We start from the raw sequence: 57,671 nt of genomic DNA on the forward strand, positions 1-57,671 counted from the left end.
ACGGCTTCGTGTGCGTCACCGACTCGCGCTGCACACGGGCCGCACAGCAGCTGATGCGGGCCCACGGCGCCGAGGTGCGGGTGGTCACCGAAGCCCACCCCGAGCACGGACTGCTCGGCGCCCGGCTGGACTGCGTCCAGCAGCTGTGCCGGGACAACGACCGCTACGTCTGGCTCGACCAGTACAGCAACGCCGCGAACTGGCTGGCGCACGCCCGCACCACGGGCCCGGAGATCCTCAAGGAATTCCCGGAGCTCGACGTCCTGTTCGTCGGCGCGGGCACCACCGGCACGCTGATGGGCTGCGCGCGCTACCTGCGCGAGGAGAAGCCCTCGGTGCGGATCGTGGGCATCGACGCCGAGGGGTCGGTCACCTTCGGATTCCCGCCCCTGCCGCGCCTGATCCCGGGCCTGGGTACCGCGGTGCGGCCCGCCCTGCTCGACCGGTCCTACGTCGACGAGCTCATCATCGTGGCCGAACGCGACACCGTACGCACCTGCCGGACGATGCAGCGCAACGGCTTTCTGTTCGGCGGCTCGACCGGCACCGTGGTGGCCGGCGCGCTGCGCTGGCTGGACGAGCACACCCCCGACGGCGGCCTCACCGCCGTGGCCATCGCCCCCGACCTCGGCGAGCGCTACCTCGACACCATCTACGACGACGAGTGGGTGAGCGAACACTTCGGAGCCGACACGCCGGCCGCCGCCGCGCAGCCCGCCACCCCCAGGAGGCAGCCGTGACGGTGGCACAGCAGCACCCGGCGCCGGCCGCACCCGCCGCGTTCCCGCTGCTCGCGGGCCAGGCGGAGATCTGGTACGACGAGCAGTTCTCCGGCGGGACGCCCGCCTACAACTCCGGTGCGTACCTGGACATCCGCGGCCCCGTGGACCCCGAGCTGGTCAAGGCCGCCGTGCGGCGGCTGCTCGACGAGGCGGAGTGCACCAGGATCCGGTTCCTCGTGCAGGACGGGCTGCCCCGGCAGAAGGTCGAGGCCCTGCCCGCCGTGCCGCTGGGCCGGCACGACCTGTCCGCGCAGGCCGACCCCGAGGCCGCCGCCCGGCAGTGGATGGACACCGACCTGCTGCGCCCGTTCGCGATCGACGCCTTCCCCCTGATCCGGCTGGCCGAGCTGCGCCTGGGCCCGGAGCGGACCTGGCTGTACCTGTGCAACCACCACGCGATCAGCGACGGTTACAGCCACCTGGTGTACTGGCGCCGGTTCGCGGAGATCTACGCGGGCCTGGCCGCGGGCGCGGACGTGGGCGCGGGTGCGCTGCCGGGACTGCGGCCGCTGATCGAGGAGGAGCAGTCCTACCTCGGGACGCGGTTCGAGGAACGCGACCGCGCGTTCTGGCAGGACCGGTTCGCCCGGCCCACCGCGGGGACCACGCTGTCCACCCGGTCGCCGGTGGACTCGCTGCCCCGCGGCTTCCTGCGCCGCACCCGGGTCCTGGACGAGCCGACGTCGAGCGCCGTGCGCGGCGCCGCGGCCGCGGCGGGTGTGAGCACCGGCGCGCTGCTTATGGCCGCGACCGCCCTCTACACCCACCGGATCACGGGCGCCCCCGACGTGACACTGACCGTCGCCGCGAGCGCCCGGATGAGTGCCACCGCCCTCAAGATCCCCGGCATGACCGCCAACTTCCTGCCGCTCCAGGTGCGCCTCGACGGCACGGAGAGCCGCCCCGAGCTGCTGCGCCGGACCGCGGCCGACCTGTCCAAGCTGCTGCGCCACCAGCGCTACCGGGTCGGCGCGATCCGCCGCGACCTCGGCCTGCAGCCCGCCGACCGCTGGCCGGTGGGCCCGTTCGTGAACATGCTGCCGCTGCCCACCGCCCTGGACCTCGGCCCGTGCACGGCAACGGCGCACAACCTCACCACCGGCCTGGTCAGCGACCTGATGGTGACCACCGTCGACAACGCGGACCAGGCCCTGCAGCTGAACATCAACGGCAACCCGGACCTATACCACGCCGACGAACTGACCGACCACACCGACCGGTTCGCGCACTTCCTGGGCCGGTTCGCCGGCGTCGCCGAACAGACGCCCGTGGGGAAGATCGCGCTGCTCGACGCGGCCGAGGCCGGCGCCTACGACCGGATGTCGCACGGAGCGGCCACCGACGAGCCCTACCTGAGCGTCGCCGCGGCCATCCGCGCGGTCGCCGCCCGCAGCCCCGACGCGGTGGCGCTGATCGACGGACCCGACGACGCGCCCAGGGAACTCACCTACCAGCAGCTGCTCGCCCGCGCGAACGCGCTGACCCCGCGCCTGCCCGCCACCGGCCTCGTCGGCGTGCTCGCGGGACCGGGCGCCGCGTTCGTCGTCGGCATGCTCGGCATCTGGGGAGCGGGCGCGGCCTATGTGCCGCTGGACGTGCAGGCCCCCGCCGCACGGACCGCGGGCCTGGTGGCGGACAACGGCATCAGCTGCCTGCTGGCGGACGCCGAACACCAGGAACTGGCCGCCGAGATCGCCGCCCAGACCGGCGCCGGCACCGTGCTCCTCGACGACGCCGAGCACCCCGAACCCGCCGAACTCACCGGCCTGCCCGACGGCCCCGGCACCCCCGCCGCCCCCGACGCGTTGGCGTACGTCATCTTCACCTCCGGCTCCACCGGCACACCCAAGGGCGCGATGGTGCAGCACGGCGGCATGGTCAACCACCTGCGCGCCAAGATCGAGGACCTCGACCTGACCTCGGCCGACACCGTCCTGCAGAACGCGCCGCTCACCTTCGACATCTCCGTGTGGCAGCTCCTGGCGGGCCTGCTGGTCGGCGGCCGGGTGCGCATCGTGTCCCGCACGGTCGCCGCCGACCCCAACCTGCTGTTCCCGCTGGCCGTACGGGAGAGCGTCACCGTGGCCGAAGTGGTGCCCTCGCTGCTGCGCGCCGCACTCGACGCCTGGGACGTGGCCGGGGACGGACCGCGGCTGCCCGCCCTGCGCTGGCTGCTGGTGACGGGCGAGGCGATGCCCGCCGAACTGTGCGAGCGCTGGTTTCGCCGCGAACCGGCGATCCCCGTACTGAACGCCTACGGACCCACCGAGTGCTCCGACGACGTCACGCACGCGGTGCTCACCGCCGACGACGGCATCACCGGCGCCGCCGGACGCCGCGTCCCGATCGGCCGCGCCGTCCGCAACACCTCGCTGTACGTGCTGGACGACAACCTGGCGGCCGTGCCCCGCGGCGTCATCGGCGAGCTGTACGTCAGCGGGGCAGGCGTGGGCCGCGGCTACCTCGGCGACGGGCCCAAGACCGCCGCGACGTTCCTGCCCGATCCGTTCGCGGGCGGCGGTGCGCGCATGTACCGCACCGGCGACCGGGTGCTGTGGCGTGCCGACGGGCAGCTGGAGTTCGTCGAGCGCCGCGACCACCAGGTGAAGCTGCGCGGAAACCGGATCGAACTGGCCGAGATCGAGGCCGCGATGCTCGCCCAGGCGCACGTACGGGACGCGGCCGTCACGGTGTTCGGGGAGCTGGGCAGGCAGCGCCTGGTCGGCTACGTGGTGCCCGCCGACGCCGCGCAGGACGACCCGGCGCGCTTGCGCGAGCGGCTCGGCGCGGTGCTGCCCGCGTACATGGTGCCGTCCGTGATCGTGGCGCTGGACGCGCTGCCGCTGACCGGCCACGGCAAGGTGGACCGCAAGGCGCTGCCCGAGCCGGACGCCGACGACGTGGTGCGGGCGGGCGGATCGAGCAAGCCGCAAACCCCCGGCGAGGAGCTGCTGTGCCGGCTGTTCGCCGAGGCGCTCGGCCTGAGCGGGATCGGCCCGGACGACAACTTCTTCGACCTGGGCGGCGACAGCATCATCTCGATCCAGGTGTCCAGCCGGATCGGCCGCGAGGGCCTGCAGGTCACCCCGCAGCAGATCTTCCAGCTCAAGACGCCGGCCGCGATCGCCGCGGCCGCCGTGCCGGTGCGGCCGCCGTCGGCGCCCCGCGCCGAGGACGGCGTCGGCACCGTCGAGCCGCCGCCGGTGGCCGCGCAACTCTGCGCGGACCTGGCGCTGTTGGCCTCGGCCGGCCTGCCCGAGGCGGCCCGCCGCTACGGCCAGTACGTGGTCGTCGACGTGCCCCCGGGCACGGACACCGACCGGCTCGGCCACGCGCTGCAGGCCGTGCTCGACCACCACGACGCCCTGCGGATGCAGGTGAGCGTCCCCGTCGCCGGGCAGTGGGTGATGGAGACGCTGCCGCCGGGCTCGGTCAAGGCGGGCGACGTGCTCACCGAAGCCGCCGCCGCGCCGATACCGGACCTCGCGGCGGCCGCGGGGATGCGGATGGACCCCGAGCACGGCATCGTCACCCAGGCGGTGCTCGTCCGCGGCACGCACGACGCACCAGACCGGCTGCTGTGGCTGGTCAACCACCTGTGCGTGGACGGCGTCTCGTGGCGGGTCCTGGTGCCGGACCTGCGCGAGGCATGGGAAGCGGTGCTGGCCGGCCGGGACATCGCGCTCGATCCCGTCGGCACCTCCTACCGGCAGTGGTGCCGCGCGCTGGGCCGCGACGCCCGCTCCAGCGGGCGCCTCACGGAGTTCCCCGCCTGGCTGGAGCAGGTCCGCGACAGCGGCCCGCCCCTGGCCGGCCGGCCGCTCGACCCGCTGCGCGACACCTACGCCACCGGGCACGCGCTGCGTCTGGTCCTGCCGCCCGAGGTGACCAGGCCGCTGCTCGGCGCGACCCCCGCCGTGCTGGGCGTCGAGGTCAACGACGTCCTGCTGACCGCGCTGGCCATCGCCGTGGCCGACTGGCGGCGCCGCAGGGGCGAGGGCGCCGGGCAGGTCCTCGTGGAACTGGAGGGGCACGGCCGCGAGCCGATCGACGGCGAGGACCTGGCCCGCACGGTGGGCTGGTTCACCAGTGTCTTCCCCGTGCGCCTGGACACCTCCGCGGACGGCGGCGACCTGGACTGGGACGACCTGTGGGCCGGCGGCGCCGCGCTGCAACGGCTCGCCGAGCGCACGTACGCCGCGCCCGGCCGCGGCCTGGGCTATGGCCTGCTGCGCTACCTGAACGCGCAGACGCAGGCCGCGCTGGCCCGGTTCGCGCCGCCCGAGCTCGGCCTGAACTACCTGGGCCGGTTCGCCGCGGGCACCGGCACCGGCGCCTGGCAACTGGACGGCGGCGACACGGTGATCTCCACCGCCACCAGCCCGGACATGCCGCTGCGGCACGTCCTGGCCGTCACCCCCGTGACCGAGGACCGGCCCGAGGGGCCGCACCTGGTCGCCGACTGGCTGTGGGCGGGCGAGCTGTTCGCCGACACGGACGCCGAGGACATCGCACACACCTGGTTCCGGGCCTTGCGTGCCCTGGTCGCGCACTGCGGAGCCAACAAGAGGGAGACATCGTGACTCAGTCGCAGCGAGCGGCGGCGGACGGACCGTGGGACATGCACGAGGCCGCACTCACCCCGGCGGTGCAGCGGCTGCGGGACCGGGCCGACGCACTGCCCAAGGCGGGCGCGCAGTCGGGCGAGTTCCTGGTCCTGGACGCCCCCGAGGGCACCGACCTGGCCGCGCTGACCGCGGCCGTGCAGGCGCTGCTCGACCGGCACGAGGCACTGCGGCTGTGTCTGACCGAGCCGTTCGAGGGCCTGCTGACATCGGGGGTGCTCCCCGTGGGCGCGGTGCGCGCCGAGCAGCTGGTGTCCCAGGCCCCGGCGGACGCCGAGCCGGCCGAACTGGCCGCGGCCGCGCGGCCGCGCCTGGCGGTGGGCGAGGGCATCACGCTGCAGGCCGCGCTCGCCGGGCAGCGCATCCTGCTGCTCGCGCACGAGCTCGTGGTGGACGCCGCGTCGTGGCGGGTGCTCGCCGACGACCTGCTCGCCGGGTGCCGCGACGCCGTCGCCGGGCGCACGCCGGTGGCCGGCGACGTGCCGGTCCCCTACCGGGACTGGGCGGCCCGCCTCGCCGAGCAGGCGCGCGCCGCACACCGGGTGCGCGAGCTGCCCGCGTGGACCGAACAGCTGGACTCCGACGCCCAGTTGGTGCCGGACGTGGTGCTCGACCCGGCCAAGCACACCGCGGCCGCGCTGTGCCGGCTGCGCCAGGAGGTGCCCGTAGAGGCCAGTACGGCCCTGCTGTCCACGCTGCCGTCGGCGTTTCACGCCACCACCGAGGACGCGCTGCTTGCCGCGCTGGCGATCGCCGCGGCGGCGCACCGAGGAGAGGCCGAGGCAGGCCGCACCGCCGTGCTGGTCGAGCTGGCCGGTCACGGCGGCCGGCAGCCCGTCGAGGGCCTCGACCTCAGCCGTACGATCGGCCACTGCGGCAGCGGATTCCCCGTGCGGGCGGACGCGGCCGTGCTCTACCCCGAGGACCTCACGCCCGGCGACGCGGACCTGGACGATGCGGTCAAGCGGGTCAAGGAGCAGCTGCGGGCGCTGCCCGACGGCGGCGCGGGCTACGGCGTGCTGCGCCGCCTCAACCCGCAGACCGCAGGGGTGCTCGCCCGGCGCGGCACCCCGCAGGTGCGGCTGCGCTTCGACGCGGAACTCCCCGGTACAGTGACCGCCGCCGCGGACCCGGCCACCCCCGTTGAGCACGCGGTGAGCGTGACCGTGGCGGTGAGCGAGGGCCGGCTGATCGCCGACTGGGCCTACCTGCCCGACCTCGTGCCCGGCTGCGCCGAGCTGGCCGATGAATGGCTGCGGCTGCTCGGCCTGCTGGCCGAACACGCCGGCACGCCGGGCGCGGGCGGCCGTACGCCCTCCGACCTGACCGTCTCGACGCTGACGCAGCGCGAGATCGACGAGCTGGAGGCCGACCTGGGCCCGCTGCAGGACGTGCTGCCCCTGTCACCCCTGCAGAAGGGCATGCTGTTCCACGCGGGCCTGCACAAGAACGAACTGGACGTCTACCACGTCCAGGTGCACGCGGACCTGACCGGGCCGCTGGATGAGGACCGGCTGCGCGCCGCCACCGCGAGCCTGCTGCGGCGCCACGTCAACCTGCGCTGCTGCTTCCGCTACAGCGCGACCGGCGAGCAGCTGCAGGTCATCCCCGAGACGATCGATCTTCCCTGGTCGCACGTCGACCTGAGCGGCGCCTCCCAGACGCAGCTCGCCGACTTCGCGGCCGCCGACCGGGACCGCGGCGTCGACCTGGCGGCTTCGCCGCCCATGCGGTTCACGCTGATCCGCCTCGGCCCCGACCGGCACCGGCTGCTGTGGACGTTCCACCACATCGTGGCGGACGGCTGGTCCACCCCCATCGTGCTGCGCGAGCTGCTGAGCGCCTACCGGGACGGCGCGCCCGGATCCCCCGAACCCCGGCCGTACCAGGACTACTTGCGCTGGCTGGGCGAGCGCGACGTCGCGAGCGCGGAGCGGGCGTGGCGGGCGGCGATGACGAACGTGTCCGAGGGGACGCTGGTCTCGCCCCACGGCGAGGAGATCCCGCCGGTGCGGCCCGAGCATCTCTTCTTCGATCTGCCGGCGGACCTGACCGATGCGGTCACCGGGTTCGCGCGCCGCCGTGGCCTCACGCTCGCCACCGTGGTGCACACCTGCTGGGCGATCCTCGTCGGCCAGCTCACCGGCAGCCGGGACGTGGTGTTCGGCAGCGTGCAGTCCGGCCGCCCGGCCGACCTGTCCGGTGTGGACGAGATGGTCGGCATGTTCGTGAACACCCTGCCGGTACCGGTGCGGCTCGACCCCTACCGGTCGTTCGCCGACGTCGCCGCCGGCCTGCAGGACGAGCAACTGTCCCTGACCGACCACCAGCACCTGGGCCTGGGCGACATCCAGCGGCTGACCGGGATCCGCAGACTCCTTGACACGTCCGTGACCATCCAGAACTATCCGACGGACCTGGCGGAGCTGAGTGCGATCGTGCCGGGCCTGGCCGTGGACGACGTCCAGGCCGAGCTCTCCGGCGAGTACACGATGGCCCTGCTGGTGCATCCGGGCACCCGGCTCAGGCTGCAACTGGCCTACCGGCCGGACCTGTTCACGGCGGACGGCGCCGAGCGGGTCGTGCAGCGGCTGACCGGACTGCTGGCCACCGTGGTGGACCACGCGGAGAGGCCGCTGGGGGCGCTGGATGCGCTCACCGCCGACGAGCGTGCCGACATCGTCGGCCCGTGGGCGGGTGCCCTCGCCGAACGCCGGGTGTGCGACGTGCCGACGCTGTTCGCCGAACGGGTCGCCGCCGCGCCTGACGCACCGGCACTGAGCTGGAGCGGCGGCTCGATGAGCTACGCCGAACTGGACGCGCGGGCCAACCGGTTGGCGCACGAGCTGATCGCGTGCGGTGCGGGCCCGGACACGGTCGTCGCGCTGGTGCTGCCGCGCACCCCCGAACTCCTGGTGACGGTGCTTGCGACGCAGAAGGCCGGTGCCGCCTACGTCCCGGTCGACCCGCAGTACCCGGCCGACCGGATCGCGTTCATGCTCGAGGACTCCCGGCCGGCCGTGATCGTGTCCACCGTGGACATCGGCCGCGCGCTGCCCGCCGGCCGGGCCGAGATGATCCTGGTCGACGATCCGGACCGCGCGGCGCGGGTGGCCGCCCGCCCCGCGGGCGATCCGACCGACGCCGAGCGCACCCGGCCGCTGCTGCCCACCGATGCCGCGTACGTGATCTACACGTCCGGCTCGACCGGGCGGCCCAAGGGCGTCGTGGTGGACCACCTGGGGTTCACCAAGATGGTCTTCGACCTGATCGCACGGTTCGACGTCGTGGCGGACACCCGGATGCTGCAGTTCGCTCCGTCCAGCTTCGACGCCTCGATCTGGGAGTGGTCGATGGCGCTGCTCGGCGGCGGCACGCTGGTGCTGACCGACGAGCTGAGCCGGCTGCCCGGGCCCGCGCTGGTCGACCTGATCGCCGAGCAGCGGGTCAATCTGCTGGCGTTTCCGCCCGCGGTCGCCGCGGCGCTGCCCGAGGGCAGCACCCTGCCGGCCGACCTGACCATGGTGGTCGCCGGCGAGGCGTGCCAGAAGGAGGTCGTGACGCGCTGGTCGGACAGCGTCCGGATGTTCAACGGCTACGGCCCGACCGAGACCGTGCTCGCCTCCTCCTGCGCCGGCCCGCTGCACGGGCCCGAACGCCCCTCCATCGGACGGCCGTTGGCGGCGCACCGGGTGTACCTGCTGGACTCCGCGCTGCGCCCGGTGCCGGCCGGGGTGACCGGGGAGATCTACGTCAGCGGCGGGCTGGCCCGCGGCTATCTGAACCGGCCCGGCTTCACCGCCTCCCGGTTCGTGGCCTCTCCCTTCGATGCCGCGGGCGAGCGGATGTACCGCACCGGCGACCTCGCCCGCTGGGACGCGCACGGGGTGCTCCACTACGTCGGCCGCGTGGACGACCAGGTGAAGCTGCGCGGGTACCGGATCGAACTGGGTGAGGTCGAGGCCGCGCTGCGCGGCGCGCCCATGGTCGGCGACGCGTCCGTGGTGCTCGGCGAGGACGGCGGCGGCAAACGGCTGGTCGGCTACGTCGTGCCGGTGCCCGGCGGTGAACTGCCGGATGTGGACCTGGTGCGCGAGCATGCCGCAGGCGAGCTTCCGGACTACATGGTGCCCGCTGCCCTGGTCGCGCTGGAGAGCCTGCCGCTGACCCCGAACGGCAAGGTGGACCGCAAGGCCCTGCCCGAGCCGGGCGCCGTGGCACGGCCGGTGGGCCGCGCTCCGCGGACCCCGCTGGAGGAGAGCCTCGCCTTCGTCTTCGCCCAGGTCCTCGGCCTGGACTCGGTCGGCATCGACGACGACTTCTTCGTCCTGGGCGGGCACTCGCTGCTGGCCACGAAGGTGATCGCCCGGCTGCGGGCGATGCTGAACCTGGAGGTGCCGATCCGGGCGCTGTTCGAGGCCCCGACGGTCGCGGGCCTCGCGCTGGCGATCGGCGGCGCGGCGGCGGCGCGCCCGCCGCTGCGGCCCGCGTCCGGCGACGAGCGGCGGCACGGGCTGTCCTTCGCGCAGCAGCGTCTGTGGTTCATGGACCGGCTGCAGGAGGCAGAGGCCGCCGGCATGTACAACGTGCCGATCGCAATCCGGCTCTCGCAGGCGGGCGACGAGCCCGCCCTGCGCGCTGCGCTCGCCGACGTGAGCGCGCGGCACGAGGTGCTGCGCACCGTGTACGCGGAGCAGGACGGGGTCGCCGTCCAGCGGGTCCTGGACCCGCAGCCGGACCCGCCGGTCACGGTCGTAACCGTCGCGGCCGGCGATCTGGACGAGGCGCTCGCGGACCAGGCGGACACCAGGATCGACCTGACCGGGCCGCCGCTGCGCTGTGTGCTGTACGAGGTGGACAACGGTGAGCACGTGCTGCTCCTGGTGATCCATCACATCGCCTTCGACGGCGCATCGATCACACCGCTGGTGCGCGACCTGTGCGCCGCCTACGCGGCGCGGATCGAGGGGCACGCCCCCGACTGGAGCCCGCTGCCCGTGCAGTACCGGGACTACGGCGTGTGGCAGCGCGACCTGCTGGGAGACGCCGACGATCCGGACAGTGTGGCCGCACAGCAGCTCGAGTACTGGCGCCGGGCGCTGGAAGGCTCCCCGGAGGCCCTGGACATCGCGACCGACTACCTGCCCCCCGCGGTGCCCCGCTACGAGGGCGAGGAGCTGGCGTTCGAGATCCCGGCGCAGCTGCACCGGGACCTGACCCGCCTCGCGGCCGATCTGGACGCCAGCCTGTTCATGGTGGTCCAGGCCGCCTTCGCGACGCTGCTCACCCGGCTCGGCGCCGGCACCGACATCCCGCTGGGCACCTCCGTGGCGGGCCGGGACGACGAGGCGCTGGAGGACCTGATCGGGTTCTTCGTCAACACCCTCGTGCTGCGGACCGACACCAGCGGCGATCCGACGTTCGCCGACCTGGTGCACCGGGTGCGGGAGACGGATCTGGCCGCGTACGCCCACCAGGATCTGCCATTCGAGCACCTGGTCGAGGCGCTCAACCCGAACCGGTCAGCGACCCGGCAGCCGCTGTTCCAGTACCGGCTGACGATGACGAGCCGGCAGGACACCGGCGCGCAGGCGGCCGCCCTGTTCGGGTCGATCACACCGGTGCCGCTGCGCCGGGCCAAGTTCGACCTGATGCTGCTGCTCGACGAGTGCTTCGTCGACGGCGAACCGAGCTCGATGACCGGTGTCCTGGAGTACCGCACCGAGCTGTATGCCCGCAGCACGGCCCAGCGCACCGTCGACCGGTTCCTGGCCCTGCTGAGCGCGGCGGTCGCCGACCCGCAGGCGCGGGTGAGCCAGCTGGACGTGCTGCCCGCCGCGGAGCGGGCACGCCTGGGTGAGCTGGGCGCAGGACCGGTCACCGCGGAGCGCTACGAAGGCGTGGTGGCCCGGGTCCGGGCACACGCCGCGGCCCGCCCCGACGCCGTCGCGGTGTCCGCCCCGGACGGCGCCACCACGTACGCCCAACTGGTCGGCCGCGCCAGCGCGCTGTCGCGGCGGCTGACCGGCGGCGAGCGGGTGGCGGTGCTGGCCGGCCCCGGCGCCGGGCACATCGCCGCCGTGCTGGGCGTCCTTGGCGCGGGCCGGGCGTACGTGCCGCTGGACGTCACCGCGCGTGCGGGCGCTCTCGCCGGCATCCTGCGGGACAGCGGGGCGGACCAGCTGATCGTCGACGAGACCCACCGCGCTCTGGCCGACGAGCTGATCACCGAGGCCGCGGAGCAGTACGGCCTACGGGTCGAGCCGGTGGCGCTGGACGCCGGGGTGGACCCGGCGGCTGCTCTCGCACCCGACACGGACGCCCCGGACGCGCCCGCCTATGTGGTCCTCACCTCCGCCTCCACCGGCTCCAGGGCGGTCACGGTCGCCCGCGCGGGCCTGGTCAACCAGCTGCTGGCCAAGGCCGAGGCACTGGGCCTGACCCCGCAGGACCGGCTCCTGCACCCCGCGCCGGTCACCGTCGACCGCTCGGTGTGGCAGCTGCTGGCGCCGCTGCTGGCCGGCGGCACGGTGCAGGTGGCGGACCGGGACGCGGCCCGCGAGCCGCACGCCCTGTTCGAGGCCGTGCGGGACGGAGAGGTCACCGTGCTCGAGGTCGTCCCCGGCCTGCTGTCGGCCGCGCTCGACCGGTGGGACAGCGAGGGCACCGCGGTGGATCCCGGCCGGCTGCGCCGGCTGACGGTCACCGGCGAGGCGGTGGGCTCGGACCTGTGCAACCGCTGGCTGGCCAGGTTCCCGCAGGTACCGATCGTGAACTGCTACGGGCCGGCCGAGTGCGCCGGCGACGTCACGCACGCCGTGATCAGCGCACCGCTGGCGGCGGGCCGGCGGGTGCCGGTCGGCAGGCCGCTGCGCAACACGACCCTGCACGTGCTCGGCCCCGACCTGCGCCCGGTTCCCGGCGGCGTGCCCGGTGACCTGTATGTGAGCGGCGTCGGCGTGGGCTACCTGGGCTCGGCCGCGCCCGCCGCGACCGCGTTCGTGGCCGATCCGGCCGCGTCGGACGGCGGCCGCATGTACCGCACCGGCGATGTCGTGCGCTGGGGCGCGGACGGCGAGCTGGAGTTCCTGGGCAGGCGCGAGGAGCAGGCCAAGGTCAGGGGATTCCGGATCGAGCTGGGCGAAGTCGAGGCCGCGCTGCGGGCCCTGCCCTACGTCAGCCAGGCCGCGGTGCGCGTGGACGGGCAGGACGATGCCGCCTGGCTGTCCGCCTACGTCGTGCCCGTCCCGGGCACGCAGGTGCCGACCACCGCCGTCCTGGGCTCCGATCTCTCCGCGGTGCTGCCCGACTACATGCTGCCGTCGGCGGTGCTGGTCCTGGACGAGCTGCCGCTGACGGCCGCCGGCACGGTGGACCGCACGGCGCTGGCGTCGATCGAGCCGGGCACGTCCACGCCGGGCCGTGAGCCGCGTACCGCGGCGGAGCGCCTGGTGTGCACCGTGTTCGCGGACGTGCTCGGCCATGGGCCCGTGGGGGTCGACGACGACTTCTTCGAGCTGGGCGGGCACTCGCTGCTTGCGATCTTCGCGCTGGGCCGGGTGCGCGCCGAGCTGGGCGTCGACCTGCCGGTGCGCGCGCTGTTCGAGGCGCGCACCCCGGCCGCGCTGGCCGCGCTGCTGCCGCAGGCGGAGCAGGCGGACCGGCCGCCGCTGCGGCCCGCCGCCCCGCTCGCCGAGGGCGAGCACTGGCCGCTGTCGTACGCGCAGCGCAGGCTGTGGTTCCTCAACCACATGGCCGAGGGCGGCACCGGCACCTACAACGTGCCCGTCGCGATGCGCTATGCGGGCGTGCCGGACGTGGCGGCGTTCGAGGCGGCGCTCGGTGATGTCGTGGCCCGCCACCAGGTGCTGCACACGGTCTTCCCCCAGGACGCCGACGGCGTGCCGCACCAGGAGCCCCGGGCGGACTTCCGGCCGCGGCTGCGGGTCGTGGACGTGCCCGGCGCGGATCTCGCGGCCGAGCTGGCACGCGAGGTGGACCACGGCTTCGACCTGGAGACCGAGTGCCCGGTGCGGGCCCACCTCTACCGGCTGGATGACGGCGAGTCGGTGTCGTTGCTGGTGTTCCACCACATCGCGGTGGACGGGGTGTCGACCGGCCCGCTGCTGCGGCAGTTCGCCGAGGCGTACGCCGCGCGGCTGGCGGGCCGGGCGCCCGGCTGGGCGCCGCAGGCCCTGCAGTACACGGACTTCGCGGTGTGGCAGCGCGATCTGTTCGGTTCCGAGCGGGACGTTGAGGGGCCGCTGTCGGAGCAGTTGGCCGAGTGGCGCGAGGTGCTCGCCGGCCTGCCGGACGAACTGGAACTGCCGCGCGACTTCGTCCGGCCCGCCGTCAGCAGCCACACCGGCGAAACGGTCCGCTTCGCCCTGGACGCCGACCTGCACCGGGCGCTGGCCCAGCTGGCCCAGGAGCACAACAGCACCCTGTTCATGGTCGTCCAGGCCGCCGTCGCCGCCCTGCTCACCAAACTGGGGGCCGGCACGGACATCCCGCTGGGCAGCACGGTCACCGGCCGCGACGACGAGGGCCTGCACGACATGGTCGGGTTCTTCGTGAACACGCTCGTGCTGCGCACCGACACCAGCGGCGACCCCAGCTTCGTGGACCTGCTGGGCCGGGTCCGGGAGATCGACCTGGCCGCGTACGCCCGCCAGGACGTGCCGTTCGAGTACCTCGTGGAGGACCTCAACCCGGTCCGGTCGCTGGCCCGCCATCCGCTGTTCCAGGTGCTGGTGCAGTTCACCGCGGACGACGGCACGCCGCCGCTGGCGCTTGCGGGCCTGGACTGCCGCGAGGAGCCGCTGCACAACATGCGGCCCAAGGCCGACCTGGCCTTCGACCTGCTCGAGCGGCGGGCCGACGGCGCGCCGGAGGGCATCCTCGGCGCCCTGGTGTTCAGCTCCGACCTGTTCACCCGGGCCTCGGGAGAGCGGCTGAGCGAGCGGCTGATCCGGCTGCTGCGCGCGGTCGCCGAACGGCCGCACGAGCCGCTGAGCTCGGTGACGGTGCTCGCACCGGGTGAGCTCGAGCACATCATGGTGCACCGCAACGACACCGCGGTGGCCGTGCCGCCGGCCCTGGTGCCGGGCCTGTTCGCCGAGTCGGTGCGCCGGGCCCCGGACCGCGTCGCCCTGCGCTGCGGTGCCCGCGCGCTCACCTACCGGGAGCTGGATGAGCGAGTCGGCCGGCTGGCGGCCGCGCTCCTGGCGCGGGGCGCCGGCCCGGACACGGTGATCGGCATCGCGCTGCCGCGCGTGCCGGAGCTGGTGGTCGCCGCGCTCGCGGTGGCCCGCGCCGGAGCGGCGTACCTGCCCCTGGACCCCGACCACCCGGCCGACCGCATCCGCTACATGCTCCAGGACGCGGGCCCGCTGCTGGTGATCACCGACGCGGCGACCTCGGCCGGGCTGCCGGAGGCGGACGTGCCGCGGCTGCTGGTGGACGAGCCCGCCGGGGCCACGGCGCCCGCGGGAACCGCTCCCGCGGAGCCGGCCGGGCTGCTGCCGGACCACCCGGCGTACGTGATCTACACGTCCGGCTCGACCGGCCGCCCCAAGGGCGTCACCGTGCCGCACGGCGCCCTGCGCAACCTGCTGGCCGACATGGGCGGCAGGCTGGCCCTCACGGCCCGGGAACGCTTCCTCGCCACCACCACGTTCGGCTTCGACATCGCCAACCTGGAGCTGTTCGTCCCGCTGCTCGCGGGCAGCGAGCTCGTGCTCGCCGACCGGGCGGCGGTACGCGATGTGCAGGCGCTGGCAGCGCTGATCACCACGGAGCGGATCGATGTCATGCAGGCGACCCCGAGCCTGTGGCGGGCACTGCTGGACGCGGACCCCACCGCGCTGCGCGGACTGCGGGTGATCACGGGCGGGGAGGCGATCGGCGAAGCACTGGCGGCGGAACTGGCCGCCGTGGCCGGCTCGGTGCTCAACGTCTACGGCCCGACCGAGACCACGATCTGGTCCACGGCGTGGGAGGTGGACACCGAGCGGGCCGGGGCGCCCGCGATCGGCCTGCCGATCGCCAACACCCGTGCCTACGTCCTCGACTCCACGCTGCGCCCGGTGCCCGACCGCGTGCTGGGCGAGCTGTATCTGGCCGGCGACGGGCTGGCCCGCGGCTACCACGGCCGGCCCGGCCTGAGCGCGGACCGCTTCGTCGCCGACCCCTTCGGCCCGGCGGGCGCCCGGATGTACCGCACCGGCGACCTGGTCCGCTGGGGCCACGACGGCCGGCTCGAGTACGTCGGCCGCAGCGACCACCAGGTCAAGATCCGCGGCTTCCGGATCGAGCTCGGCGAGGTCGAGGCCGCGCTGCGGGCGCTTCCCGGGGTCCGCGACGCCCTGGTGAGCGTCGACGGCGAACGGGCGCGGCTGCTGGGCTACGTGGTGCCCGAGGCGGGCGCCGAACCGGTGCCGGAGCAGCTGCGCACGCAGCTCGCCGCCTGGCTGCCGGACTATCTGCGGCCGTCCGCGCTGACCGTGCTGGACGCCTGGCCGCTGACGCCCAACGGCAAGCTGGACCGGGCCGCGCTGCCGACGCCGGATACGGCGGTCCACGACCGGCGCCCCCCGCAGACCGTCTCGGAGAAACTGCTCTGCGGCGTGTTCGCGGACGTGCTCGGCCTGCCCGAAGTCGGCGTACTGGACGACTTCTTCGACCTCGGCGGGCACTCGCTGCTCGCCCCCGGGCTGATCGGGCGGGCCGTGGCGGCAGGCCTGCAGCTGGACATCGCCGACCTGTTCACGCATCGCACGGTGGCCGCACTGGCCGCGGTCGCGGACGAGCGGCAGCCGGCGGAGCAGGCCGCGGCCTGGCGCGGCGAGGCGATGAGCCGCGTCATCGAAGGCGCAGGCGAACTCGACCCGGTCGCCCCGGTGCTGCCGATCCGGCCGGACGGCGACCTGGCCCCGCTGTTCTTCGTGCACAGCGGCGTCGGGTTCGCACTGCCCTACATCGGTCTGGCCCAGCACCTGGAGCCGGGACATCCGGTCTACGGCCTGCAGTCGCCGGCGCTGTCCGGCACGGCGGAACTGCCCGGGAGCATGGGCGAGTTGGCCGACGCCTACCTCGCCCGCATCCGGGAGATCCAGCCCGAGGGCCCCTACCACCTGTTCGGCTGGTCGTTCGGCGGCCTGGTGGTGCAGGAGCTCGCCGCCCGGCTGCAGCGCTCGGGGGAGCAGGTCGCGCTGCTGGTGAATCTGGACGGCTACCCCGATGCCGGCCGGCCGGCACCGCGGGAGTCGCAGTCCGAGATGCTGGTGAACGTGCTGGACGTGCTCGGACACGACCGGGCCCGCTTCGAAGGACGCGCCCTGACGCCGCACGACGTACTGGACGAGCTGCGCCGGGAGAAGCATCCGCTGTTGGCGCTCGGCGAGGACACGGTGCTGCGGATCATGGCGCTGTCCGAGCGGCACGGGGCGCTGCTGCGGCAGTTCGCACCACAGCACTACGACGGCGAGCTGCACCTGGTGGTCGCCACCGCCGAGCGCACCGACGAGGAGCAGGCGGCCCTGGCCGACCGCTGGCGGCCCCATGTCGCCCGCCTCACCGAGCACGCCGTGGACGTGGGGCACGAGCACCTGATGCACCCGGCCCCGCAGGCCTGGCTCGCCGCCATGATCAACGGGCTGCTCAAGGACGGCTCGCAGCCGCAGAGGAAAGGTAGTGCGGGATGACCACGCAAGCGGCAGGAGCCCGGGCAGGCGCGCTGGCCTCGGCCCTGACCGAGATCGAGACGGTGGCGGCCCGACGGCTGCGCAGACTGCGCCGCGCGCCCGGCAGGCTGGTCGGGATCATCATGAACCCGATCATCGTGCTGGTGGCGTTCGGCTATCTGCTCGGTGACTCGGTGGTGGTGCCCGGCGACTCCGACTACAGCGAGTACATCTTCGCCGGTGGGCTGATGCAGGTGGGTCTGGCCGGCATCGCGCCCACGGCGATGGCCGTCGCACTCGACCTGCGCAGCGGCCTCGTCGACCGGCTGCGGTCGCTGCCGATCTCCAAGGCCACCGTGCTGATCGGCAACTCGATCGGCGATCTGGTGATGGGGCTCTTCGGCCTCGCGGTGGTCACCCTCACCGGCCTCGTCCTGGGCTGGCGCCCGCACGGCGATCCGCTGTCGGTGCTCGCGGGGTTCGCGGTGGCGGCGGCGTTCGTGTACGCCATGGTGTGGGTCGGCATCATGCTCGGGCTGCTCTGGCGCAATCCGGAGACGATCAACTCCATCGGCGGTCTCATCGCGGTGCTGTTCTCGTTCCTGTCCACAGGCTTCATCTCGGCGGAGAAGATGCCCGCGCTGGTCCGCCCGATCGCCGAGTGGAACCCGGTCAGCGCCGTGGTCACGGTGGTGCGTCAGCAGTGGGGCAACCCGCAGGACGTCTCCGGGTTCGCCGCCACCCACTCCGGCCTGGTCGCCGTGCTGTCCCTTGCGGCCGTGCTGCTGGTCACCGGAGCGATCAGCATGTGGCGCTACCGGGCCGATGCGCGCTGAGCCGGCCGACCCGAGACCTCTGGAGCTGAGGAAGACATCATGACGGTGCAACCTGCCCGCACACGCGAGGACCTGCGCTTCCCCGACCTGGCCGACCCGCGCACGTTCATCGACACCGACCTGCAGGCGATGTGGCGCGAGCTGCGTGCCACCGCGCCGGTCCACTGGAATCCGCCCGCACAGGACCGGCCCGGATTCTGGGCCGTGTCCCGCTACGAGGACGTCCTGGCGGTCTACAAGGACAACAAGCGCTTCACCTCGGAGCAGGGCAACGTGCTGTCGACCCTGCTGCAGGGCGGCGACTCCGCGGGCGGCAAGATGCTCGCCGTCACCGACGGCGTGCGCCACCGCGAGACCCGCAAGCTGATGCAGAAGTCCTTCTCGCCGCGGGTGCTCGAGCACGTCGGCCAGCTGGTGCGCCGGCGCACCAAGCAGCTGATCGCGGAGGTGGTCGCGCGGCCGGAGGCGGACTTCGCCACCGATGTCGCGGACCACATACCGATCAACACCATCGGCGACCTGATGGACATCCCGGTCGCCGACCGCGGAAAACTGGTCGACTGGAACAACAAGACCCTGTCCCGTTACGACGAGAACGACTCGCAGTTGGACGAGTGGCTGGCCCGCAACGAAATCCTGCTCTACTTCGGCGAGCTGGCCCGACAGCGCCGCCAGTCGCCCGGGGACGACGTGGTCAGCGCGCTGGCCACCGGCCTGGTCGACGGCGAGCCGCTGTCCGAGGACGAGATCATCTTCAACTGCTACAGCCTGGTGCTGGGGGCGGACGAGTCCAGCCGGATGTCCTCGATCGGCGCGCTGATCGCCTTCACCGAGCACCCGGAGCAGTGGCGGGCGCTGAAGAACGGCGAGGTGAGCATCGCCGACGCCACCGAGGAGGTGCTGCGCTGGACGACGCCCGCCATGCACTTCGGCCGCCGCGCGGTCGAGGACGTTCCGCTGCGCGGCGAGCTGATCCGCGCCGGCGACGTGGTGACCCTGTGGAACACCGCGGCGAACTTCGACGAGGACGCCTTCCCGGACGCGCACCGGTTCGACCTCGCCCGCAAGCCCAACCGGCACGTCGCGTTCGGCCACGGCCCGCACTTCTGCATCGGCGCGTTCCTCGGCCGCGCCCATGTGGCGGCGGTGCTTGAGGCACTGCGCGACCAGGTGGCCGCGATCGAACTCCGCGGCGAGCCGCGGCGACTCTATTCGAACTTCGTCTACGGCTACCAAGGACTGCCGGTCGCACTGACCGCTGAACGGTGAAACCGCGTACAGCACGTATAGCGCGTATAGGAGGAGTGGGGAAATGAGCGGCAATCCCTTTGATGACGAGAACGGCACCTTCCTGGTGCTGGTCAACGCGGAGGAGCAGTACTCCCTGTGGCCGGCGTTCGCGGAGGTCCCCGACGGCTGGAGCGTCGCGCTGGAGCAGGGCCCGCGGGCCGAGGCGCTGGCGTACGTGGAGCAGCACTGGAGCGACATGCGGCCCAAATCGCTGCGGGATCGCGTGGCCCGGCCGTGACGTGTGCCATCAGGGCCGAGGGCCTGGCACGCAGCTACGGCGGGATGACCGCGCTCGCCGGCATCGACCTCGATGTGGCTGCGGGCACGGTGCTCGGCCTGCTCGGCCCCAACGGGGCCGGCAAGACGACCGCGGTGCGCATCCTGTCCACGCTCTTGAAGCCCAGCGGCGGCCGGGCCGAAGTGGCGGGCTTCGACGTGGCCCGCCAGCCCGCCCTGGTGCGCAGCCGGATCGGTCTTGCCGGGCAGTACGCGGCGGTCGACGAACTGCTCACCGGCCGGGAGAACCTGGTGATGTTCGCCCGGCTGCTGCACCTGGGCCGGCGGGCCGCGCGGGAGCGCGCGGACGAGCTGCTGCGGCGCTTCGAGCTGACCGGGGCCGCCGACCGCCCGGCGGGCACCTACTCCGGCGGCATGCGCAGGCGGCTGGACCTGGCCAGTTGCCTGATCGGCTCCCCGGAGGTGCTCTTCCTGGACGAGCCGACCGTCGGCCTGGACCCGGCCAGCCGGATCGTCCTGTGGAACACCGTGCGCGGCCTGGTGCAGGACGGCATGACCGTCCTGCTCACCACCCAGTACCTGGACGAGGCCGACTGGCTGGCCGACGGCATCGTGGTGATCGAGTCGGGCCGGGTCATCGCGGCCGGTACGCCGGAGGAGCTCAAGCGCAAGGTCGGCGAGGACCGGCTCGAGGTGCAGCTGGTCGCCTCGGCCAGGGCCGAAGAGGCCGCCGGTGCCACCGCGTTGGCGGTGTCCGCGCTCACCCCGATCGCCCAGGCGCCGCCCACCGTGGACGGGGTGACCGGGCGGGTCTCGGTGCAGCTCAACGACGGCGCCCAGGGGGTCGGTGCCGCCGCGATCGCGCTGCGTGAAGCGGGCGTGGACGTCGCGGACTTCGTCCTGCGCAGGCCGACGCTGGACGACGTGTTCCTGAACCTCGTCGGCCACTCCGCCGACAACGGGTGACACCCCCGGCACCCGTGCCCCGGCCGGGCCCGGCCCGTGCGGTTGCAGGTCTTTCGTCCATTTCTGTTGCATTTCTGATGCCTCGTCACATCTGATCGAGGCGAACCACAAGACACTCGGAGGATGTGCCGTGAGCGATGTGAGCAGTGTGCGGGTACGTGAGGACATGTACGCGGGCTGGCTGAGCGCCGCCGTGTACAGCGCCGCGCGGCTGCGCCTGGCCGACCATGTGGCCGACGGGGTGCGCGGCATCGACGAACTGGCGGAGCGGACCGGGACGCACGCCGAGTCGCTCTACCGGCTGATGCGCGCGCTGGCCGGCGCCGGATACTTCCGTGAGGAGGCGGACCGGCAGTTCGGCATGACCCCGGTGACCGAGTTCCTGCGCTCCGACACCGAGGACTCGGTCAAGGACCTGGTGCTGTTCTACGGCCGGGAGGTCTACCGCTCCTACGGGGCGCTGTCCGAGGCCGTACGCACCGGCGAGCGCGCGTTCGACATCGAGTACGGCATGCCGCTGTGGGACTACCTGGACACGGTGGAGGACACCGGCAGCGCGTTCCGCAAGGGCATGGGCGCGGTCACCTGGAGCGAGCAGCTGCCGCTGCCCCAGACGTATTCCTTCGACGGCGTCGACACCCTGGTCGACGTCGGGGGCGGCCAGGGCTCGATGCTCGCCGCGGTGCTTCACGAACACCCCGGGATGAAGGGCGTGCTGGTGGAGATCTCCGCCGGGATCGACCACACCATGCGGCACTTCAAGGAGGCGGGTGTCGAGGAGCGGGTCGAGCTGCGCGAGGGCAGCGCCTTCGACGAACTCCCCGAGGGCGACGCCTATTTGATCAGCTGTGTGCTGCACGCGATGGACGACGAGCAGAGCGTCAAGGTGCTGCGGCGGATGCGGGATTCGATCAGGCCCGGCGGCCGGGTGGTCATCCTGGAGCGGATCGTGCCGGCGGGCAACGAGCCGGGCCTGGCCCGGATGCTGGACCTGACCATGATGCTGATGAACGGCGGCAAGGAGCGCACCGAGCGGGAGTGGCGGTCGCTGTTCTCCGCGAGCGGCTTCCGGTTCAGCAAGGCGGTGGCCATGCCGTACTTCAGCGGCGGCGCGGAGCTCTACGCCATCGAGGGCGTGCCCGTCGAACAGTGAGCCCACCCCGGGTGACCCCGCAACCCCCCGGAGCGTCCGTCCTGTCGACGCGCCGGGGGACTTGCGGCGTGCAGGGACCACTGCCTGCGCAGGAGTGCACTGCAGGAACAGATGAACCGATCACTGACGCGCGGCTGACGCGCGAGCAGGGGTGTTCCACCGGTCCGAAGGTAGGGGTAGCCCCATGTTCCAGGGCCCCAGGCGTCGTTACAGTAGTGATTCGTACCGGGATTCCGCGCTGATGACCTGCGCATATGTGGAATTTCGGCGGATTCGCCACCGGGCATTCCGGCGCATTGGACCGGATGTCCGGAAGGGGAGCCCGACCGCTCACCAGCACCAGCATGTTCGAGCCCTTTCTCCCTCTCGACGTTCCGCGGCCGGCTCGAACCAACGGAAGTCCCCGAGAAATAGGAGATATTGATGCGTTCGAGGCGAGAGCAGCCCAGGACCGAGGAGCTGCTGCGCTTACAGGACGTCCACAAGGTGTACGGGCGGTCGCGCAACAACGTGGCGGCACTGGCAGGGGTGTCGCTCGGCTTCCGGCGCCACACGTTCACCGCGGTGATGGGTCCTTCCGGCTCCGGCAAGAGCACCTTCCTGCACTGCGCCGCCCTGCTGGACCGGCCCACGTCCGGCAGCGTGTTCCTGGACGGCCAGGACCTGACGGCGATGGGCGAGCGGTCGCTGACCAAGCTGCGCAGGAACCGGATCGGGTTCATCTTCCAGAGCTTCAACCTGATGCCCGCGCTGACCGTGGTGGACAACGTGACGCTGCCGCTGCGGCTGGCGGGCAAGCGGCCCAACCGCAGGCTGGTGGCGGAGGTCATCGAGCGCACCGGTCTGACCGAGCGCCGCAAGCACCGCCCGGGCGAGCTCTCCGGTGGTCAGCAGCAGCGCGTGGCGATCGCCCGCGCCCTGGTCACCCAGCCCGACCTGCTGTTCGGGGACGAGCCGACCGGCGCCCTCGACACCGAGACCTCGCTGGAGATCCTGGGACTGCTGCGCGAGGCGGTGGACTCCGGTGAGCAGACCGCGGTGATGGTGACGCACGACCCGGTGGCCGCCTCCCACGCGGACCGCGTGGTGTTCCTGGTGGACGGCCGCGTCAAAAACGAGCTGGAGCGGCCCACCGTCCAGCAGGTGGCGAGCCAGATGACCCAGCTCGGTGCGTGGGCCCGGTCGCAGCGGCCCGCGGGCGCGGATCGGGGGCTGTAATGCTGCGCCTCGCGCTCAAGACCTTGCGGTTCCGCAAGGGCGGCTTCCTGGCGTCGCTGATCGCGCTGTTCGTCGGCGCCGTCGTCGTCCAGGGCTGCGGCAGTCTGCTGGAGACCGGCATCCGGGCCAACGTCAAGGCCGAGCGGCTGGCCGCGGCGCCCGTCGTGGTGACCGGCACCCAGGACTATCCCGGCTCCCCGGTCGGCAACGACGACGATCCGTTGACCGAGCGGGTGCTGCTGGACGAGAACCTGGTGGACGCCGTGGCCAAGGTGCCCGGTGTCGCCAAGGCGGTGCCGGACGTATCGGTGCCGATCACCGCGCTGGCCGGCCGGCCGGCCGAAGCGTTCGGGCACAGTTGGTCCAGCGCGGCGCTCTCGCCGTACAAGCTGGTGGCGGGCGCCAAACCGGCCGCGGCCGATGACGTGGTGGTGGACCGTGCCACCGCGAAGAAGACCGGAGTGCGGCCGGGCGCACGGCTGAAGGCGTCGGTGCGCGGCGTCCCGCACGTCTTCCGCGTCAGCGGCATCGCCGAGAGCCGCCACACCACCCAGGCCGCGCTGCTGTTCACCGACGCCGAGGCAGTCCGGCTCTACGACCGGCCCGGGAAGATCGACGACATCGGGGTGCTCGCCACCGCGGGCACCGACCCGGCGCGGCTCGCCGACGCCGTCGGTGACGCCGTCTCCGACCACGATGCCCAGGCGCTCCACGGCAACGACCGGGGGGTCGCCGAGTTCCCGGCCGCGATCAGCGGCAAGCAGAACCTGATTCCGGTCGCGGGCGCCTTCGGCGGCCTGTCCACCATGGTCGCGATCTTCGTGGTGGGCAGCACCGTGGGCATGCTGGTGCAGCAGCGCCGCCGGGAGATGGCGCTGCTGCGCACGACCGGGGTCACGCCGGGCCAGCTGCGCCGCATGGTGATGGCGGAGACGGCGCTGGCCGCGGTATTCGCGGGCGGTCTGTCCATCGTCCCGGGGCAGGCGTTCGGCCGCTTCATGTACGACGTCCTGGTCGACGAGGACCTGATCCCCAGGGAGATGATCTTCAGCCAGGGCTTGATCCCGCGGCTCGCCGGGTTCGGCGCCACGCTGTTCGCGGCGCTGGCTGCGGCGTTCATCGCCTCCCGCCGGGTGTCGAAGGTCCGGCCGACCGAGGCGATGGCGGAGGCCACGCTGCAGACCCGCTGGATCAGCCCGATCCGCATGATCCTGGCGTTCTTGTTCCTCGGCGGTGCGAGCGCGCTGGCGCTCGTGACAGCGATGGTGATGAGCGGGCCGACCGCGGCGAGCACATCCGCGCCGGCCGCGATGCTGTGGGCCGTGGGGATCGCCCTGGTGGCCCCGGCCCTGTGCCGCTGGCTCGCGGCGCTGCTGCGGTGGCCGGTGGGCTGGTTCACGGGCCTTTCGGGCCAGCTGGCCATGCTGAACGCGTCCGTGCGCCGGGTCCGGCTTGCCGCGGCGGTCACCCCGATCATGCTGGCCACCGGCCTGGCCACGGCGCTGATCTACCTGCAGACCAGTCAGGACGACGCCAGCAACCGGGTGTTCGCCAAGAACCTGAAGGCGGACGCGATCGTCGCCTCGCAGGAGGGCGCGCTCCCGCTGTCGCTGGTGGACACACTCTCCCGGCTGCCGCAGGTCGAGGGGGCATCCGCTTCGGCGTCCAGCGAAGGAAGCCTGGAGACCGTCCTGGATGCGGGCAAGAACGACAACGGCACGAAGACGGAGCCCAAGGTCAGGCCGACCAAGATCGACCTGCAAGGAGTCACGGCGTCCGGCGCACGGCAGACCATGGCGCACCGTGCGGTGCAGGGCGACTTCGGGAAACTGACCGGGAACAGCATCGTGCTGCCCGACCACGTGCTGCGCGACAAGGACAAGAAGGTCGGCGACCGGGTGCGGCTGCGCTGGGGCAACGGCGAGGCGAGCTCGATGACAGTGGTCGGGTCGTTCGACCCGCCGCGCGGGTTCGACTACGCGATGGTGCCCGCCGCCGAGCTGCTGCCCCACACCACGGACGGCGAGCTGTCCCAGATCCTGGTGAAGGCCAAGCCGGGGGTGTCGTCCCAGGACCTGAGGGCGGCGCTGCAGAAGCAGACCGGCGAGGTGCCCGGAGCCTTCGTCGCCAACCGCTCCGAGGCCAAGGCGGCGCACGCGGAGAGCGACAAGAGCGGCCGGGTGGCGAGCTACCTGCTGGCCGCCGTGGTGGTCGGCTACGCGGTGATCGCGCTGGTCAACTCCCTGATCGTGGCGACCGCCGAGCGGCGCAGCGAGTTCGCGCTGCAGCGGCTGATCGGCTCCACCCGCCGTCAGGTGCTGTGGATGATGTCCGTCGAGGCGCTGGTGACCGCGTTGGTCGGGATCGTGCTCGGCACCGGCGTCGCCGCCGGCTCACTGCTCCCCTTCGGAGTGGCCCTGGACGGGAACGTGATCCCCAGCGGGCCCGGATGGATCTACGCAACGATCGTCACGGCTGCGGTGGCGCTGACGTTCGTGTCGATCCTGCTGCCGACGACGCTCGCGCTGCGGGCGAAGCCCGTGGAGGCCTCGGTCGCTCCCTGACCACGACCGGCCGGGGCCCCTTGCCCGGCCGGACCCGCCCGTGCGGCGGACCCCGGACATCCCGGGGGCCGCGGCACCGCCTCGCGGCGGCAGGCAATCCCCCGCCCTGCCGCCGCGAGGCCCTTGTTCAACAAGCGCGTGGGCTTTCCAGTAACGCCATGCGTGAGGGGACTTCCGGCGATCCGTCGGTCAAGTCGCCCAGCCACGAGCGGTAGCTCGGAAAGGAGCGTGCGTATTGGTGGTAGTAACGGCGGATCATCTCCACCAGGCGGCGTGCGATGCCGCTGCTCATGGCGTCCTTGTGCCACACCAGCGTCAGTTCCGTGTACTGGGTGTCGGCCAGGGGCACGACGCGCACGTCGGACGTGGCGCCGGTGAGCGGGGTGAGGGCGGCTGCGCCCATCTGCCGCACCCAGCTCATGGCCTCGTGATATCCCCCTGCGTAATGGCAGACGCGGCGATCGCGCTGGCCCAGGCCGTTGAGCAGGTAGCGCTCCACGGGAGAGAACCAGTGGCTCCGGGCATAGCCGATCCAGGACAGGCCGTCCAACTGCGCTGCCTCCAGGACACTGTGGTCGGCCAGCGGGTGCCGTGCGGGCAGCGCCACCCAGACCGGATCGCGAACGATCGTGGCCTGGGAGAGATCGCCGTCGGAGAGCTCGACCGGGACGACCGAGCCCATGCACGACACCAACGCGGCGTCGAGTGTGCGGCGTTGCACCGTGGCGACGGCGTCCATCGAGAGAATGGTCTCCGTGCGCACGTCGACTTTGGGAAACAGTGCACGCAGTGCCCCGCGCAGGGTCGGCGGCGTCCATTCCTCGGTGCCGAACCGCAGGGTGCCGGACGTGTCCACGGCCGCCTCGGCGATGATGGCATCGGCCTGTTCCGCCAGCACCGCGAGCATGGGAATGACACGTTCGCCGAGCGGTGTGGGAGTCACGCCGCTCGGCGAACGGATGAACAGGCTCCCGCCCACAGCTTTTTCGATTCTGCGCAACTGGGCCGACAGGCTCGGTTGCGGAATCCCGACCTCCATCGCCGCTTTCGACAGACTCCCTGTCGTGTGTATGCTTTCGACAATCCGGGCATGCCGAACCTCTATCTCCACGTCCCCGTACCTTCCTCATGGTGGCCGTCATGCTGATGCAGACAAGCGACGCGCTGACCAGCGCCTCCCGGCGCGGGCAGCGGCGGCATCCACCGGATCGGGGGAGAGCGGGACCTGTTCGGCGACCATGACGGAAGGGCGCGGCTCACCGTCACTGCACCCCCCGTGCAATACGCCGTACGCTCCTCAAGAGACCCGCTTCATACTAATACCGATGCTTCTCTTTTCAAGAGCCGTCGTGATCGCAAAGAAGCGGCCAAGTGCGGCCCGTCCCGGCAAGGTTGCTGGTCAGCGCAGCGGCCACCGCGTCCACCAAAACAACTAAAACGGAGGCGGCCGCCCGGATCGGTGGCCCGCGAGGAAACTCAGCCGGTGCCGTCCGCCGGGGGGGGCGTCACACGGCGCGGCATGCGCGGCCGCCCTGACGACTACTGACGGGGCGTCACCTCCGGTGGTACTGCCCTGCGTCGCCCGGCACCCCATCCCGCCGGGACTTTCATCGACGGCTGAAAGTTCTGTCCCGGCAGGCTCCGCGCGCCTACGCTCGACTTGCGAATCCACGTGGATCCATGCGTATTTCGCGGAATGGGAATTCATGGATCGATAGCCGCGTGGCCGCACAATTCGGATGTACGGCCGCACGGTACGGAATTCCGTAAGTTCACTGCCTATGACCCGTGGAACTTTCCGGTTCCACACCGCGGAGTGTTTTCATGCCCGTTGAACACACGATGATGGAGCTGTTCCGGCAGCAGGCGGCCCGGTGGCCGGACCGCCCCGCGCTGGTCGGTGACGGAGGGCGTCTGACGTATGCGGAGCTGGACCGCGCGACCTTGCGCATCGCGCAGGTGCTCGCCGCCCATGGAGCGACGACGGACGAGCCGGTGGCGGTGGTGGCCGCACGCGGAACCGGGCAGCTGGTCGCGCTGCTGGGCGTGCTGCGCTCCGGCGCACCGTATGTCTGCCTGGACGTGGGGCAGCCCGACAGCAGGCTGACGGCGCAGTTGGTGGATTCCGGTGCCCGCATCCTGCTCACCGACCAGGCGCAGCCGGGATTCACGGGGACGACGATCCAACTCGACGAGCTGCCGCCGGCACCGGCCGGCGACCTGCGGCCCGCCGGGCCGGCGGATCTCGCCTGTCTCGTGTACACATCGGGGTCGACGGGTGCCCCCAAGGGCGTGGCGGTGACCCACGGCGGCCTCACCAACTATGCGCTCCACATGGTGTCGCTGCTGGACTGCGCGGACCAGCCACGGACGTTCGCCAGCGTGACGAGCCTGGCCACCGATCTCGGGAACACCGCGGTGTTCCCGGCGCTGGTCTCCGGCGGCTGCGTCCATCTCGTCCCGGCCGCGGTGGTTCTCGACCCGGTGAGCTTCGCGCACTACTGCCGGACCGAGGCCCTGGACTACCTGAAGATCACGCCGTCGCACCTCACGGCGCTGCTGAGCTTCGGGGATGCCGGTGTGCTGCCGCGCGAGGCGCTGTTGCTCGGCGGGGAGGCACTGCCCTGGGAACTCGTCGACACGGTCCGCTCCCGGGGCCGGTGCCGCGTCATCAATCACTACGGGCCGAGCGAGACCACGATCGGTTCGCTCACCTACGAGGTGGGGGCGGCCGAGGCGGCGGGGCGTCAAGGAGCGACGGTGCCCATCGGCCACCCCATCCGCGCCACGCAGATCCGGGTGGTCGATGACCGGCTCGAGCCGGTCCCGGACGGCGCGCCGGGCGAGCTGCTGATCTCGGGCGCCGGGCTGGCACGGGGGTACTGGCGCTCGCCGGAGCAGAGCGGGGAACGCTTCGCCGTCCTGGCGGACGGCACGCGGGCCTACCGGACGGGCGATCGGGTGCGCCGCTGCGGTGACGGAGCGATGGAATTCCTGGGGCGGCTCGACCAGCAGCTCAAGATCCGCGGTCACCGCGTGGAGCCGGCCGAGGTCGAGGCGGCGCTGTGCCTGCATCCGGCGGTGGCCCAGGCCGCGGTCGCGCCGGTCCGCGACGGCATGGGACAGCAGGTCCTGGCCGCTTTCGTGGTGCCGGCGAACGCGGTCGTGCCGGACGTTCGGGACCTGCGCGGGCATCTCGGTGGGCTGCTGCCGCCGCACATGGTGCCGGTGAGTGTGGAGCTGGTCTCCGCGCTGCCCTTCACGCTGAGCGGCAAACTCGACCGCGGCGCCCTGGCGCGCCGCGCCCACGGCGCGGGGGCGACGGCCGGCGGCTCCGGCGGCCGGCGCAGCGTGCCGGGGGCCGGCCGGTGATTCAGCTGAGGACGGGCCCGGGGCGGCGTGCCGGGCCAGGGGTGTGCGGCCCGGCCGCGCCCGCGGCTTCGGGCCGCAGGGTGCCACGTGCGGGGGCGGCGCCGAGCGGGGCCGGCGGGAGGGCCCTTGGGTGCGGGTGCGGGCCGAAGCCGTGTCCGTCGAGCAGGGCGATGCCCAGAGGTGTCGCTGTGTGCAGCACCTTGTTGCGGAAGCGGCGCGTGGTGATCAGCCCGGCCTCGCGCAGCACCGAGGCGTGCTGGCTCGCCCCGGCCGCGGAGATGCCGAGCCGGGTGGCGAGCTGACTGGTGGAGCAGCCCACCCGCAGGACCCGCAGTGCCGCGGCGCGGGTGCGTCCCACCAGTGCGTTCAGCGAGGAGCGTTGCTCTCGCGGCGGTGCCCCCCAGATCCTCTCGGCACTGCGGGCATCCAGCGGTACGGCGAAGACGAGGAGCACATGGTCGTCGTGCGGGCGCGGACCGACGATCATCCCGGGCCGGTGACTGAGGAACACGGACGGGCAGAGCACCAGGCCGCGCCCGCCCAGGCGGATGTCCTTGTCCGGGCCGCCGGGCAGGGTCAGTACGGCGTTGCGCCAGCCGATCCTCGGATGCAGCGTCGCCAGCAGCTGTTGCACGCCGCCCGACATCGCGATGCGCCCGCGGGCGTCGCACTCCGCTTCCAGGTGGCCCACCAGCCGGTCCCAGCAAGGCTCGACGGCCCGACGCCACACCTGCGGCAGCAGGCCGTCGCCGGACAGGCCCGTCCCGGCAGGGATCTGCGGGTCCTCGGGCGGAAGGGCGGCGGGCGCCGTGGCCGCCTGCGCCGGAAGGACGGCGGCGGCGTACTGCCGCCACGCGGCGGGGCAGGAGCCGCTGCCCGTGGCGAGTTGGCGCTGGGCGAGCGCGGTTTCGACGGCCGGCCCGGCCGTGGCTCTGAGGCTGACCCGAAGCAGGTCCTTGCTGCCGAAGTGGATCCTCTGCACGAACCTGCCTCTCGACGGCGCGTGGAAGGGGCGGTGTGTCCACCGGCCGACCCGCGGTGGCTGCTGCCAGGGGGCTGCCTGTCTGTCACACGCCGTCGCAGTCGTCGAGAGGCCGGGGCGGGGGCATCGCTCCGGGCCACAAGGCGGTGTCAGTACAGGTCGGCCCTCTGCGAGGACTCTCTCAAGGCCGCCTGACACCACGCTGATTGAGCACTGATGGGCCGGCGCCGAAGCGGCCTTGTCGGCGCGGCCGGCCGGATCAGGTGGCTGCCCAGGGGCGGAACTCGCGCAGGCCGTACAGCAGGGGCGAGTGCTGCTGGTGACGGGTGATCAGCCGGGTACGGCCGAAGACCGCGACGTGGTCGCCCACCCGCTGTGTGACCGTCACCGTGCAGTCCGCGATCGAGTGCGCGTCCCGTATCAGGTGGGGGCCGCCCGCCGTGGGGCCGGAGTGCCACGGTGTCACGTCGAACCGCCGGGGATCGCCGGAGGCGAACAGGACCGCGACGGACTCGGCGCGGGAGTGCAGCAGGTTGAGCGCGAAGCGCCCGCCGGCGAGGACCGCCTCCAGTGTCGGGCTTCCGTGCCGCAGACAGGCGACGAGCGTCGGGGGTGCCAGCGAGACGCTGCACACCGAGGAGCAGGTCATGCCGCGCGGCAGGCCGTCCTGACCGATGGCGGTCACCACCGAGACGCCGGAGGGGAATCCGCTCATCATGTCGCGGAACTCGTCGGGTTCGACCTCTTCGGCCGACAGGGTTTCGTGATCGGTCATGTCTTCGGTTTCCGCCTCGGGAGTCGGACAGAATACGCGGGTACGGGGGCAGGGGTCGGTCTCTGGATCTTCGGAAGGGGGCGTGCGGCCGGGCCTGGTCCAGGTTTTGCGTCATGTCACATCGGGTGGACTCGTTATCCGAAAGTGGACCCTAGGCGAGCGGATCGCGCCAGGCCACGACTTTCAGTTGTCGATGAAAGGCCGCGGTGCGCCGCCTTGGCCGGCGTTCGGCCGGGAAGGTTGACTGGGTCATCAGATATGGCCGGGGAACGCCCGGTTCCGTCTCGCGGACGGCGGACCCCGCCCGGAAGATGATCACGCGTGCCCCGGCGTCCGCGGCTGTGGTGCTGGTCAGGCGGCCTGCGCCTGCCCCCATACCAAATGATCGGCCGTGCGTGGTGCAGATGGTATGCCCATGATCGCCCCATCGGCAGGCAGAATTCATTCGATCACTCGATCGAATCGGGAGGGGAAATCGTGCAGTTCAGGGTGCTGGGGCCGCTGGAGATAGTGTCCGCCGAGAAGAAGCGTGCGATGACTTCCAGGCGGGCCGGAGGTGTGCTTGCGCTCCTGGCGTTGTCCCCGGGCAGGGCCATTCCGTTCGACCAGTTCATCGACGAACTCTGGGCGGGCCAGAGCATGGCCAATGCGCGAAATGCCTTACACGCCCACATCGTTCGCATCCGGCGGGCGATATCGGAAGTCAGCCCCGACGGCGGCAAGAGGCTGTGCACCACCCGCAACGGCTATCTCCTGGACGTACCCGCCGACTCCGTGGACGTGGTCCGCTTCACCTCGCTGGCCGACGCCGGCCACGAACTGGGCATGAGCGACCCTGTCGCCGCCTGCCGGCTGCTGACCGAGGCACTGAGCCTGTGGCGCGGGCCGGCGCTGATGGAGGCACGGGACGGAGCACGCTGCCGGATCAGTGCCGCGGACCTCGAGGAGCGAAGACTCACCGTCTATGAGGACCTGACGGAGTTCCAGCTCTCCGCAGGCCTCGGGCGCGTCTCCATCCCCGAGCTGCGGCAGCTGGCGGAACAGCACATCGAACGCGAGCGCCTCACCGAGCTGTTCATGCTCGCGCTGTACCGCGAAGGCCGGCAGTCGGAGGCGCTGGCCGCCTTCCAGACGGCCCGGCGGCGGCTCACCGACGGTCTGGGGGTGGAGCCCGGCCGCTCCATGTGCCGACTGCACCAGGCGATCCTCCAGCAGGCCGAGGTACTGGGCGAGCCGCGCGGAGTCACCCGTGTCTGAAGCGTGCGGCCGCGCCCGTACGGCGAGGCGCAGGCGCACGCGGCGAGCAGGGAGCAGGACACCGACGTCGCACAACGGCAGCCCCCGGGCGGCCTCTTCCCTGCCCTCGCTCGCCGTACCGAGCCGCTCCGAGCGCCGCGGCACACCTGGTGAAGGCCTCGGACACGGTGCGCGTGCGGCGTCGCGGCCTGGCGCCGCCCCGGCATGCCGCGCCGCCGTCCTGGCCCGGACCGGGCCGGCCCGGCGCCGGCGGCCTCGCGCCGCACACCCGTGCGGGCGACCACTTCTCCCCCGTCGAGCAAGCGGCCGCACCGGCCGCCGACCGCACCAAGGACCTGGAGGCAGACCCCATGACGAACCCCGACACCAGCTGGACACCACTGGACCTCAAGGCCGAGGGCGCCGGAGACGAGGACGAACTCGTCGCCCGCCTCAAAGAGATGGGCGGCGACGAGCTGACCCGGCTGCTCACCCAGGAGAAAGGCCTGGTCTTCCGCGGCTTCGGCGTCACCCCGGAGCGCCTTGACGAGATCCTTGACCTGCTGCTGCCCAACCGCCTCGCCTACGTGCACGGCAACTCCCCCCGCACCAAGGTCGGCAGCAACGTCTACACCTCCACGGAGTACCCGCAGGAGTTCACCATCTCGATGCACAACGAGATGAGCTACGCCCACGCCTGGCCGGCCCGCCTCGCCTTCTACTGCCAGATCCAGCCCGGCAGCGGCGGCGCCACCCCCGTCGTCGACGCCGCGCTGTGGCTGAACTCCCTGGACGACGAGGTCCGCGAGGCCTTCGCGAACGGTGTGCGCTACCTGCAGAACCTGCACGACGGCTACGGCCTCGGCAAGAGCTGGCAGGACACTTTCGAGACCACCGACCGTGAGGACGTCGAGGCCTTCCTCGAACCGACCGGCGCGCAGTGGGAGTGGAAGGCCGACGGCGGCATCCGCATCACCTCGCTCCGCCCCGCCACCACCCGGCACCCGGTCACCGGCACGGAGGTCTGGTTCAACCAGGCCGATCAGTGGCACCCGGCCGGCCTCGGCGATGACGCCGCCGCCGCCCTCGCCCAGCTCCTGCCCGAGAACGAACTGCCGCAGAACGTGACCCTCGCCGACGGCAGCCCCATACCCGCCGCGTACGTCGCGCAGATCCGCGACCGCGGCCTGGAGCACGCCGTCAATGTCGACTGGCACACCGGCGACCTCCTCCTGATCGACAATGTGCTGCTCGCACACGGCCGCCGCCCGTTCACCGGCGACCGCCGTGTCCTTGTCGCGATGTCGGACTGACCCGTCCCGCGCCGGGTCGCCGAACGGACGGCGGCTGCCGGGCGGTTACGGCGACGGCACGCACTGATCCCTCTCGGCGGCCCGGTGGCGCAAGGGTGGTGGTGATCGCAACCGAACGCACCCTGCCACCGGAGCGCACCGTGACCGTAACGACCTTGTTCAGGAAGACCGTTCGCTTCGCGGAGCAGGGCGGGCTCGCGCGCGGGGCCGGGCACCCCATGGAGCGGGTGTGTTATGCGGTGCTCGCGGTGGGCGGGGTGGTTCTGGTCGCGGTCCTCGGCGTGTTCGTGGCGCAGGCGCTGCGCGGCAATCCGCAGTCGGCGCCGAGCATGCGGCTGGCGCAGTGGGCGGGCTGGACGCCGATGCTCGTGGTGCTGGTGACGGGCGCGGCGATGATCGCCCGGGGTGTCGCCGAGGCCAACACGGGGGGACAGCAGGAGGCGTACGCGATCGGCGGCTTCCTGAAGCTCGTGCACGGGGTGAGCATGCACGGCGTGCTGGTGCTGCCGGCGCTGGCATGGCTCCTGGGGCGCACACGGCTGACCGAGGATCAGCGCGTGCGGTGGGTCGCTGCCGCCGCGTGGGTGTACGCGGCGGCCATCGCTGCCGCTGTGGCCGTCTCGCTGCTGTGAGGTGACGGGGCGCATGGCCAGGCGGGCAGGCCCCAGGAGCACGCCGACGCACCGGGCCGCGGGGGTGCCGCGGCGTTGGCCTGTCACATTCTCCGGCGCCGGCGCGTCAGACCCATGACGACGACCCCAGCGAGGCTGAAGGGCCGCCGCCGCAAGCACCCGATCCGCTCCCCTGTCCCCGAGGAGTCCCCATGTCCACCACCGCCGTCGTCGTCACCGTGCTCACCGCCGCCTGGGTCGCCTTCTCCGGCTTCTCCCTGCTGCGCAAGGCCGCGTTCGTCACCGAGCCGCTGACCCAGTACGGCATCCCGCAGTCGTGGTGGACCCTGCTCGGCCTGGCCAAGACCGCCGGCGCCCTCGGCCTGCTCGTCGGCCTCGCGGTGCCCGCGATCGGCGTGGCCGCCGGGACCGGCCTGGTGCTGTACTTCGGCGGCGCGGTCATCACGGTGCTGCGGGCCCGCTCGTACAAGACCGTCGCCTTCCCCGTGCTCTACCTGGCACCGGTCATCGCCACCCTCGCGCTCGGCCACGCCGCCTGACAGCAGCCCCCCTCCCCCACGGCCGGCAGGGCCGCCGCACCCCCGTGGCGGCGGCCCGCTCCCGGCTCAGCGCAGCCGGGTTGCGGCGTACGCCTCGATGGCGGCCCGCTGGTACGCGGCCAGGCCCGGCGCGATCGACTCGTACACCGCGCGCCAGTCCTCGTTGTCCACGCAGCAGTGCCCGATCGCGCGGTACTCCTCGGCGGTGGCCGCCCGGCTCTGGGCCGGCGTCCGGTACTGGGTGTCGATCTCGGCCTGCACCGCGTCGGCGACCACGGGCAGGCCGGCGGCCATCAGCTCGGCCAGCCGGATCATCTGCGCCGTCCTTCCTGGACTGCTCCAGTTCGGCGATCGTGCGGGCGACGGTGCCGGCGAGAGCATCGAGCCGGTCGCGCTCGGCGAGCAGCCGACGGTGGTGGCCCCGCAGGGCCTCAACCTCGTCGACCCAGGCCGGCGCCAGCAGGCCGACCTCGTCGTAGTGCCGCAAGGTCCGGGCCGTCACACCCGACATCCGGGCGACCTCCGCGATCGGCCAGGCCATCGCCGCCTCCCCCACACACGCTCCACCGGGCCGAATCTCCGGCCCTGCCCAGGGACGGTAGAGGCTTCCGCTGCGGCAAGGGCCGATCGACTGGGTCACTGCCTCCGACGCACGGCACGAGCGCCCCCAGCGCACGCGCGTTCAGTCGGCATCCAGCACGGTAAAAATCAAGGGGCCTGACCCCGAGGAGTCAGACCCCATATGACCTGCATGTTTGCCAGATCAGCGAAGTGGTGTTGAGTCACCGGCTAGATATTGAAGCGGAACTCCACCACGTCCCCGTCCTGCATCACATAGTCCTTGCCCTCCATGCGGGCCTTGCCGGCCGCGCGGGCGTCGGCCACCGAGCCGGTTTCGACCAGGTCGTGGAAGGAGATGACCTCGGCCTTGATGAAGCCCTTCTGGAAGTCGGTGTGGATGACACCGGCCGCCTCGGGGGCCGTCGCGCCCTTCTTGATGGTCCAGGCGCGGGATTCCTTGGGGCCGGCCGTGAGGTAGGTCTGCAGGCCGAGGGTGCGGAAGCCGACGTGGGCGAGGGTGGCGAGGCCGGGCTCCTCCTGGCCGACGGACTGGAGGAGTTCGAGGGCCTCCTCGTCGTCGAGCTCGGCGAGGTCCGCCTCCAGCTTGGCGTTGAGGAAGATCGCCTCGGCGGGGGCGACCAGGGCGCGCTGCTCGGCCTTGAAGTCGTCGTCGGTCAGCTCGTCCTCGTCGACGTTGAAGACGTAGAGGAAGGGCTTGGTGGTGAGGAGGTGCAGGTCGTGGAGCAGTTCCTCGTTGCCCGAGCCCTGGGCGATGCCCGCCGAGAAGAGGGTGTCGCCCTTCTCCAGGATCTCCTTGGCCGCCTCGACCGCCGCGACCTTCGGGACGATGTCCTTCTTGATGCGGGATTCCTTCTGGAGCCGCGGCAGGACCTTCTCGATGGTCTGCAGGTCGGCGAGGATCAGCTCGGTGTTGATCGTCTCGATGTCGTTCTTGGGCGAGACCTTGCCGTCGACGTGTACGACGTTCTCGTCCTTGAAGGCCCGGATGACCTGGCAGATCGCGTCGGACTCGCGGATGTTCGCGAGGAACTTGTTGCCCAGGCCCTCGCCCTCGCTGGCGCCGCGCACGATGCCCGCGATGTCGACGAAGTCGACGGTGGCGGGGAGGATCTTCTGCGAGCCGAAGATCCCGGCGAGCTTGGTGAGGCGGGGGTCCGGGACGCCGACCACGCCCACGTTCGGCTCGATCGTCGCGAACGGGTAGTTGGCCGCAAGGACGTCGTTCTTGGTCAGGGCGTTGAACAGGGTCGACTTGCCGACGTTGGGCAGACCGACGATTCCGATCGTGAGCGACACGTTGCGACTTCCCGTACGTGAGGACTGGCGTGAGGGCTGGCTGGGCGCGGCCCGGGGAGGCGGCGGCGCCGCGGCGCCGCCCTCGTCGTCCGGGGCGATCCCCCAGTCTACGGCGTGCCGCGCACCGCCCCGGCGCCCCGTCGGCCCCCTCCCATACCGCCGCCCTGTCGAACGCTCGGCCAAGCTCGGCCAAAGCGCGTGTCCCAAACCGGATTAACCGCCCGGTCGGACCTAGGTTGGTCCGGTGGAGCAACACAGGACTCGTCCGCCGGGCGCCAGGCCGCGCCGCACCGCGCCGCTGCCCGAACAAGGCAGCCCCGCGGAGCCCCCCGTCCCCCGTACCCCGCCGCACCCCCGCAGGCCCGCGTCGCCGCTCGCCCGCGCCCTGCGCAGAACCCCGCTGTACCGCAAGGTCAGCCGGATGCCCCTGTACCGCGCGCTGCGCCGCATGCCGAATCCGCGCCTGACCGGGCTCGGCAGCGGGCTCTTCGCCGCGGCCGTGATGTTTCTCTTCGCGTGCCTGCTGCGGCTGCTCTTCGACGGCGGCGGCTCGATCGTCGCGTACGGCGTGCTGTTCCTGCCGGTGAGCGCGCTCACGGCGCTGTGGGTGCGGCCCGCCGACCTGGTGAGCGCGCCCGTCTCCGTGCCGATCGCGTTCGCGGCCGGGGTGCTGCCGATCACCGAGGGCACCGGCGGCTTCGGCGGGCAGTTCATGGGGCTGCTCACGGCGCTGGCGCTGCACGCGGGCTGGCTGTACGGCGGGACGCTGGTCGCCGGGGTCATCGTGACCGTACGCAAGGTCAGGCTCATGGCGCGTCGGCGGCAGCAGCGGCAGCAACAGCAGCGGCGCGGACAGGTGCGGCCGCCGGGGCATCCGCCGCAGCGGCGCGTGCCCGCGTCCTAGGCCCTCCAGGCTCGGGGGCCTACACGGCCTATACCCCCCGCGTCGCCGCCCCGGCGGCCATCGCCGCGCCCACGATGCCCGCGTTGTTCTGCAGCTCGGCCGGGACGATCTCGGCCTTGATGCCCTTGATCAGGGGCAGGAACTTGTGGGCCTTGCGGCTCACGCCGCCGCCGATGACGAACAGCTCGGGTGAGAACAGCATCTCCACGTGGGCCAGATACTTCTGGACGCGGTGCGCCCAGTGCTCCCAGGTCAGGTCCTCGTCCTCGCGGGCCTTGGAGGAGGCGCGCTTCTCCGCGTCGTGGCCGCCCAGCTCCAGGTGGCCGAGCTCGGTGTTCGGCACGAGGTGGCCGCCGGTGAAGAGCGCGCTGCCGATGCCCGTGCCGAGGGTCAGCATGATGACCGTGCCCGTGCGGCCGCGGCCCGCGCCGAAGTGCATCTCGGCCACGCCCGCCGCGTCCGCGTCGTTCAGGACGGTCACCGGGGCGCCCCCGAGGCGCTCGGAGACCAGACGCCGGATGTCCGCGCCGAGCCAGCTCTTGTCGACGTTCGCCGCCGAGCGCGCGACGCCGTCCGTGATCACGCCCGGGAACGTCGCGCCGACCGGGCCCGTCCAGCCGAAGTGCTCGACGACCTCGCGCACGCACTCGACGATGCCGTCGGGCGTGGCCGGGTGCGGCGTGAGCACTTTGTGCCGCTCTTGCGCCAGGTCTCCGCGCTCCAGGTCAACGGGTGCCCCCTTGATCCCGGATCCGCCGATGTCCACACCGAAGATCTGCATGGACCCAACGTTACGACGCCGGACTGACAGTCACTTCCCGGTCGACAGCTCCGCGGCCTCCGCGCGCAGATCGCGGCGCAGCTCCTTGGGCAGCGAGAACGTGATCGACTCGTCGGCCGTCTTCACCGTCTCCACGTCCGCGTACCCACGCTCGGCGAGCCACTCGATGACGCCGTCCACCAGGACGTCCGGGACGGACGCGCCCGAGGTCAGGCCGACGGTGGTGACGCCCTCCAGCCAGGCCTCGTCGATCTCGTCGGCGTTGTCCACCAGATGCGAGGCGGGGACGCCCGCCTCCAGGGCGACCTCGACCATGCGGATCGAGTTCGAGGAGTTCTTGGAGCCGACGACGATGACCAGCTCGGCGTCCTCCGCGAGCTTCTTCACCGCGACCTGGCGGTTCTGCGTGGCGTAGCAGATGTCGTCGCTGGGCGGCGAGATCAGGCCCGGGAACTTCGTCTTCAGGGCGTCGACGGTCTCCATGGTCTCGTCCACGGAGAGGGTGGTCTGGGACAGCCAGACGACCTTGTCCGGGTCGCGCACCTCGACGTTCGCGACGTCCTCGGGGCCGTCGACGAGCGTGATGTGGTCGGGGGCCTCACCGGACGTGCCGATGACCTCCTCGTGCCCCTCGTGCCCGATCAGGAGGATGTCGAAGTCCTCCTTGGCGAACCGCACCGCTTCCTTGTGGACCTTGGTGACCAGCGGGCACGTCGCGTCGATCGTCGCGAGCTTGCGCTCGGCGGCCTCCTCGTGGACGGTCGGCGCGACGCCGTGCGCGGAGAACATCACGATGGAGCCCTCCGGCACCTCCTCCACCTGGTCGACGAAGATGGCGCCCTTTTTCTCCAGGGTCTGCACGACGTACTTGTTGTGGACGATCTCGTGGCGGACATAGATCGGGGCCCCGTACTGCTCCAGGGCCTTCTCGACGGCGATCACGGCACGGTCCACGCCCGCGCAGTAGCCACGGGGAGCGGCGAGCAGGACACGGCGGGAGCCAGGCGTTGCAGTCATAGGGACCATCGTAAGGCCGCGTACGACAGGTCAAAGATCGCCTCAATGGGGAGACTGGGAGCCAGTTTGTGACCAGCGGAGGCACCCGGAGGCCCGATGTCCGCCCACACGCCGAACGCGCCCCTGCCGCCCGAGGGTGAGGGGCCCCCGCCAGAGGCGGAGGCGCCCCCGCCCGCGGCCGGGGGTGAGGGGCTGCGGCGGAGTCTCGGCTTCCGGGACCTCGTCGTCTACGGACTGCTGTTCATCGCCCCGATGGCCCCGGTCGGCGTCTTCGGGACGCTCGACGCGAAGTCGCACGGAGCGGTGGCGCTGGTCTACGTCATCGCGACGATCGCCATGGCGTTCACCGCCTTCAGCTACGCGCAGATGGTGAAGGTGGTCCCCCAGGCGGGCTCGGTGTTCGCCTACGCGCGCGTGGGGCTCGGAAACGGGCCCGGTTTCATCGCGGGCTGGATGGCGATGCTGGACTATCTGCTGATCCCGGCCGTCGCGTATCTCTTCTCCGGGATCGCCATGAACGAGCTGGTGCCGTCGGTGTCCCGGTGGGTGTGGACGGCGATCGCGGTGGCCCTGACGACGGCGCTGAACCTGTGGGGGGTGCGGCCCGCGGCGCGGGTCGGCTTCGCGGTGCTCGCGCTGGAGATCGTGGTCCTTCTGGTGTTCGTGGTGGCGGCCGTCGTGGTGCTCGCGCGGGACGGCGCGGAGCGGGGGTGGCTGTCGCCGCTCACGGGGGACGGCACGCAGGGGGCGTTCGCGCTGTCGGCGGTGGTCGGCGCGGTGTCGGTGGCGGTCCTGTCGTACCTCGGCTTCGACGCGATCGCGTCGTTCGCGGAGGAGGTCACGGGCGGCTCCGCGAAGGTGGCGCGGGCGGTCCTGTTCTGCCTGGCCCTCACCGGTGTGCTGTTCGTGGTGCAGACGTATCTGGTGGCGCTGATGACGCCGACGTCGTCGGCCCACCTCGCCGACAACCCCGGCGACCAGGGGTCCGCGTTCTACGTGGCCGTGGACTCGGCGGTCGGGGACTGGCTGCACGACCTGGTGGCCGTCAGCAAGGCGATCGGGGCGGCGTTCGCGGCGCTCGCGGGGCAGGCCGCGGCGGGGCGGCTGCTCTTCGCGATGGGGCGTGAACGGCGGTTGCCGCGCATGCTGTCGAAGACGGAGTCCGGCACGCCCCGGATCGCGCTGCTGTGCGCTGCCGTCGTCACGCTGGTCGCGGCCGTGTGGGCGGCGCGGCGGGACGACGGCATGGACCATCTGGTGTCGGTGGTCGACATCGGGGCGCTGACGGCCTTCTTCCTGCTGCACGCGAGTGTGGTGGGCTGGTTCGCGGTACGTCGCCGGGGTGGCGAGGTGAGTTGGTGGCGGCACATTCTCGTGCCCGTGCTCGGGGCCGCGATCGTGGTCGCCGTCATTGCCGAGGCTTCCGGCTCCGCGCAGGTGGTGGGGGCGATCTGGCTGGGGGTGGGTTTTGTGGTGCTGGTTGCTCAGGGGGTGCGGCGGGGGGAGGCGCACGTGCCGTAGGACGACGGTTGCCGGGAGCCGGGGCCGGGGTTACGGAGAGTGCGTTGCCCGGCGCCGCGGGGGGCCGCCCTGTGCCCACCCGTGCCGCCCACTGGGCGGCCCAGCTGCCCACAGGGCGGGCGGGGTAGGAAGCGCGGGACTAGCTGCCCACAGGGCGGGGGCGGGGTGGGAAGCCGCGGGACAGGCTGTCCACAGGGCGGGCGGGGTAGGAAGCCGCGGGACTAGCTGTCCACAGGGCGGGCGGGGTGCGAAGCTGCGGGACCAGCTGCCCACAGGGCGGCACGGGTGCCCGCAGACGGAGGCGCTGTCAGTGGCGGGGGCTAGTCTCGCGGGATGGGTCTCAATACGTCCGCGGACGCCCCCCTGCCCGTCGGGGAGGTGTCCCGCCTCATCGGAGGCTGGATCGACCGGCTCGGCGCGGTGTGGGTCGAGGGTCAGATCACGCAGCTCTCCCGCCGCCCGGGCGCGGGCGTGGTGTTCATGACGCTGCGCGACCCGTCGCACGACATCTCCGTGAGCGTCACCTGCTACCGCCAGGTGTTCGACGCCGTCGCGGACGTCGTCTCGGAGGGCGCCCGCGTGGTCGTGCACGCGAAGCCGGAGTGGTATGCCCCGCGGGGCCAGCTCTCCCTGCGCGCCGCGCAGATAAAGCCGGTCGGCGTCGGTGAACTGCTCGCCCGCCTGGAGCAGTTGAAGAAGTCCCTCACCGCGGAGGGCCTGTTCGCGCCGGAGCGCAAGCGGCCGCTGCCGTTCCTGCCGCAGCTCATCGGCCTGGTCTGCGGCCGCGCCTCGGCCGCCGAGCGGGACGTCCTGGAGAACGCCCGGCACCGCTGGCCGGCTGTCCGCTTCGAGGTGCGCAACGTGGCGGTGCAGGGCGTGCACGCCGTCCCCCAGGTGGTGCAGGCGGTGAAGGAGCTCGACGCCCTCGCCGAGGTCGACGTGATCGTCGTCGCGCGCGGCGGCGGCAGCGTGGAGGACCTGCTGCCGTTCTCCGACGAGCAGTTGGTGCGGGCCGTGGCCTCGTGCCGTACGCCCGTGGTGTCCGCGATCGGCCACGAGCCGGACAACCCCCTCCTCGACCACGTCGCCGACCTGCGCGCGTCGACGCCCACGGACGCCGCGAAGAAGGTCGTGCCGGACGTCGGCGAGGAGTACGAACGCGTGGCGTTCCTGCGGGACCGCGCACGCCGCAGCGTCGAGGCCTTCCTCGACCGCGAGGAGCGCGGCCTCGCGCACGCCCTGGCCCGCCCCGCCATGGAGCGCCCGCACCGCATGGTCGAGGAGCGCGAGGAGCAGATCACGGCGTACGTGGACCGCGCACGCCGCACCCTCGGCCACCTCCTGGACCGCGCCGAGTCGGAGCTGACCCACACGCACGCGCGCGTGGTGGCCCTCTCCCCCGCCGCCACGCTCCAGCGGGGGTACGCGGTGCTGCAGAAGAAGCAGGACGGCGGCGCGGTGGTCCGGGCGGCGGACGAGGTGACGCCCGGCGAGGAACTGCGGGCCCGGGTCGCCGAGGGCGAATTCACCGTACGAGTCGACATCTAGGGTGGGCGCATGACCAGCAGGACGGACACGGAAACGGAAGCGGCGGCGCTCGGCTACGAGCAGGCCCGGGACGAGCTCATCGAGGTGGTGCGCCGCCTGGAGGCCGGGGGGACGACCCTGGAGGAGTCCCTGGCGCTCTGGGAGCGCGGCGAGGAGCTGGCCGCCGCGTGCCGCCGCTGGCTCGACGGCGCCCGCGCCCGGCTGGACGCGGCCCTGGCGGACCCGGCCACCGAGGACGACTCGGACGCCGAAGACGCCGAGGACGCCTAGAGCACCCAGGACGCCTGGGGCGCCCAGGCCCCCTGGGCCACCCGGGCGCCCCCAAGACACCCGCCCGATCCACCCCCACCCCTGTGAAGCGGATCACCACACGCCCGTTTTAGTTGAACATTGAACCTCACTGTCGTACTGTCGATCTCACCGGCCGGCACCGGAGCACCGCCCAGGCGCTCCGCCACCACCGTCCGGAGCCCTCAGCCACGTATCGAGAAGGTTGCAAGAGATGTCTCTCGTTCTTGACCCCGCCGCCCAGGACCTGCTCTTCCGTGAGGCCCGCACCGCGAACACCTTCACCGACGAGCCCGTCACCGACGAGCAGGTGCAGGCCATCTACGACCTGGTCAAGTACGGCCCCACCGCCTTCAACCAGTCGCCGCTGCGCGTGACGCTGGTCCGCTCCCCCGAGGCCCGTGAGCGCCTGGTCGCGCACATGGCCGAGGGCAACCGCCCGAAGACCTCGACGGCGCCGCTCGTCGCGATCCTGTCGGCGGACAACGAGTTCCACGAGGAGCTGCCGCAGCTCTTCCCGCACTTCCCGCAGGCCAAGGACGCCTTCTTCGCCGAGCGCCCGGCCCGCGAGCGGGCCGCCGGCCTGAACGCCGCGCTGCAGGCCGCCTACTTCATCGTCGGCATCCGCGCCGCGGGCCTCGCCGCGGGCCCGATGACCGGGTTCGACCCCGCGGGCGTGCAGAAGGAGTTCCTGGACGACGACCACACCCCGCTGATGGTCGTCAACATCGGCAAGCCGGGCGAGGACGCCTGGTTCCCGCGCTCCCCGCGCCTGGCGTACGACGACGTCATCACGACCGTCTGAGCCGCCGCGCCACGACGCACCACAAAGTGAGAGGCCCCCGGCAACCGCCGGGGGCCTCTCACGTCGTCCGAACGCCCGGATCTCCCGGTCTACGCGCCCGTCCGGATCGGCGTCCGCTTCATCTCCAGCGACTCCACCATCGCCGTGAGCTGCCCGAACCCGGCGGTCCCCGCGACCACCGTCGTGGCGCCCTTGTCGCGCAGGACGAGCGCGTCGTAGCGGGTGCCCTCGTAGCGCTGCCAGGTCCGCCCCGCGATCTTCTGCGTGCGGTCCGTCTTCCTGGCCCCCTGCGTGGCCGTGTCGATGAACTCGGCGGGCTTGGCGGTGGACTGCTTGATCGCGACGTACTCACCGGACGGGTCGAGGAAGCCCAGGTGCCAGCTGTCGTGGGCGGCGCCGTTGTACCGCACCGACGTCGGCTTCCACGACTTGGGCAGGCCCTGGGGCGCCGCCACCGGGTAGGCCGCGGCCCGCCGGGCCGTCAGGAGCTCGACGCGGTAGTCGACGCGCTTGACGGGGTCCTTGGACTCGTCGTGCGGGATGAAGACGTAGCTCACCGCCACGACGATGCCGATGACGGCCATCGAGAGCAGCATGTTCCGCACGGTCTGCTTGCCATTTCTGCCTGCCACGCCCCCAATCGTCGCAGGTCCCCACCGCGCCCCGGGCCGCACCCCCACCCGCGCTCACGTGTGGGGCCCTCTGCTCATTCTTTCGACCTGCGGATAGAGTCGAGCCATCACCCTCACCCGGCCGCCACGGCACCCGGCCGTCGTCGTATCAGAAAGGTGCGCCTCGATGACCGAGCATCACTCCCTGCCGTCCGAACTCGAGGTCTCCCCGGAGGCCCCCGACCGCAACCTCGCCCTGGAGCTCGTCCGGGTCACCGAAGCCGCCGCCATGGCCGCGGGCCGCTGGGTCGGCCGCGGCGACAAGATCGGCGCGGACGGTGCCGCCGTCAGGGCCATGCGGACCCTCGTCCACACCGTCTCGATGAACGGCATCGTCGTCATCGGCGAGGGCGAGAAGGACGAGGCGCCGATGCTCTTCAACGGCGAGCGCATCGGCGACGGCACCGGCGCGGAGGTCGACATCGCCGTCGACCCGATCGACGGCACCACCCTCACCGCCAAGGGCATGCCCAACGCGATCGCGGTGCTCGCCGCCGCCGACCGCGGCACCATGTTCGACCCGTCCGCCGTGTTCTACATGGACAAGCTGGTCACCGGCCCGGAGGCCGCCGACTACGTGGACATCAACGCGCCCGCCGCGGTGAACATCCGCCGGGTCGCCAAGGCCAAGAAGTCCGCGCCCGAGGACGTCACGGTGATGATCCTGGACCGCCCCCGGCACGAGGGCATCGTCAAGGAGATCCGCGAGACCGGCGCCCGCATCAAGTTCATCTCGGACGGCGACGTGGCCGGCTCGATCATGGCCGTGCGCGAGGGCACCGGTGTCGACCTGCTCATGGGCATCGGCGGCACCCCCGAGGGCATCATCAGCGCCTGCGCGATCAAGTGCCTGGGCGGCGTCATCCAGGGCAAGCTGTGGCCCAAGGACGACGAGGAGAAGCAGCGCGCGCTGGACGCCGGGCACGACCTGGACCGCACGCTCTCCACCCACGACCTGGTCAGCGGCGACAACGTGTTCTTCGTCGCGACCGGCATCACCGACGGCGAACTGCTCCAGGGCGTGCGCTACGGCGCCGAGTCCGCCTCGACCTCCTCGCTGGTGATGCGGTCCAAGTCCGGCACCATCCGGAAGATCGACTCCGACCACCGCCTGTCGAAGCTGCGCGCCTACAGCGCCATCGACTTCGACCGCGCGAAGTAGCGGGGGCGGAAGTAGCGGGGGCGTACGAAGCGGCGGGTGGCGTACGACGACGGGGGCGCTCCGTGCGGGGAGCGCCCCCGTCGTCGTACGGAAGAGTCCGCAGGCGTGCGGCCGTGACGGTCCGCTAGCCCGCGGCCGCGATCGTGCCGGCCGCCGCGCGGGTGGCCTTCTGCAGCTCCAGGTCGCGCCGGCGGCGCCGGGCGAGGACCACGCGGCGCTCGGCGGCGGTCAGGCCGCCCCAGACGCCGTACGGCTCCGGCTGGAGCAGGGCGTGCTCACGGCACTCGACCATCACGGGGCAGCGGGCGCAGACGCGCTTCGCGGCTTCCTCGCGGGAGAGGCGGGCGGCGGTGGGCTCCTTGGACGGGGCGAAGAACAATCCGGCCTCGTCCCGGCGGCACACGGCGTCCGAGTGCCATGGGTTGTCCTGGTCCCTCTCTCGCACTGGCACCCCGCCCCAAGCACTCTGCGCTCGAGCAGGGGAGGCCCCCTCAGCCGGGACGGCGACCTGCAGGGACTGATGCGTCGGTTGCAGCACGGTCTACTCCTGACGACGGCTTCGCGAGCGAGAGACGATGCACCAAGCTCTACCCGCTGTGTGCGGGCCTATGCACTGAGTTCCGGTGTACGGAAGCTCAGGTTCCTGCCGGATCGCGGGCTTGGCCGGATCGTTTCGTTGCCCCTCGCCACCGCCGCGCGCCGGTGCGCGACGGCGCGCTCAGCCCTGCAGCTTCTTGCGGAGATATCCGCGCAGGTCACGGATGAGCTTGCCGCGTTTGGCGCGGGCCTTGATGTCGCCGCAGACGGCGAGTCCCTCGACGTAGACCTCCGGGGCGTCCTTGTCCTGGGCGTCGAGCGTGTCCACTTCGCAGGAGCCCAAGACGCCCGTGCCGCGGCCGTGCAGCGAGACGTTCTCCGGGACGCGGATCTTCACGTCTCCGAAGATCGCGAAGCCCTTGATCACGACCTTCCGGTGCTCGAAGACGGCCTCGCTGAGGTCGAGTTCCACGTCACCGAAGACGGCGTACACATGCGTGCGACGGGCCACGCGCCAGCGGCCCTTGCGGACCGCGTCTCCGAAGACCGCGTACACCGTCTCGTCGGGGGCCTCGGGGACGTCGCCGGGCGCGGGGCGGACGGGGGCCTTCTCGAACGACGGGCCGCTGTCGTCGACGGCGGGCAAGTCCTCGACGAGCGGCTCCAGTTCGGCGACGGTCTTGGCGTTGTAGACCTCGTCGATGCGCTCGGCGTGTTCCTGCGGGTCGAGCCTGCCCGTGGCGAGCGCCTCGGACAGGATGTCGGCGGCGCGGTCTCGGTCGGCGTCCGAGGCACGGAGCCGGGCGGGCGCCTTGGCGGAAGGTGTCTGGGAACGCTTCTCTAGGTCCACGCGGGCAGCGTACCCAAACGCGATAGATCGCGACTACCCCTTGAAGGGGGCGGTCGCGACCGGTACGGAAGCGGGGCGCGGCCAACTGAGCCTTACCTCACAAGAAGGGCGGCCCGGGCGCGTTCTACGCTGGTCGGGCGCTGCCAATGGAGGCCGCGTCGCTGTCTGCCGAGTGAGGAATTGGGCGTCATGCCAGAGTTTGCGTACTCCGATCTGCTCCCGCTGGGAGAGGACACCACCCCGTACCGGCTGGTGACCTCGGAGGGTGTGTCCACCTTCGAGGCCGACGGGCGCACGTTCCTCAAGGTCGAGCCGGAGGCGCTGCGCAAGCTCGCCGCCGAGGCGATCCACGACATCCAGCACTATCTGCGCCCGGCCCACCTGGCCCAGCTCCGGCGCATCGTCGACGACCCGGAGGCGTCCGGCAACGACAAGTTCGTCGCCCTGGACCTGCTGAAGAACGCGAACATCGCGGCGGCCGGTGTGCTCCCCATGTGCCAGGACACCGGCACGGCCATCGTCATGGGCAAGCGCGGCCAGAACGTGCTCACGGCGGGCGGCGACGAGGAGGCCCTGTCGCACGGCATCTACGACGCGTACACGAAGCTGAACCTCCGCTACTCGCAGATGGCCCCGCTCACCATGTGGGAGGAGAAGAACACCGGCTCCAACCTCCCGGCCCAGATCGAGCTGTACGCGACCGACGGCGGCGCGTACAAGTTCCTGTTCATGGCCAAGGGCGGCGGCAGCGCCAACAAGTCGTTCCTCTACCAGGAGACCAAGGCGGTCCTCAACGAGGCCTCCATGATGAAGTTCCTGGAGCAGAAGATCCGCTCGCTCGGCACGGCGGCCTGCCCGCCCTACCACCTGGCGATCGTCGTCGGCGGCACGTCCGCCGAGTTCGCGCTGAAGACCGCCAAGTACGCCTCCGCGCACTACCTGGACGAGCTGCCCGCCGAGGGCTCCGCTACCGGGCACGGCTTCCGGGACAAGGATCTTGAGGAGAAGGTCTTCGAGCTGACGCAGAAGATCGGCATCGGCGCGCAGTTCGGCGGCAAGTACTTCTGCCACGACGTGCGCGTGGTGCGCCTGCCGCGGCACGGCGCCTCGCTGCCGGTCGCGATCGCGGTCTCCTGCTCGGCCGACCGCCAGGCCGTCGCGAAGATCACCGCGGAGGGCGTGTTCCTGGAGCAGCTGGAGACGGACCCGGCGCGGTTCCTGCCCGAGACGACCGACGAGCACCTCGGCGCGGACGAGGACGTCGTCAAGATCGACCTCAACCAGCCCATGGACGCCATCCTCGCCGAGCTCACCAAGCACCCGGTGAAGACCCGGCTCTCCCTCACCGGCCCGCTCGTCGTCGCCCGCGACATCGCGCACGCCAAGATCAAGGAGCGGCTCGACGCGGGCGAAGAGATGCCGCAATACCTGAAGGACCACCCCGTGTACTACGCGGGCCCGGCCAAGACCCCCGAGGGCTACGCCTCCGGTTCTTTCGGGCCGACCACGGCCGGGCGCATGGACTCCTACGTGGAGCAGTTCCAGGCGGCCGGCGGCTCCAAGGTGATGCTGGCCAAAGGGAACCGCTCCCAGCAGGTCACGGACGCGTGCGGGGCGCACGGCGGCTTCTACCTGGGCTCGATCGGCGGCCCGGCCGCGCGGCTCGCGCAGGACTGCATCAAGAAGGTCGAGGTCGTCGAGTACGAGGAGCTCGGCATGGAGGCCGTCTGGAAGATCGAGGTCGAGGACTTCCCGGCGTTCGTCGTCGTCGACGACAAGGGCAACGACTTCTTCCAGGCGCCCGCCGAGCCGCCGACCATCATGAACATTCCGGTGCGGGCGCCCGGCCAGGCGTAGCGGCCTTTTCGCGTCGTCCACGGCCGCCCGAGATTTTTACTGGCGGGTAGGGATCTTGGGAATACTCCGGGCAGGGCGAGGGCTCACCTCTGAGAGGCAGTCATGGGCCGGACGACCGCTCCGTGGCTGCCTGTTGCGGGCACCACGGAACGGAAGGACAGTCGGAACATGAGCGGCGGCGCAGGCAGCGACGAGTACCGGGGCGACTACCGGATCGAGCACGACTCCATGGGCGAGGTGCGGGTGCCGGCCGACGCCAAATGGCGGGCCCAGACCCAGCGTGCCGTCGAGAACTTCCCCATCTCCGGCCAGCGCCTGGAGCGCGCCCACATCGCGGCCCTCGCCGAGATCAAGGCGGCCGCCGCGAAGGTCAACGCCGACCTCGGCGTGCTCGACAAGGACGTGGCCGGGGCCGTCGCGGACGCGGCCCGCGAGGTGGCCGACGGCCGCTGGGACGACCACTTCCCGGTGGACGTCTTCCAGACCGGCTCCGGCACGTCGTCCAACATGAACACGAACGAGGTCGTCGCCACGCTCGCCTCCGAGCGGCTCGGGCGCGACGTCCACCCGAACGACCACGTCAACGCCTCACAGTCGTCCAACGACGTCTTCCCCTCGTCGATCCACATCGCGGCGACGGCGGCCGTCACGGGTGATCTGATCCCGGCCCTCGACCACCTGGCCGCGGCCCTCGAGCGCAAGGCCGAGGAGTTCGCGGACGTCGTCAAGTCCGGGCGTACGCATCTGATGGACGCGACGCCCGTCACTCTTGGGCAGGAATTCGGCGGGTACGCGGCGCAGGTGCGGCTCGGGGTCGAGCGGCTGCGGGCGTCGCTGCCGCGCCTCGCCGAACTGCCGCTCGGCGGTACGGCCGTGGGCACCGGCATCAACACCCCGCCCGGCTTCTCCGCCGCCGTCATCGCCGAGGTGGCCCGGGCCACCGGGCTGCCGCTCACCGAGGCGCGCGACCACTTCGAGGCGCAGGGTGCCCGGGACGGGATCGTGGAGACCTCCGGGCAGCTGCGCACCATCGCCGTGAGCCTCACGAAGATCTCCAACGACCTGCGCTGGATGGCCTCCGGGCCGCGGACCGGGCTCGCCGAGATCAGCCTCCCCGATCTCCAGCCCGGGTCCTCGATCATGCCCGGCAAGGTCAACCCCGTGATCCCCGAGGCCGTGCTCATGGTGGCCGCGCAGGTCACCGGCAACGACGCGACCGTCGCGGTGGCCGGGGCGGCCGGCAACTTCGAGCTGAACGTGATGCTTCCCGTCATCGCGAAGAACGTCCTGGAGTCGGTGCGGCTGCTCGCCAACGCCTCGCGGCTGCTTGCCGACCGGACGGTCGACGGGATCGTCGCCCACCGGGAGCGGGCCCTCGAGTACGCCGAGTCCTCTCCCTCCGTCGTCACTCCGCTCAACAAGTACATCGGGTACGAGGAGGCGGCGAAGGTCGCGAAGCGGGCGCTGGCGGAGCGCCGGACGATTCGCGAGGTCGTCCTCGACGCGGGGTACGTCGACCGCGGCGCCCTGACCCTCGCGCAGCTGGACGAGGCGCTGGACGTACTCCGCATGACGCGGCCGTAGGCCTTCGCGGGGGCGCCCCAGGCCCGCCCCTTTCCCGTATCCATGGGCGCTGCGCCCCCTGGACCCCAGCCGGGGTGGCGGTCCCGGGCGGGTGGGACAGGTCCCCGCCGATCGCCGCTCCGCGGCTCGTCCTCAAACGCCGGACGGGCTGAAAATGTGCGGGTGAGATTTCAGCCCGTCCGGCGTTTGAGGACGAGGCCGTTCAGGCCGATGCGGGGGTCCGGGGGCAGAGCCCCCGGTTTCGGGAAGGGGCGCCCGCGCGCGGAGCGCGCTAATGGATGCAGTGGGGAAGCCCCCGGCAGGGACCACCTCCGCAGCCCCTAATATCTGTGCATGACAGACGACGGCGGCGCGGGCGGCGTGGTGAAGGTGACGCGGTGGGCGCCGGGGACGCAGATTCTCTGGCGGTATCGGGAGAACGCCGGGGACCGGTTCCATATCTGTCGGCCCGTCACCGTCGTGGAGGACACGGCGGACCTGCTCGCCGTCTGGATGGCCCCGGGCACGGAGTGCGTGAAGCCGGTCCTGGCGGACGGCACCCCGGTGCACCGGGAGCCGCTGGCCACGCGCTACACCAAGCCGCGTACGACGCGCAGGGACCACTGGTCGGGCACGGGCGTCCTGAAGCTGGCCCGGCCGGGCGAACCGTGGTCGGTGTGGCTGTTCTGGGAGCCGGGGTGGCGGTTCAAGAACTGGTACGTGAACCTGGAGGAGCCGCGCACCCGCTGGCACGGCGGCGTGGACTCCGAGGACCACTTCCTGGACATCTCCGTGAGCCCGGACAGGAGTTGGCGCTGGCACGACGAGGACGAGTTCACGCAGGCGCAGCGGGCGGGACTGATGAGCGCGGAGAAGGCCGAGCGGGTGCGCGCGGCGGGGCAGCGGGCCGTGGGCGTGATCCGCGCGTGGGGACCCCCGTTCGGGGAGGACTGGCCGCGCTGGCGCCCGGACCCGGCGTGGCGCATTCCCGCCCTCCCCTGTGACTGGGACCGTACGCCCGCGCACGTGTCCTCATGAGACCCTTGATGCGCCCCCATGGTTCAAACGTAGGATCGTCCTCCGCAAGGGCGCACAGCAGTAACTCCTCGTGCCCCCGCAGCGCCTGACAGGATGTCATCAAGGAGCGGCAGAAGTGAGCGAGGGACACAGCGCGCCCGGCGGCCACGACCGCACGGGCCAGGCCGAGGCGTTCGACGCCATCGGCACGGCCTATGACGTCGCGTTCCCCCACAAGGAGGGCCAGCTTTCGGCCGGAGAGCGGCTGATCGCCGAACTGCCCGCGGGCTCCCGCGTCCTGGATGTGGGCTGCGGCACCGGCCTGCCCACGGCCCGGCAGCTCGCCGACGCGGGGCACCGCGTGGTCGGCGTCGACCTGTCCCCCGGGATGCTGGAAATCGCCCGCAAGAACGTACCGCCGCCGACGGCGGAGTTCCGTCTGGTGGATCTGGCGGACCTGCGTGTGACCGGCGAAGGGCCGGGCGCTGTGGGGCAGTTCGACGGGATTGCCTGCTTCTTCGCGCTGTTGATGCTGCCGCGGAAGGAGATACCGTCTGCTCTTCGGCTGCTACGGACCTTGCTCAGGCCCGGTGGCCTGCTCGGGCTGTCCATGGTCGAGGCCGACCTGGACGACGCGGCAATTCCGTTCCTGGGGAACACAATCCGGGTATCCGGATACCTGCGGGACGAACTGCGGCAGGTCGTGCGGGACGCCGGTTTCGACATCGCCCACGAGGAGTCGTACTCGTACGCCCCGGCGAGCAGCGACGTACCACCCGAGCACCAGTTATTCCTGCACTGCCGACGCGGCTGAGCAACGCTTGGACGGCGCGCGCGGCGCGCAGCCCCGGACGGACGGATTCGAAACGCGTGACGGAGCACCTCAGCCCCTACGAGGGCCGCAAGGCACCAGTTGCCCGGCCACCCGCCCCCGCGGATCCCCGCGGGGCGCTGCTGCGTGCCCCGGAGCCGGACCCGGGCGCCGCCGGGGGTCCGGGAGGCACGGGGAGCCCTGGGGGCCCGAGAGGCCCGAGGGGAATGGACGGTCTGCCCGCACAGGCCCGCACGGGTGAACAGGGCGCGGGCACGGGCAGCGAGCACGCCCAGTCGTCCACGCCGGCCACGGACGGGCCGGGCAGTCACCGCCCGCGCCCGGTCCCGGAAGGGGTTCCGTCCCCGCCGCACCAGCCGCATCCCGGCCCCGACGCGGCCCGCCCCGGCACCGAGGGCCCCGGTGCCCCGCCCGGCGTGGGCGGCGTGCCGGGCGCCCCCGGCGGTGCCGACCGCCGCACCGGGCGCCCCCGGCCGCCGGGGCCCGCGGCGATGCGGCGCGACGGCGACCGGCTGCGGTTCGTGGGCGCGGCGACGCGGCGCATCGCCCGCGGCATCGACCTCGACGAGATCGTGATGGGCCTTTGCCGGGCCACGGTGCCGACGTTCTCGGACGCGATCCTCGTCTACCTGCGCGATCCGCTGCCGGTAGGCGACGAGCGGCCGACCGGGCCGCTGCTGCTCCGGCTGCGCCGCACCGACCGCATCCCCGAGGACCAGGACACCGACGGCGGCACGCTGCCCGCCCTCCAGGTGCAGTCCGATCTGGCCACGGCGGCCGAGCTGTGCGAGGTGCGCGTCGGCAGCGCGCTCGCCGAGGTGCTTCGCGGGGTGCGCCCGGTGTTCGCGGACGCCACGGCGGCGCTCGGTGCGCTGCCCGAGCTGCTCGGCGAGGGCCGCACCGTGCCGGGCGGACAGCGGGCGATCCTGGCGCCGCTGCGGGGGCGGCGGCGGGTGATCGGCGCGGCCGTGTTCCTGCGCCGCCCGGACCGGCACGCCTTCGAGGCCGACGACCTCCTGGTCGCCGCCCAGCTCGCCACGCACAGCGCGCTCGGCATCGACAAGGCCGTCCTGTACGGCCGCGAGGCGTACATCGCGGACGAGCTGCAGCGCACGATGCTGCCCGAGACCCTGCCGCGCGCCACCGGCGTGCGCCTGGCCTCGCGCTACCTCCCGGCCGCCGAGACCGCCCGCGTCGGCGGCGACTGGTACGACGCGATCCCGCTGCCCGGCAGTCGCGTCGCGCTCGTCGTCGGTGACGTGATGGGGCACTCGATGACGTCCGCCGCGATCATGGGCCAGCTCCGCACCACCGCGCAGACCCTCGCCGGGCTCGACCTGCCGCCCCAGGAGGTCCTGCACCACCTCGACGAGCAGGCCCAGCGGCTCGGCTCGGACCGCATGGCCACCTGTCTGTACGCGGTGTACGACCCGGTGTCGCACCGCATCACCATCGCCAACGCGGGCCACCCGCCGCCCGTCCTGCTGCACCTGGGCGGCCGCGCGGAGGTCCTGCGGGTGCCCCCGGGCGCGCCCATCGGTGTCGGCGGCGTCGACTTCGAGGCCGTCGAGCTGGACGCCCCGGCCGGCGCCACGCTGCTCCTCTACACGGACGGCCTGGTGGAGTCCCGGCTGCGCGACGTCTGGACCGGCATAGAGCAGCTGCGCGAGCGGCTCGCCGCGACCGCCCAGCTGACCGGGCCCGACCACCCGCCGCCCCTCGAGGCCCTGTGCGACGAGGTCCTCGACATGCTCGGCCCCGGCGACCGCGACGACGACATCGCGCTGCTCGCCGCCCGCTTCGACGGGATCGCGCCGAGCGACGTGGCGTACTGGTTCCTGGAGCCGGAGGACGCCACGCCTGCGCGGGCCCGCAGGCTCGCCCGCAGCGCCCTGGAGCGCTGGGGCCTGACCGAGCTGAACGACGCGGTCGAGCTCCTGGTCAGCGAGGTCGTCACCAACGCCGTGCGGTACGCGACGCGGCCCATCACGCTGCGCCTGCTGCGTACGGACGTCCTGCGCTGCGAGGTCGGCGACGACGTGCCGCAGCTGCCGCGGCTGCGCCAGGCGCGCGCCACGGACGAGGGCGGACGCGGGCTCTACCTGGTCAACAGGCTGGCGCGGCGGTGGGGTGCCACCCGGCTGAGCACGGGGAAGGTGGTCTGGTTCGAACTGAATCAGAGCTGAATCAGAACTGAACCGAAATTGGACCCCGTCCAAATGTTGCCGACAACTCGTCGGCGGAGTTGACTGGCGTGGTGAACGAAGCGACCTGACACATCCCTCATGCACGACGGGAGGACGCTCGTGACCGACGCATCCCGGCAGGTGCCGCACACCACGAACAACGCCGGCGTACCGATGGAGAGCGATGAGCATTCGCTGACCGTCGGCTCCAACGGACCCATCCTGCTGCAGGACCACTATCTGATCGAGAAGATGGCCCAGTTCAATCGCGAACGGGTCCCGGAGCGGGTCGTGCACGCCAAGGGCAGCGGCGCGTACGGCATCTTCGAAGTCACCAACGACGTCAGCCAGTTCACCAAGGCCGACCTGTTCCAGCCCGGCAGGCGCACGGAGATGCTCGCCCGCTTCTCCACCGTCGCCGGTGAGCAGGGCTCGCCCGACACCTGGCGCGACCCGCGCGGGTTCGCCCTGAAGTTCTACACGGAACACGGCAATTACGACATGGTGGGCAACAACACGCCCATCTTCTTCGTCCGCGACCCGAGCAAGTTCCAGGACTTCATCCGCTCCCAGAAGCGCAGGCCGGACAACGCGCTGCGCGACCACGACATGCAGTGGGACTTCTGGACGCTGTCCCCGGAGTCCGCGCACATGGTGACGTGGCTGATGGGCGACCGCGGCATCCCGAAGTCGTACCGCCACATGAACGGGTACTCGTCCCACACCTATATGTGGGTGAACGCCGGCGGCGAGAAGTTCTGGGTGAAGTACCACTTCAAGACCGACCAGGGCATCGACTTCCTGACCCAGGAAGAGGCCGACGAGCTGGCCGGATCGGACGGCGACCTGCACCGCAGGGACCTGTTCGAGTCGATCGAGCGGGGCGACCACCCGAGCTGGACGCTCAAGGTCCAGGTCATGCCGTTCGGCGACGCCCCGGACTACCGCTTCAACCCGTTCGACCTGACGAAGGTGTGGCCGCACGGCGACTACCCCCTCATCGACGTCGGACGGATGACGCTGAACAAGAACCCCGAGGATTTCTTCGTCCACATCGAGCAGGCCGCGTTCGAGCCCTCCAACCTGGTGCCCGGCATCGGCCCGTCCCCGGACAAGATGCTGCTCGGGCGGCTGTTCTCGTACCCCGACACACACCGCTACCGGATCGGCCCCAACTACGCCCAACTGCCGCCGAACCGCGCGCACTCGGCCGTCAACTCGTACGCGAAGGACGGCCCGATGCGCTACGAACCGGCCAACGTCGCCCGTCCGTACGCACCCAACTCGTACGGCGGCCCGGCCGTCCCCGTCCAGGAGTCCGCCGACCCGACGGGCTGGCGGACGGCGGGCGAGATGGTGCGCGAGGCCTACACGCTGCACCCCGAGGACGACGACTTCGGCCAGGCCGGCACGCAGGTGCGGCAGGTGCTCGACGACGCGGCGCGCGAGCGCCTGGTGTCGAACATCAGCGGCCACCTGCTCGACGGCGTCTCCCGACCGGTCCTCGACCGCGCCCTGCAGTACTGGCGCAACGTCGACAAGGAACTGGGCGACAGGGTCGCGGCCCGGGTCAACGGAGAGGGCAAGTAGGGGCTTCCCCGCGCCCCAAAGGGGCGCGGGGAACTGCGCGACCAGCCCCCACCGGCCCGCAGGGACATCACCGCACATCCAGCAAACCGCTTAACGGTCGTCCGTTCTGTCCCGGTCCGACCGATCCGCCCGGTCCTCGTCCGGAGGATCCGGGATCCCCCACGTCGGCGGTGGCGTCGTCGGCGGCGGCGTGGTCGGCGGAGTCGTCGGCGGAGTGGTCGGCGGAGTCGTCGGCGGCGTAGTCGGCGGAGTCGTCGGCGGCTTCGTCGTCGGCGGCTTGGTCGTCGGCGTGTCCTTGTCGTCCGGCTCAGTGGGCGGCGCCGTCGGCGTCTCGGGCGCCTGCGTCGTCGGCTCGGGCGGCGGGGCGACGCCGACCCCCATGTCCGTGTCGAGGTTGAACTTGGTGCGCGAGCCCGTCGCGTTGAACGTGTACGCCGCCCAGATCTCGGCCGGGAAGCTGCCGCCGTCGACCCGCGGCATGCCGCCCGCACCCTTCATGGACACCTGCGCGCCGCGCTTGAGCTTCCCCTCGTCCTTGGGCAGCTCGCCGAACAGGCCGACGGACGTGACCAGCTTCGGCGTATAGCCCACGAACCAGGCCGACTTGTTGTCGTCGGACGTACCGGTCTTGCCCGCGACCTGCTGGCCCTTGCGGTTGGACGCGTCGCGCACCGACCGCTTGGCCGTGCCGTCGTCGACCACGCCCGTCAGCACGGAGGTGACGGAGTCGGCCGCGCCCCGGCTGATGACCTGGTCGCCGATGGCGTCCGGCACGTCGACGGAGCGGTCCTTGTGCTCGACGGACTTCACGAGCTGCGGCGTGACCTTCTTGCCGTGGTTGTCGAGCGTCGCGTACACGCCCGCCATCTCCAGGGGGCTCGCGCCCATCGAGCCGAGGGTCTGCGCGGGCACGGCGGGCAGGCCCTTGGTGTCCATGCCGAGCTTGCCCGCGGTCTCCATGACCTTGTCCATCTTCACGTCCACGCCCATCTGCGCGAACACGGAGTTGATGGACTTGTTCATGGCCGTCTGGACGGTGACCTGGCCGTAGGAGACGTTGTCCTCGTTGGGCGGCGCGAAGCCGACGTCGCTGCCCACGACCGGGCGCTTGCTGCGGCCGCTGTAGATCGTGTTCGCCGTGATCGGCTTGCCGCTCTGCGTCGTGGCGCCCTCCTCCAGGGCGGCGGCGAGGATCAGCGGCTTGAAGGTGGAGGCGGGCTGGTAGTCGGTGCGGGTCGCGTTGTTGACGTAGTGCTTCACATAGTCACGCCCGCCGTACATCGCGACGATCTTGCCGGTCTTCGGGTCCACGGAGGCCGCGCCCGCCTGCACGCGCGCGTCGGCCTTCTTCTTGTCCGTGTCGAGCCGGGACTCGAGCTTCTTGTCGACGGCCTTCTCGAGCTGGCGCTGCTTCTTGCGGTCGATGTTGAGCGTGATCGTGTAGCCGCCCGCCTCGACCTGCGCCTCCGCCTCGGACTTGGTGTAGCCCTGCTCGACGAGCTGCCGCTCGAGGACCTCGTTGGCGGCCTTCACCAGATAGCCGGTCTGCCCCTTCATCCCGGGCGCGGGCTTGGGCTCCTGCGGGATCGGGAACTTGAGGGCCTCGCGCTCGGAGGACGGCAGCCAGCCCTCCTCGACCATGTTGTTCAGTACGTAGTTCCAGCGCTCCTTGACCAGCTTCTTGCCGGTGGGCGTGGCGCTCGTCCAGTCGTACGAACTCGGGGACTGGAGCAGGGCGGCGAGGTAGGCGCCCTGCGCGACGTTCAGCTTCTCGGCGTCGACGCCGTAGTAGGCCTGGGCGGCGGCCTGGATGCCGTAGGCGCCGCGGCCGTAGTAGCTGGTGTTGATGTAGCCCGCGAGGATGTCGTCCTTGCTCTTCTCGCGGTCCACCTTCAGCGAGATGACCAGTTCCTTCAGCTTGCGCGAGACGGTCTGGTCCTGCGTGAGGTAGTAGTTCTTCACGTACTGCTGGGTGATCGTCGAGCCGCCCTGCTTGCCCTTGCCGGCCAGCGTGTTGAGCACACCGCGGGCAGTGCCCTTGAGGTCGACGCCCGCGTCCTTGTAGAAGGACTTGTTCTCGGCGGCCACGAAGGTGCGCTGGACCCTCTTCGGCACCTTGTCCAGGTCGACGATCTCGCGGTTCACGTCGCCCCTGCGGGCCATGATGGAGCCGTCGCTGTACTTGTAGACGTTGCTCTGCAGTCGCGCGGCGGCATTGCCCTTGGGGATGTCCACGACCAGGTACAGGACGACGAAGCCGAGCATGCCGAGCAGGATGAAGCCGAAGAAATAGCCGAGGAGCTTCTTCCACGTGAAGAAGCGGCGGATGCCGGTGCGCTTGGGCTTGGCGGCGCGGCCGCGGCGGGCCGCGCGGCCGCCGGAGCCTTCACCGGCGGGGCCTATCTCGACCGGCTCGCCACCCGCCGAGCCCTCCGGGGAAGCGGAGCCCTCGGCGGAAGG

Annotated in this window: 37 protein-coding genes and 1 pseudogene (2 of these 38 running past the window's edge); 27 read left to right on the forward strand and 11 right to left on the reverse strand. The window is 72.0% G+C overall.

What is annotated here, in order from left to right:
• The 10 genes from sbnA to AC0KTA_RS13080 all read left to right on the forward strand — a co-directional run.
• A protein-coding gene (gene sbnA / locus AC0KTA_RS13035; protein ID WP_481055282.1) for a 2,3-diaminopropionate biosynthesis protein SbnA crosses the window boundary here: on the forward strand, positions 1 to 740 show its 3' portion. The gene continues 253 nt to the left of window position 1, outside the view; the window shows 740 of its 993 coding nt (coding positions 254-993); the start codon falls outside the window, past its left edge; its stop codon occupies positions 738 to 740.
• Complete coding sequence (locus tag AC0KTA_RS13040) at positions 737 to 5,365, forward strand: amino acid adenylation domain-containing protein (protein WP_481055283.1); 4,629 nt, start codon at positions 737 to 739, stop codon at positions 5,363 to 5,365. Before sbnA ends, AC0KTA_RS13040 begins: the two co-directional genes overlap by 4 nt.
• Complete coding sequence (locus AC0KTA_RS13045; protein ID WP_481055284.1) at positions 5,362 to 17,112, forward strand: non-ribosomal peptide synthetase; 11,751 nt, start codon at positions 5,362 to 5,364, stop codon at positions 17,110 to 17,112. Before AC0KTA_RS13040 ends, AC0KTA_RS13045 begins: the two co-directional genes overlap by 4 nt.
• Complete coding sequence (locus AC0KTA_RS13050) at positions 17,109 to 17,927, forward strand: ABC transporter permease (protein WP_481055285.1); 819 nt, start codon at positions 17,109 to 17,111, stop codon at positions 17,925 to 17,927. The genes AC0KTA_RS13045 and AC0KTA_RS13050 overlap by 4 nt, the downstream gene beginning before the upstream one ends.
• Before the next feature lie 39 nt (positions 17,928 to 17,966).
• Positions 17,967 to 19,196, forward strand: coding sequence for a cytochrome P450 (locus AC0KTA_RS13055; protein WP_481055286.1), 1,230 nt, complete (start codon positions 17,967 to 17,969; stop codon positions 19,194 to 19,196).
• Positions 19,197 to 19,239: 43 nt separating this feature from the next.
• Positions 19,240 to 19,455 (forward strand): MbtH family protein, encoded by a 216-nt coding sequence (locus AC0KTA_RS13060; protein ID WP_481055287.1) that lies wholly within the window; start codon positions 19,240 to 19,242, stop codon positions 19,453 to 19,455.
• Positions 19,456 to 19,499: 44 nt separating this feature from the next.
• Positions 19,500 to 20,420, forward strand: coding sequence for an ATP-binding cassette domain-containing protein (locus AC0KTA_RS13065; RefSeq protein ID WP_481056408.1), 921 nt, complete (start codon positions 19,500 to 19,502; stop codon positions 20,418 to 20,420).
• 130 nt (positions 20,421 to 20,550) lie between these two features.
• Positions 20,551 to 21,573 (forward strand): methyltransferase, encoded by a 1,023-nt coding sequence (locus tag AC0KTA_RS13070; RefSeq protein WP_481055288.1) that lies wholly within the window; start codon positions 20,551 to 20,553, stop codon positions 21,571 to 21,573.
• Positions 21,574 to 21,996: 423 nt separating this feature from the next.
• Positions 21,997 to 22,791, forward strand: coding sequence for an ABC transporter ATP-binding protein (locus AC0KTA_RS13075; protein WP_481055289.1), 795 nt, complete (start codon positions 21,997 to 21,999; stop codon positions 22,789 to 22,791).
• On the forward strand, positions 22,791 to 25,355 hold the full coding sequence (locus tag AC0KTA_RS13080; protein ID WP_481055290.1) for an ABC transporter permease: 2,565 nt from the start codon (positions 22,791 to 22,793) through the stop codon (positions 25,353 to 25,355). The genes AC0KTA_RS13075 and AC0KTA_RS13080 overlap by 1 nt, the downstream gene beginning before the upstream one ends.
• Before the next feature lie 127 nt (positions 25,356 to 25,482).
• On the opposite strand, the gene AC0KTA_RS13085 is transcribed toward AC0KTA_RS13080, so the two are convergent.
• Positions 25,483 to 26,466, reverse strand: a complete 984-nt coding sequence (locus tag AC0KTA_RS13085) for a LysR family transcriptional regulator (RefSeq protein ID WP_481055291.1) — start codon at positions 26,464 to 26,466, stop codon at positions 25,483 to 25,485.
• Between the two features lie 713 nt (positions 26,467 to 27,179).
• Between AC0KTA_RS13085 and AC0KTA_RS13090 the strand changes: the two genes are divergently transcribed.
• A complete protein-coding gene (locus AC0KTA_RS13090) occupies positions 27,180 to 28,727 on the forward strand; it encodes an amino acid adenylation domain-containing protein (protein ID WP_481055292.1) in 1,548 nt (515 codons plus the stop codon).
• Position 28,728: 1 nt separating this feature from the next.
• Here AC0KTA_RS13090 and AC0KTA_RS13095 read toward each other — a convergent pair whose 3' ends face one another.
• Complete coding sequence (locus AC0KTA_RS13095) at positions 28,729 to 29,709, reverse strand: ArsR/SmtB family transcription factor (protein ID WP_481055293.1); 981 nt, start codon at positions 29,707 to 29,709, stop codon at positions 28,729 to 28,731.
• Between the two features lie 259 nt (positions 29,710 to 29,968).
• A complete protein-coding gene (locus tag AC0KTA_RS13100; protein WP_481055294.1) occupies positions 29,969 to 30,484 on the reverse strand; it encodes a flavin reductase family protein in 516 nt (171 codons plus the stop codon).
• A gap of 534 nt (positions 30,485 to 31,018) precedes the next feature.
• Between AC0KTA_RS13100 and AC0KTA_RS13105 the strand changes: the two genes are divergently transcribed.
• From AC0KTA_RS13105 to AC0KTA_RS13120, 4 genes are all read left to right on the forward strand, one after another.
• Entirely contained in the window at positions 31,019 to 31,741 is a 723-nt protein-coding gene (locus AC0KTA_RS13105; RefSeq protein ID WP_481055295.1) for an AfsR/SARP family transcriptional regulator, read from the forward strand.
• A gap of 350 nt (positions 31,742 to 32,091) precedes the next feature.
• Positions 32,092 to 33,033 (forward strand): TauD/TfdA family dioxygenase, encoded by a 942-nt coding sequence (locus tag AC0KTA_RS13110; protein WP_481056409.1) that lies wholly within the window; start codon positions 32,092 to 32,094, stop codon positions 33,031 to 33,033.
• Between the two features lie 140 nt (positions 33,034 to 33,173).
• The gene (locus tag AC0KTA_RS13115) at positions 33,174 to 33,665 is read left to right on the forward strand and encodes a hypothetical protein (protein WP_481055296.1); all 492 of its coding nucleotides are present in this window, start codon (positions 33,174 to 33,176) and stop codon (positions 33,663 to 33,665) included.
• 191 nt (positions 33,666 to 33,856) lie between these two features.
• A complete protein-coding gene (locus AC0KTA_RS13120; protein ID WP_481055297.1) occupies positions 33,857 to 34,204 on the forward strand; it encodes a DoxX family protein in 348 nt (115 codons plus the stop codon).
• Positions 34,205 to 34,270: 66 nt separating this feature from the next.
• On the opposite strand, the pseudogene AC0KTA_RS13125 reads toward AC0KTA_RS13120, so the two are convergent.
• Both AC0KTA_RS13125 and ychF read right to left on the reverse strand, forming a co-directional pair.
• Positions 34,271 to 34,745: pseudogene (locus AC0KTA_RS13125) on the reverse strand (MerR family transcriptional regulator).
• Positions 34,746 to 34,993: 248 nt separating this feature from the next.
• Positions 34,994 to 36,082 carry a redox-regulated ATPase YchF gene (gene ychF / locus AC0KTA_RS13130; RefSeq protein ID WP_481055298.1) on the reverse strand — a complete coding sequence of 363 codons (1,089 nt, stop codon included), beginning with the start codon at positions 36,080 to 36,082 and terminating at the stop codon, positions 34,994 to 34,996.
• 244 nt (positions 36,083 to 36,326) lie between these two features.
• On the opposite strand from ychF, the gene AC0KTA_RS13135 reads away from it, so the two are divergent.
• Positions 36,327 to 36,986 carry a DUF6542 domain-containing protein gene (locus tag AC0KTA_RS13135; RefSeq protein ID WP_481055299.1) on the forward strand — a complete coding sequence of 220 codons (660 nt, stop codon included), beginning with the start codon at positions 36,327 to 36,329 and terminating at the stop codon, positions 36,984 to 36,986.
• A 28-nt stretch (positions 36,987 to 37,014) separates the two neighbouring features.
• On the opposite strand, the gene ppgK is transcribed toward AC0KTA_RS13135, so the two are convergent.
• Together ppgK and AC0KTA_RS13145 are read right to left on the reverse strand one after the other, a co-directional pair.
• Complete coding sequence (gene ppgK / locus AC0KTA_RS13140; RefSeq protein WP_481055300.1) at positions 37,015 to 37,767, reverse strand: polyphosphate--glucose phosphotransferase; 753 nt, start codon at positions 37,765 to 37,767, stop codon at positions 37,015 to 37,017.
• Positions 37,768 to 37,797: 30 nt separating this feature from the next.
• Positions 37,798 to 38,784 (reverse strand): 4-hydroxy-3-methylbut-2-enyl diphosphate reductase, encoded by a 987-nt coding sequence (locus AC0KTA_RS13145; RefSeq protein ID WP_481055301.1) that lies wholly within the window; start codon positions 38,782 to 38,784, stop codon positions 37,798 to 37,800.
• 96 nt (positions 38,785 to 38,880) lie between these two features.
• On the opposite strand from AC0KTA_RS13145, the gene AC0KTA_RS13150 reads away from it, so the two are divergent.
• The 4 genes from AC0KTA_RS13150 (at position 38,881) to AC0KTA_RS13165 (ending at position 42,946) form a co-directional block, all read left to right on the forward strand.
• The gene (locus tag AC0KTA_RS13150) at positions 38,881 to 40,305 is read left to right on the forward strand and encodes an APC family permease (protein ID WP_481055302.1); all 1,425 of its coding nucleotides are present in this window, start codon (positions 38,881 to 38,883) and stop codon (positions 40,303 to 40,305) included.
• Between the two features lie 333 nt (positions 40,306 to 40,638).
• Positions 40,639 to 41,853, forward strand: coding sequence for an exodeoxyribonuclease VII large subunit (gene xseA, locus AC0KTA_RS13155; protein WP_481055303.1), 1,215 nt, complete (start codon positions 40,639 to 40,641; stop codon positions 41,851 to 41,853).
• A gap of 9 nt (positions 41,854 to 41,862) precedes the next feature.
• Complete coding sequence (locus AC0KTA_RS13160; RefSeq protein WP_481055304.1) at positions 41,863 to 42,123, forward strand: exodeoxyribonuclease VII small subunit; 261 nt, start codon at positions 41,863 to 41,865, stop codon at positions 42,121 to 42,123.
• Between the two features lie 232 nt (positions 42,124 to 42,355).
• Complete coding sequence (locus AC0KTA_RS13165; protein WP_481055305.1) at positions 42,356 to 42,946, forward strand: malonic semialdehyde reductase; 591 nt, start codon at positions 42,356 to 42,358, stop codon at positions 42,944 to 42,946.
• Between the two features lie 89 nt (positions 42,947 to 43,035).
• Here AC0KTA_RS13165 and AC0KTA_RS13170 read toward each other — a convergent pair whose 3' ends face one another.
• Positions 43,036 to 43,578 (reverse strand): DUF4245 domain-containing protein, encoded by a 543-nt coding sequence (locus AC0KTA_RS13170; protein ID WP_481055306.1) that lies wholly within the window; start codon positions 43,576 to 43,578, stop codon positions 43,036 to 43,038.
• Between the two features lie 166 nt (positions 43,579 to 43,744).
• Between AC0KTA_RS13170 and glpX the strand changes: the two genes are divergently transcribed.
• Positions 43,745 to 44,779 (forward strand): class II fructose-bisphosphatase, encoded by a 1,035-nt coding sequence (gene glpX, locus AC0KTA_RS13175; RefSeq protein WP_481055307.1) that lies wholly within the window; start codon positions 43,745 to 43,747, stop codon positions 44,777 to 44,779.
• A 124-nt stretch (positions 44,780 to 44,903) separates the two neighbouring features.
• On the opposite strand, the gene AC0KTA_RS13180 is transcribed toward glpX, so the two are convergent.
• On the reverse strand, positions 44,904 to 45,317 hold the full coding sequence (locus AC0KTA_RS13180; protein WP_481055308.1) for a WhiB family transcriptional regulator: 414 nt from the start codon (positions 45,315 to 45,317) through the stop codon (positions 44,904 to 44,906).
• A gap of 180 nt (positions 45,318 to 45,497) precedes the next feature.
• Positions 45,498 to 46,166 carry a DUF1707 SHOCT-like domain-containing protein gene (locus tag AC0KTA_RS13185; protein ID WP_481055309.1) on the reverse strand — a complete coding sequence of 223 codons (669 nt, stop codon included), beginning with the start codon at positions 46,164 to 46,166 and terminating at the stop codon, positions 45,498 to 45,500.
• Between the two features lie 189 nt (positions 46,167 to 46,355).
• Here AC0KTA_RS13185 and AC0KTA_RS13190 point away from each other — a divergent pair, with 189 nt between their 5' ends.
• From AC0KTA_RS13190 to AC0KTA_RS13215, 6 genes are all read left to right on the forward strand, one after another.
• On the forward strand, positions 46,356 to 48,023 hold the full coding sequence (locus tag AC0KTA_RS13190) for a fumarate hydratase (protein ID WP_481055310.1): 1,668 nt from the start codon (positions 46,356 to 46,358) through the stop codon (positions 48,021 to 48,023).
• Between the two features lie 168 nt (positions 48,024 to 48,191).
• Positions 48,192 to 49,607: a class II fumarate hydratase gene (locus AC0KTA_RS13195; RefSeq protein ID WP_481055311.1), complete on the forward strand. Its 1,416-nt coding sequence runs from the start codon at positions 48,192 to 48,194 to the stop codon at positions 49,605 to 49,607.
• A 333-nt stretch (positions 49,608 to 49,940) separates the two neighbouring features.
• A complete protein-coding gene (gene fomD / locus AC0KTA_RS13200) occupies positions 49,941 to 50,624 on the forward strand; it encodes a cytidylyl-2-hydroxypropylphosphonate hydrolase (RefSeq protein WP_481055312.1) in 684 nt (227 codons plus the stop codon).
• 115 nt (positions 50,625 to 50,739) lie between these two features.
• A complete protein-coding gene (locus tag AC0KTA_RS13205) occupies positions 50,740 to 51,417 on the forward strand; it encodes a class I SAM-dependent methyltransferase (RefSeq protein WP_481055313.1) in 678 nt (225 codons plus the stop codon).
• Positions 51,418 to 51,473: 56 nt separating this feature from the next.
• Complete coding sequence (locus AC0KTA_RS13210; RefSeq protein WP_481055314.1) at positions 51,474 to 53,621, forward strand: SpoIIE family protein phosphatase; 2,148 nt, start codon at positions 51,474 to 51,476, stop codon at positions 53,619 to 53,621.
• A gap of 99 nt (positions 53,622 to 53,720) precedes the next feature.
• Entirely contained in the window at positions 53,721 to 55,211 is a 1,491-nt protein-coding gene (locus AC0KTA_RS13215; RefSeq protein WP_481055315.1) for a catalase, read from the forward strand.
• 90 nt (positions 55,212 to 55,301) lie between these two features.
• Here the strand turns inward: AC0KTA_RS13215 and AC0KTA_RS13220 are convergent, their stop codons facing one another.
• A protein-coding gene (locus tag AC0KTA_RS13220) for a transglycosylase domain-containing protein (RefSeq protein WP_481055316.1) crosses the window boundary here: on the reverse strand, positions 55,302 to 57,671 show its 3' portion. It continues 108 nt past the right edge of the window; only the last 2,370 of its 2,478 coding nucleotides appear in the window; its start codon lies beyond the right edge, outside the window; the stop codon is at positions 55,302 to 55,304.

Source organism: Streptomyces sp. Y309, from assembly GCF_056712025.1.

What these genes read in the sequence shown, in the direction of transcription:
- AC0KTA_RS13050 (WP_481055285.1), top strand. Translation starts at nt 17,109, where the DNA reads ATGACCACGCAAGCGGCAGGAGCCCGGGCAGGCGCGCTGGCCTCGGCC.
- AC0KTA_RS13055 (WP_481055286.1), top strand. Translation starts at nt 17,967, where the DNA reads ATGACGGTGCAACCTGCCCGCACACGCGAGGACCTGCGCTTCCCCGAC.
- AC0KTA_RS13060 (WP_481055287.1), top strand. Translation starts at nt 19,240, where the DNA reads ATGAGCGGCAATCCCTTTGATGACGAGAACGGCACCTTCCTGGTGCTG.
- AC0KTA_RS13065 (WP_481056408.1), top strand. Translation starts at nt 19,500, where the DNA reads ATGACCGCGCTCGCCGGCATCGACCTCGATGTGGCTGCGGGCACGGTG.
- AC0KTA_RS13075 (WP_481055289.1), top strand. Translation starts at nt 21,997, where the DNA reads ATGCGTTCGAGGCGAGAGCAGCCCAGGACCGAGGAGCTGCTGCGCTTA.
- AC0KTA_RS13080 (WP_481055290.1), top strand. Translation starts at nt 22,791, where the DNA reads ATGCTGCGCCTCGCGCTCAAGACCTTGCGGTTCCGCAAGGGCGGCTTC.
- AC0KTA_RS13090 (WP_481055292.1), top strand. Translation starts at nt 27,180, where the DNA reads ATGCCCGTTGAACACACGATGATGGAGCTGTTCCGGCAGCAGGCGGCC.
- AC0KTA_RS13100 (WP_481055294.1), bottom strand. Translation starts at nt 30,484, where the DNA reads ATGACCGATCACGAAACCCTGTCGGCCGAAGAGGTCGAACCCGACGAG.
- AC0KTA_RS13105 (WP_481055295.1), top strand. Translation starts at nt 31,019, where the DNA reads ATGACTTCCAGGCGGGCCGGAGGTGTGCTTGCGCTCCTGGCGTTGTCC.
- AC0KTA_RS13110 (WP_481056409.1), top strand. Translation starts at nt 32,092, where the DNA reads ATGACGAACCCCGACACCAGCTGGACACCACTGGACCTCAAGGCCGAG.
- AC0KTA_RS13120 (WP_481055297.1), top strand. Translation starts at nt 33,857, where the DNA reads ATGTCCACCACCGCCGTCGTCGTCACCGTGCTCACCGCCGCCTGGGTC.
- ppgK (WP_481055300.1), bottom strand. Translation starts at nt 37,767, where the DNA reads ATGCAGATCTTCGGTGTGGACATCGGCGGATCCGGGATCAAGGGGGCA.
- AC0KTA_RS13145 (WP_481055301.1), bottom strand. Translation starts at nt 38,784, where the DNA reads ATGACTGCAACGCCTGGCTCCCGCCGTGTCCTGCTCGCCGCTCCCCGT.
- AC0KTA_RS13150 (WP_481055302.1), top strand. Translation starts at nt 38,881, where the DNA reads ATGTCCGCCCACACGCCGAACGCGCCCCTGCCGCCCGAGGGTGAGGGG.
- xseA (WP_481055303.1), top strand. Translation starts at nt 40,639, where the DNA reads ATGGGTCTCAATACGTCCGCGGACGCCCCCCTGCCCGTCGGGGAGGTG.
- AC0KTA_RS13160 (WP_481055304.1), top strand. Translation starts at nt 41,863, where the DNA reads ATGACCAGCAGGACGGACACGGAAACGGAAGCGGCGGCGCTCGGCTAC.
- AC0KTA_RS13165 (WP_481055305.1), top strand. Translation starts at nt 42,356, where the DNA reads ATGTCTCTCGTTCTTGACCCCGCCGCCCAGGACCTGCTCTTCCGTGAG.
- glpX (WP_481055307.1), top strand. Translation starts at nt 43,745, where the DNA reads ATGACCGAGCATCACTCCCTGCCGTCCGAACTCGAGGTCTCCCCGGAG.
- AC0KTA_RS13190 (WP_481055310.1), top strand. Translation starts at nt 46,356, where the DNA reads ATGCCAGAGTTTGCGTACTCCGATCTGCTCCCGCTGGGAGAGGACACC.
- AC0KTA_RS13195 (WP_481055311.1), top strand. Translation starts at nt 48,192, where the DNA reads ATGAGCGGCGGCGCAGGCAGCGACGAGTACCGGGGCGACTACCGGATC.
- fomD (WP_481055312.1), top strand. Translation starts at nt 49,941, where the DNA reads ATGACAGACGACGGCGGCGCGGGCGGCGTGGTGAAGGTGACGCGGTGG.
- AC0KTA_RS13215 (WP_481055315.1), top strand. Translation starts at nt 53,721, where the DNA reads ATGCACGACGGGAGGACGCTCGTGACCGACGCATCCCGGCAGGTGCCG.